Raw genomic sequence first — 55,643 nt, 5'->3', positions numbered from 1 at the left:
ATCTATTGTATCACTTCTTTTTGAAACCGAAAAGTTTTTTGTCTGTAAGGAATTTTTGAGAGGGATAAATTGTTGTGTTGCCTGACACTATAAAGCTGATGAGGACTGCAAGCACAAAATATGGAGCGGCAGACGCACCGAAAACTTCGATACCGAGAACGATTGCTGTAATAGGTGTGTTGATTGCTGCGGCAAAAACACATACAAAACCGATTGCCGCAAAAAATGTGGGATCAAATCCGCAGACGCATCCGAACCAACTGCCGAATGACGCACCCATATCAAACATAGGAGTAACCTCTCCTCCCTGAAAGCCTGCGCCGAGGGTGAGTACGGTCAAAAGATATTTTGCCGGCATATCGTACCATTTTGCATCGCCCTTAAAGGCGGTGTCCTGCATCCATGTGCTTAAGCCCTCAAAATCGTTAAGTCCCAAAGCGAAAATTAAAAGGCTGACGATTGCCGCACCTACTGCTGCGGCAAGAAGGTAGTTCTTGAAAATTTTTGAGTATGCAAGTTTTACATACTTTATTCCGAGTGCAAACAGCTTGCCGATTAAGCCGAGGCAAACTGCCGCAATTAAAAACACAAAAAGAAATCTTGCGTCAAAATCAGGGATTGACGAGATTGCATATCTTTCATGTTTAAAGCCGAGAAGCTGTGTAACAAAATTTGCAAGGTATGAGCACGCAAAGCACGGAATTACCGCACCTGCCGATAATCTTCCGACACAGCAAACTTCCATTCCGAAAAATGCACCTGCAAACGGTGTGCCGAAAACCGAACCGAATGCAGAGCTGATTCCGCTGAGAACAATTGTACTTCGGTCATTATTTTTAAAGCCGAGATAATCGGCAACATTACTTGTCAGCGAACCGCCAATCTGAACGGCAGTTCCCTCTCTGCCGACAGAACCGCCGAAAAGGTGGGTTATGCAGGTAAATATAAATGTCAGCGATGCAAGTCGCTTTGGCACTTTTTCACCGTCGTTTGCACTCTCAATAATAATGTTGTTGCCCATCGAAGACTTTCCGCCGATACGCTTATATACAAAAGCGGTCACAACGCCTGCCACGGGCAAAAACATATAGCACAGCGGAAAGAAGCTTCTGAAATCTGCCGCATATTCAAGACATTTCAGAAACGCAAACGATATGAGTCCCATTGCAACGGAACAGCAAAGAGATGTTGCAAGCACCTTAAAATCAACAAATTTGTTCTTCATAAATTTCCTCCTCAAAATTTCCGCACAAAGAACATCGCATAAAAAAAGCCAATGCCCCTGTTCAAAAAACAGAAGTCATCAGCAAAAGCGGTTTCGACAAAAGCCGTGGGAGAACCTCATTCCCATTCATATTGACATATATAGTATATACCGAGCAAGTTAATTTTTCAAGTGATTTCGACAATTTTTGTAATTTTCCAAAAATCACCTTGCAATCATTTTGTTTAAGCAGTATGATACTCTATACCAAGAGGAAGAATATTTATTATTAAAAGAATCGGAGGCTGATGATATGTGTACAGCGGCAACATATAAAACAAAAGACTTTTACTTTGGCAGAACGCTTGATTATGAATTTTCATACGGTGACGAAATTACAATTACTCCGCGAAATTTTCCGTTTAAGTTCCGCCATACAAACGAATGCAACAGCCACTTTGCGATGATTGGCATGGCTCACATTGCAGACGGTTATCCGCTATATTACGATGCAATAAATGAAAAAGGCTTGTGTATGGCAGGGCTAAATTTTGTGGGCAATGCCGTATATTTTGAACCGAAAAACGGCAAGGAAAATATTGCACAATTTGAGTTCATTCCGTATATACTTTCACATTGCGACAGCGTTTTGCAGGCAAGGAAAAAGCTTGAAAACCTTAACATAACTAATACGCAGTTCAGCGACAAGCTCCCCTGTGCTCAATTGCATTGGATTATTTCCGACAAAGACGAATCGCTTACAGTTGAATCGACAATTGACGGACTCAAGGTCTATGACAACCCTGTCGGTGTGCTGACAAACAATCCGCCGTTTGACATTCAGATGTTTATGCTCAACAACTATATGGCACTCTCGCCAAAGCAACCCGAAAACAACTTCGGCAAAAGTGCCGAGCTTACCACATACAGCCGTGGAATGGGTGCAATCGGACTGCCGGGCGACCTTTCATCCGCATCCCGTTTTGCAAAGGTTGCGTTCACAAAGCTGAACTCCGTTTCGGGTGACAGCGAGAGCGAAAGCGTGAACCAGTTTTTCCACATTCTCGGTTCTGTTGACCAGCAGAGAGGTTGTTGTGAGGTTTCAAACGGAAAGTATGAAATCACACTTTACACCTCCTGCTGCAATGCCGACAAGGGAATCTACTACTACACCACCTACAACAATCACCAAATTTGTGCGGTTGATATGCACAAAACCGACCTTGACATGGCCGAACTTACCGCATACACACCCATTACGGAAGGTAAGGTTTTATTTCAAAATTAAATACAAAAATTTCAGCCGTACACTTTTGAAATGTACGGCTGTTGTTTTATTCATTGTCTTTCTTCTGTTTTTTATGCTTATGCTTTTTGAGATGAACCTCGGGAACAGCGACAGTATCATAAACAACCGTGCTGTCCGTATCATCCTCGGCAACATCGTTCTGCTTAACTTTGCCCGTGTGAATCTCGGGAAAAGCAAGGTTTTCGGAATCAAATGTAAATTTCCTGTCCTTCATAATACCTGCCTCCGATTCTAAATGCAATTTATAAAGAATGTTATCGTCAGACTGTTCAGGAAGTCGGCAAACAAACTGCCGACAATCGGAACAATTAGATAAGCCTTTACGGACGGTGCGTATTTTTCGCAGATCGCCTGCATATTTGCCATTGCATTTGGCGTTGCGCCCATACCAAAACCGCAAGTACCTGCCGCAAGAACAGCGGCGTCGTAATCTCTGCCCATAATGTTGAACACAACAAAATATGAGAAAATGAACATAAGAACAACCTGACCTGCAAGAAGTATAATAAGCGGAAGTGCAAGGTCGGCAAGCTGCCAAAGCTTGAGTGTAATCATGGCAATACCGAGGAAAAGTGAGAGACATATACCGCCGAGGTCGTTAATCTCGCCCATATGAATAGTGATTTTACCCGTGTATTCACCGATGTTTCTCATAATTGCGGCAACAATCATTGCACCTATATAAATCGGGAATGTCATGCCCGTGAGTGAGAGCAAATCGGAAACAACCGTACCGAGTCCGACCGCTATAATAAGCTGAAATACTGCCGGAGCATACATTGAAAAATGTCGTTCGTGCTTTTCTTCTTCTTCAACAAGAAGGCTGTCATCCTCTGTTTTGATTGTGGCAATAAGGTTGTGCTTTTTAATAAGTCTGTTTCCGACAGGTCCGCCCATGAGTGAGCCTGCGATAAGACCGAATGTTGCGGCGGCAGTACAAACAGTTGTCGCACCCTGAACGCCGAAATCCTCAAGTACAGGACCGAAAGCGCCCGCCGTACCGTGACCGCCTACCATAGGAATTGAACCCGTCGTCATACCCGTGAGCGAGTCAAGTCCGATCAGATTTGCAAGTCCGATTGCAGAGAAATTCTGCATTACAATGAGCATAATTACAAGAAATAAAAATACGATAAGGGATTTGCCTCCGCTTTTCAGCACCTTGAGATTCGCCTGAAATCCGACTGAGGTAAAGAAAAACACCATGCAGACTTCCTTTAGTGTATCATCAAAATCAATTACCGCAACACCTGTCATATAGAGAACCAGCGTAAGAATTGCAAAAAGCAAACCGCCGATTACAGGTGCGGGTATACAAAATTTCTGCAAAAACGATATACGCTTTTTCAGAAATGCACCGGCCATCAGAACAATAACAGCAACTGCGATTGTCTGATACATATCAAGAGTTATATTCAATCAGCACCAATCCTTTCGCAGTTATCCTGCTGTTTTTACCGTTATTCCTCTTTCGGAATAATATTCTGCCGCACCCTTGTGAAAAGGAATTTTAACACCTTCAACGGCTTTTTCAAGTGTTATGTCAACATCCGCCGAAACAGTCAGCTGAAGTTCCTGTGCATTGTCAAAGACAAGCTGTGTAAGCTTCTTCACCTGTTCGTCTGAAAGTCTGTCGTTCACAATCAGAACAGCCTTTACCGCAACTGTGCCGACTTCATCACTCTGCCCGTTGTAAGTGTTTTTCGGAATTTTGCAGTCAACATAGCTGTAGGTGTTTTTAAGCTTTTTAACAGCTGCGTCATCAATTCCTATAAGCTTGATGTCACATTGCTTTGAAAGCTCCTCAACAACTGTTGCATTAAGTCCGAGTGTGAAAAATGCCGCGTCAATTTCGCCGTTCTGTAACTGTTTTGCGGCATCGGCATAATTAAGATTTTTTTCCTTAACCATTTTTGAGTTAAGCCCGTATGCCGAAAGAATCTGCTTTGCGTTAAGCTCCGAACCCGATTCTTCTTCACCTATGCTCACGGTTTTGCCGAGCAAATCATCAACACTGTTAATATCAGAATCTTTTCTTACAACGATATGACAAGCCTCTGTAAACATACCTGCAACAGCGCTGTAACCCTCAAGGCTACCGGATTTTTCAAAATTATTTTCGCCGTTAAGTGCGTCGTGTGCAATGTCGGACTGTACAATTGCGGCGTCAAGATAATTCTGCGAAAGCAAGCGAACATTTGCCGCAGAACCGGCTGTTGTCTTTGTTTCAATTTTCAGAGTGCCGTCAGCATCGGCAATCGACTTTATCGAATTTGCCGCTTCGTTATAAATTCCGCCGGTACCTGCCGCACCGAATCGGATTGTTTCACCGCCTGATGAACAGCTACACAAAAGAACAGTCATCAAGGCAATCAAAAGTGCAAGTAGTTTTTTCATTTTTCCGCCTTCTTTGCTTTTGGATTTCGCTCAAAAAAAGAGAAATTGTAAAAGCACAGAAGCTCACAATTCCCCTTTATTCCGTTCAAATTATACCATAACGGAATTGCCGTTGTCAAATAAAAAGGCACCCCTCAAGGAGTGCCTCATTACATCAGAATGTATTACTTGTTGAAAATTGACATAATATCATAGAAGGTGTCATCGTCATCATCGGTCTTGTCCTTGGTTGCAGGCTTTGGCTCTTCCTTTGCCGCAACAGGAGCTGACGCTGATGAAACTGCCTCTGTAAGATTCTTCTTAGCAATCTGACCGTCTGCGTTAAAGCCTGTTGCAATAACCGTTACGCTGATAGCGTCCTCCATCTTATCGTCAATAACAGCACCCCAGATAATGTTTGCATCATCTGAAACCTTGTCCTTAATCATTGTTGAAGCGGCATCGATATCATCAAGACTAACATCGGCAGATGCTGTGATGTTGATAATAAGACCCTTTGCACCATCAATCGAAGTTTCAAGAAGCGGACTTGAAATAGCCATATCTGCGGCAACAGTTGCCTTGTCCTTGCCTGTTGCACTGCCCATACCCATATGAGCGTAGCCTGCGTCCTTCATTACAGAAGTAACATCGGCAAAGTCGAGGTTTACAAGACCCGGGAGAAGGATAAGATCAGAAATACTCTGAACACCCTGTCTGAGAACATCATCGGCAATAGCAAATGCGTTTTGGAGAGTGATGCTTGTATCTGAAACATACTTGAGTCTTTCGTTAGGAACGATGATAAGCGAGTCAACACAGGCAGAAAGCTCTGCAATACCCTGCTCAGCCTGAGTCATTCTTCTTTTGCCTTCAAAAGCAAACGGCTTTGTAACAACGCCGACTGTAAGAATGCCCATATCCTTTGCGATTTTGGCAACTACGGGAGCAGCGCCTGTACCTGTACCGCCGCCCATACCGGCTGTAACAAATACCATATCCGTATCCTTGAGAAGAGCGGCAATTTCATCTCTGCTCTCCTCAGCTGCCTCCTGACCAATCTGCGGCATAGAGCCTGCGCCCTTACCTCTTGTAAGCTTTTCACCGATTTGTATTTTTTGTGAAGCCTTTGAGAGTCTTAAAACATGTTCATCTGTATTGATTGCGATAAATTCTACATTCTTAACCTCGGTTGCTACCATGCGGTTAACAGCGTTGCCGCCGCCTCCGCCGACACCGATCACTTTAATTTTAGGCATATACTCGTTTTCCAATTCCAGTTCAAAAGCCATTTTTTTCGTCCTCCTTATATATTGTCAACTTTCAGTCAGAACTCATTATTCTTCATAGTACACAATTATACTATCTTATACTATCATACTTTTTTCAAAATAGCAATGCTTTTCAGCCGTTTTTCTGCAAATTTATACGGAAAATTCTGCTGCAAAATTACTCACCCGTATCGCCGCCGTCTGCATTGCCGTAGGCACCTGCGCCGTTGCCTGAATAACCACCGTCTGCGTTGCCGTAGTCATATCCGCCGTCACCTGAATAACCGCCATCGGCACTGTAGCCGTTGCCGTCACCTTGGCCGTCATCATAATAACCCGTATTTCCGTCAGAATAAGTGCCGTCATCCCATGTATAATTGCTGCTGGTACCGTCACCCGACGAATCCGCTGCCTGTGTAGCCGCCTGAGTTGTTGCCTGTGTTGCGGCTGTAGGCTGAGTTGCGGCAGGTTTGTAGTGAGAAATTTTTGATGTACTGCAAGCCGAAACATCAAGCGTTCCTGCAACAAGTCCCGTGTTGTTCGGGTCAAGCTTTTCGTTGATAATTGTCATTGCTGTTCTGATTTTGTAGTCAATATCATCGGGAAGTCCGATATTGATTGTGATTTTTCCGTCATAAACAAGCTTGATATTTGCCGTATCCGAAACATCAAAGGCAGTGATATTTTTTATTTTATTGTCAATAAGGCATTGTGAAACATCGCTGAGAATATCGGGAACATTGGCATCATTGAACGCCACATACTTGCCAACCTCGGTAGTTTTTACCTTTCCGCAGGTAAGCAGCGGCAGCTTGTCCGTGTTCTCGGTAATTTCTTCAAGTATTCTGCCCTTTGAGCTTATAAGCAAAAAGCTTTTTCCGTTTGGAATAACATAAGAAGGTGTTGCGTCTACAACAGTTATTGTTATTGTGTCCGGAATATTAAAGCTTACACTTACGCTCTCTATGTACGAAAGGTTTTCAACAACCTTTTCAGAGGTGTTGTACATTGCGCCTATAAAAATATTCTCCTGATAATCAACACCGCTGAATGCGATAATCTGTTCCTTGCTGTAGTACTTGTCCCCTACAACCTCAATTTTTTCTGTTTTAAACAGGACTGTAAGGCTCAGAATAACGCCGATTGCAACAACCGCCGCAAAAATTGAACTGTACAGTGCAATTCTTCTGCGTTTAATCTGTGTGCTTGTAAGGGATTTTTTCCTTCTGCGGATAACCTCACGCTCCTGTGCGCGAATTTGCCTTGCACGCTTTTCCTGTTTCTGCTTTTCTCCAAATTCATCTACATAATAGCCGTCTTCATAATCCTTTGGCTTAAGCTCCTTTATTTTAGCCTTGCCTTTTCTTCTGAATTTTTCTTCACGGCTCATATTCTCGGCAGGTCTTTGTGCGGCCTGTTCTTCTTTCTGCTTAATAAAAGCCTCCTGAATTTTACTTTTAGAAGCCTTTTTCTGCTGTCCTTTTTTTGTATTGGGAGATTTTTTAGCTTTCTTATCCTGCTTTGCTTTTTCTTTGTGATATTTTTCTGCCTGCTTTGCGGCATTTTTTCGCTGCTTGTCAAGACTTTTCCTCTCTTTTGCGGTGAGCGGTCTTCTCTTCCTGTTATCGTTCAAAGCAAATCCTCCCTTCTGTATTATCTGCCGAGGGCGGACCTCCGCCCTGCGACAGCTTCACTTTTATTATCTGATTACTCTATATTTTCTTTATATCTGCCCCAAGTGCCGAAAGCACAAGTTCTATGCACTCGTAGCCTCTTTCAATATACTCTGCGCCGCCGATTTCAGTCTTGCCGTCGGCACAAAGTCCTGCAATCACAAGAGCTGCTCCTCCGCGCAGGTCGGGAGCTTCAACCGATGCTCCGTAAAGCATATTCACTCCTTCAACCACGGCAACCTTGCCTTCTGTTTTGACATTGGCACCCATTCTGACCAACTCGGGGATGTGTCTGTATCTGTTTTCAAATATATTTTCAACAAACACCGTTGTCCCGTCTGCAACACACGATGCCGCAAGCATTGGCGCCTGTGCGTCCGTAGGAAAACCGGGAAACGGCATTGTTCTGATTGTCTTCATTGATTTAAGTCTTTCGGGGGCGGTTATTTCAAGATTGCCGTCCGAAATTCTTATCCTGCACCCTGCACTTTTGAATGTCGGAATAATCGCCGCAAGGTGGGAAGAGATTATTCCGTTAAGTACGATTTTTGAACCTGTTACAGCGGCACAGGACATAAGCGTTGCGGCAACAATTCTGTCGGGAATAATCGTGTGAACCGAACCGCTAAGAGAACCTACACCTTCAATAACGACAATGCCCTCGCCTGCTCCCGAAATATCGGCGCCGCAGGAATTGAGATAGTCTGCAAGATCGCAGATTTCAGGCTCACGGGCGGCATTGATGATTGTTGTTGTGCCCTTTGCAAGACAGGCGGCAATCATAATATCCTCGGTTGCTCCCACGCTCGGAAACGAAAGCGTTATCTTTGTTCCGTAAAGTCCTTTTGGCGCAAAGCACTCAAGATAACCGTGCTTTTCACGAATATCAGCACCCATCTCCCTAAGTGAATTAAGATGCAAATCAATCGGTCTTGAGCCGATTTCACACCCACCGGGAAACGAAAGCCTTGCCCTTCCTGTTCTTGCAAGAACTGCTCCGAGCAAAACAATTGAACTTCTTGTTTTTCGCATCAATTCATCGGGAACATCAAATCTATTGATACCGTCACAGCTGATGAGAAGAGTCTTACCGTATCGTGTGACGGCACAGCCGAGATACCTCAGAATGTTGACAGACGCGTCAACATCGGAAAGCGAGGGACAATTGTAAATTACATTTTCGCCCTTTGTAAGTATTGAGGCTGCAATAATCGGCAAAGCACTGTTTTTGGCACCCTGAACCTCAACCTCTCCGTCAAGCTTTTTGCCTCCTGTAACAAGCAGTTTTGACACAATAACACCCTCTCAAAAAGAATACCTTTATATTCTATGAGAAAGCGTTACAAATGTTACTGTCACACAAGTCCGAGAACCTTTTTTACTACCGAATAAATTCTTTCGTTGGCGTCGGTTATTGCCATTTTGCGTGAATTTTCGCTGTACTTCTCAAGTTTTTCGGGATTGAGAAGCATTTTGTCAGTTTTACGCATAAGAGCCGCACCCGTGAGGTCTTTTTCTTCAATAATGTCAGCCGCACCTGCATTCACAAGAGCCATTGCATTGTGATACTGGTGATTTTCGGCAACATTAGGTGATGGAATAAGGATTGCAGGTTTGCCCATAGCCTGAATTTCACTGAGGGTAATTGCACCTGCACGGCTGATTACAAGGTCAGCCGCCGCCATACAAGTCGGCATATTATCAATATAAGGTCTTATATCAAGATTCGGACAATCGGCAATGTCGGTACCCTTTTCCTCAACAAGCTGCGGAAACCAGTCGCCGTAACTGCCGTATGCGTGAATATGCTGATATCTTCCGTCAATACCGCTTCTTGCAACAAGGTCCGCAACAGCTTCATTTATTTTTCTTGCTCCGAGGCTTCCGCCGAACGAAAGCACTACGGGACGGTTGTCAAGCCCGAGTTCTTTTCTTGACTCTTCTTTTTTTGCCGTTAGGATTTCCTGTCTTACAGGGTTTCCGGTAATGACAAAATCAACATTTTTGTCAAAATACTTTTTTGCGTCGGGAACGGCAAGCATTACCTTTTTGACGCTCTTTGCAAGCATTTTATTTGTAATGCCCGGATATGCATTCTGCTCGTGAATAATGCACGGAATACCCATCTTTGCGGCTGTTCTTATAACGGGACCCGAAACATATCCGCCTGTTCCGATACAGATATCGGGCTTAAACTCAGCAATTATTTTCTTTGCCTCTCTCGAAGAGGTGAAGGTTCTTGAAACCGTCTTGACATTTTCAAGAATACTTTTCGGAGAAAAGCTTCTCTTAAAGCCGCTGATTGTAATTGACTTAATGTCAAAGCCGGCCTGCGGAACAAGTCTTTGCTCCATTCCGCCTCGGTTGCCGATGAACAAAAATTCGGCGTCGCTTCTTTTATTCTTTATATATCCGGCTATTGCAAGGGCAGGGTTTATGTGACCTGCCGTGCCGCCGCCTGCAAGCAATACTTTCATAATTTTCTTACCTTTCTTTTGAAAATTCTGCAAAAAAATATGCAGAAGAAAACTAAAAAACTGCTGATTTTTAAATTACTGTCTTTCAATGTTTGCCGTTCTGGAAATTGAAAGCACAAGTCCCATCTGGGCAAGCAGCATAATAAGCGAGCTGCCGCCGTAGCTGAAAAACGGAAGGCTGATACCTGTGTTTGGCAACCAGTCGGTGATAACGAGGATATTCAGCACAACCTGAATACCGATCTGTGAAGTAAGACCGATGCCGAGAAGCTTGCCGAATTTATCCTTTGCACGCAGTGAAAGCGTTATTCCTCTCCATACGAGAAGCGCAAAAATAAGAAGAATCATAAGTGCGCCCACAAGACCGAGCTCCTCAACAACAACAGCAAAGATAAAGTCGTTCTGAGGTTCGGGAATGTAGAGATACTTCATTCTTGACTGACCCAGACCAAGCCCCCAAAGTCCGCCCGAACCGATTGCATAGAGCGAATTTCGGGTTTGATATGTAGTCCACCACATTTCGTCCGTTGTATATTCAAGTGCCTGACCCCAACCGTCAAGACGGCTCATAGCATAGGATAGGCTGTTTGTGACGGCAAGTATAAGCACTACTCCGACAATAAGTCCAAGACCTATTCCGAGGTACTTTGTCTGCATTCCGCCGATATAAAGCATTACAACGGAGAGAATGCCGATAATTACGATGCCCGAATAGTGCGGTTCAAGAAAAAGCAAAAGTGCTGTTGAACCGAAAACAATTATACCCGGCAAAACGCTGTAACGGGCAAACTGCATTTTGTTATAGTATTTACTGCACCAATGTGAAAAGAAAAGGATGATTGCAAACTTTGCAATTTCGGAAGGCTGAATGTTAAAAATGCCGAGAGGAATCCATCTTTTAACACCCTCGGAGCCGGGCAGTACAAGAACCACAAGCAGGCACAAATATGAAATTGCAAGAACAACCGGTGCAACCTTGTGGAGCTTGTTATAGTTGAAGAACGAAAGAACAAACATTATGCCTACGCCGATAACGGCAAAAATGAGCTGTCTTACAAGGTAATAGTAGCTGTCGCCCTGGTTGTAATAAGCATAGGCATAGCTTGCAGAAAACATCATAATCATTCCGATTGTAAGAAGCACAAGGATGATTATACAGAACGGAAGGTCAAGTCCCATGCCAACGGAAAACAGCTTTCCTTTTTTCATCTTTCTCCGACGAGAAGGACGGACAAAAAACTTTTCTTCCCTGATCTTCTGCTCCGAGTAAACCTCTTCGTCATATATTCTGTTTACATCAGCTTTAAGCATCATTCTTTTTTGTGGAGCCAAAGACCGTTCCTCCCTTAAAATTTATTGTAAATTTATACGGAATATATAAGTTATCCGCCAAAGTAAGCAAGCGCAAAGGCAATTGCACCGAAAATTGCAGTTACCGTACTGAACACAGCAACAATCTTAACCTCGCTCCAACCGCACATTTCAAAGTGGTGATGAATCGGACTCATCTTGAAAAGACGCTTGCCGTGTGTAATCTTAAAATAGCTTACCTGCAGAATAACCGAAAGTTCTTCCACAATATAGATAATTCCGACAGGAAGCAGAAGAATCGGCATATCAACCGCAAATGCAAGACCGCATACAAGACCGCCGAGGAAGAGCGAACCTGTATCGCCCATAAACACCTTTGCAGGGTGGAAGTTCCACACAAGGAAGCCAAGGCAGGCACCTGCAGCTGCAGCACTCATTGCAGTAATGCCAAGATAGCTTTTTGTGCAGGCAACAAGCATGAATGCCACACAGGCAAAAAATGTTACCGAACCGTCAAGGCCGTCAATACCGTCTGTAAGGTTTACCGAGTTTACGATACCCACGATTGCAACGGCGGCAATAATATAATAGAAAAATCCGAGGTCAACCTTGCCGACAAAAGGAATGGTTGTTGTTGTACCGTAGCCTGCAATTGCCAGAACTGCAAGAAAAGCAGCGGCAACAAGGAACTGGAGAATCAGCTTTTGTGGCGCTGTAAGACCGAGGTTACGCTTTTTTACAACCTTGATGTAATCATCAATAAAGCCGATAAAACCGTTTGCAACCGCAAGACCGAGTCCGCAGAAAATGAACATGCATTCTCTTGGAATATCTGCAAAGAATGAATTTACCAAATCAGCGCCTGTAAAAGCATATATAACTGTGCTGATCATTGTGACAACCACAATTGCAACGATGAACATTATACCGCCCATTGTGGGAGTTCCCTGCTTACCCTTGTGCCACTTAGGACCTTCCTCAAGAATTGTTTGACCAAAATGGAGCTTGCGAAGGTATGGAATCAAAAACTTGCCTGTAACGGCTGAGATTATAAAAGCAAGCAAAGCCGCACAAAATGTCCATATTCCGTAAATCATAGTTATCTTTCCTTTCAGACTAATAAATATTTTTGTTATTCGTTGAGTGTTGAAGAGGAATCCGCAAAAGATACCGTTATTACCGTACCGGGGCTGACCGAAGTTCCCGCCTCAATGTTCTGTGATGAGCTTGTTCCGGAGGATGTTGTTGCACCCGAGAAGCTGACATTCAATCCGTAGGCACTTGCAACATCGTTTACCTCATCGGGAGAAAGACCGATAAGACTCGGAACACTTACTGTTTCCGACTGACTGTCGCTGTCTGTGTAGAGGACAATACTGCCGCCCTTCTGAAGTCCTGACGATACGGTCGGAATCTGTGAAATTACAGTTGAACCGTTACCCTTTACGGTTGCCGTAAAGCCGTCAGCCTCAACAGCTGTTTTAGCCTCGTCAACGCTGACTCCTGTGTAGTCGCCCGCAGATGCGTCAACATAACCGAGTTCCTCGTCTGTGTATGATGTCTTAACATCAAGATAAGGAAGAACCTCGCTCATAATATTTATAAATACAGGTGATGAAACCTGTGAACCGTAGTAGGCGTCACCGTCGGGAGTATCAAAGAATACAAGCATTGCAATCTGCGGATCGTCTGCCGGAGCATAACCGCAGAATGATGATATATAGTCCTCAGAAAATGAGCTTTCAAACTTTGTTACACCCCTTTTTTCAGTTGTACCTGATTTACCGGCTACCTTGTAGCCTGAAATATAACCTGCGGCAGCACCCTGTCTTTCTGTGTTATATTCAAGGTATTCCTTCATCTTCTTGGATGTATCGTCTGAAATAACCTGTCTTTTAACCTTTTTATCAACAGACTTGATTACATTGCCCTTTGAGTCTGTGATTTTTGAAACCACATGAGGCTGAACAACATAACCGCCGTTTGAAACAGCCGCACAGGCTGTAATCATTTGAATAGGAGTGATTGCGAAGTTCTGACCGAATGATGCAACCGCAAGGTCAACACCGCCCATCTTACCCTCAGCCCAGAATTCGTCATCTGCTTCACCGGGGAGGTCGATTCCTGTTTTATCGCTGAAACCGAATCCCTGATAATATTGACGGAACTTGCCTGCACCGAGCATCTGACCGATCTGAATAAATGCAGGGTTACATGAGTTTGAAATTGCCTCAACAAAGTTCTGTGTTCCGTGACCTGATATATTTGAACAATGAATTGTTTCGCCCTCAACCGAAATTGAACCCGTACAGGTAAATGATGTTTTTTCATTTACAAGGTTTTCTTCAAGAGCCGCTGACGCAACGCACATCTTAAATACAGAACCTGGCATATATGTGTCGGCAACAGCCTTGTTTCTCCACATATTGCTAAGAGCCGCACTTTCTGCCTCCGCCTGTTTGCTTTTGGCAGTAGACTTGATTTTCTTCTTATCCTTTGCCGAAAGCTCATAAGGATTGTTAAGATCGTAGCCGTCTGTTGTTACCATTGCAAGGATTGCGCCTGTGTTTACATCCATTGCAATGCAAACGCCCTTATTAAGAACATTGTTGTCTTCAACGCCCTTTTGCATATACTTCTCGCAAATAGACTGAATCGTTTCATCAATTGTAAGGTAAACATTGTTGCCGTCCTCAGATTCAACATTCTGCTCATACTGAAACGGCATATCTATACCTCTTGCATTTTGAGCGGTAATGATACGGCCGGGTATGCCTGACAGATAGCTGTCATATTCATACTCAACACCCTCAAGTCCCTGATCATCACTGCCCGTAAAACCAATTACTGAGGATGCAAGGCTGTTTTTCGGGTAATATCTCTTATAGTCGTCAAGCAGCTGAATAACACCGGCACACTTGTAATTCTTTTTCAAAGTGTCAACAAGCTCAAGAACCTTTTCCCGCTCGTCGGATTCAATTCTTCTCTTGACAACAACATAATGACTCTGCTGTTTTGTGTCCTCGAGAACATCGTTATATTCAAGGTCAAAAATTTCCGAAAGACCCTTTGCGGCAGCCTGACGCTGCTTGTCATTTTTAAAGTTGATAGGTGACATTACCACCTGCCAAACAGACGCGCTCTCGGCAAGAACATTGCCGTTTGCGTCGTATATTGTTCCCCGTTTTGCAGAAACAGTTGTGTCGGCAAGCTGAAGATCAACAGCCGCCTCCTGAAGCTCACTGCTCTGAACCGTAGTGAGGTATGTAAGTCTTAAAACAGCCGCACCGAAACCGAGTACAAGTATAAGCAAAATCAATATTGCCGTACGCTGTCTGAGCCTTTGTGCAGGTCCTTTTTCGGCACGCTTTTTCAAGTTGTTTTTTGATCCTGGTGATTGCAATGTAAAGCTCCTTTCACCGCAAAATAGTGTCCGTTACGCTCCGTTTCAATCCGCATATATACCGAAAAAAGAGTCAAGACGCAGTCTTAACTCTCCATTCTTTCATAACATATCTATTAAATTACCATGAATGTTATGACCAAAGATTCTGCACTGAATTCCAGAACTGTGCAAAGATATTGTCACTTTCCTGAGTTGCAGAAACCTCTGCTTTGTCTCCGCCCGAGAGAGTAACAAATTCCTTTTGTGTGTTCGTAGCCTTGGTCATACCGAGTGTATCCTCGGCATATTTTTCAATATCCGATGTTGAAAGCTTTGATTCAAGCTTCATCTGTGTTTGTGTATAAACGCTCTGTGCATTTGCAAGAGTTTCTTTCGCTGTAATAACTTCTTGATTAAGTTCGGTAAGTCTTACCTGACCGACAATTATGATGCCGATAACAACCGCGGCAACCGCACCGCCTGCTGTTCCCAAAGCAAGCTTAAATTTGTTATGCTTGCGGCGTCTGTTCTTCTGGAGTTCCTCCTTCGGAAGACTTACAACATTGTTTTTTCTTCTTTTTCTTTCCTGCTTCTTATGTACCTCTTCTTTTCTTTCAGGAACGGCAGTACCCGAAACATAGTCGGTGCTGTCATCAAAAAGACTCAAGTCATAAGCTGCATTTCTGTTTTCATAAGCCATTGAATGCACCCGGTGCCTTTCTATATCAATTCCATAAAACACACATTCTTGCTTTATTTTTCTATAAAGCAAAAAAGTTTCAAACCTTTAACAATTTCATTTAAACACACAACACACAATCAGCCCGATTTTATCGGACATTTATCAAAAAGCCGTACATTTTGTTATTATGACATATTCAATCACAATCCATTGTGTCTGTAATAACATTTACAACTTTGTTATATTTTACTACAAACAGGCAATTTTGTCCATAGTCACAGAGAATTTTTTTAAATTTTTTCGCATATTCTCAACTTTGCACTTCTTGCTCTCGGGTTATCCGACAATTCTGTTTCATTTGCACAAATTGGTTTTTTTACAACAAGCTTTGCCTTTGGCTTGTTTCCGCAAACACAAACAGGAAAGTCTTTCGGACAGGTACAGCCCTGACACCATAATGCCATTTTCTGTTTTACGATTCTGTCCTCAAGGGAGTGGAAAGTAATTACGGCAAGCCTGCCGCCGCTTCCCAAAAGCTCAAATGCACCGTCAAGACCTCTTTCAAGAACTCCGAGTTCATCGTTTACCGCTATTCTCAGAGCCTGAAAGCTTTTTCTCGCAGGATGTCCGTCACGGCGGACACGCTGGGGAACATTTTCTTTTATGATTTCCGCAAGTTCAAGGGTAGTTTCAATCGGCTTTTCGGCTCTCGCCTTAACGATTCCGTTTACAATTGAACCGGCAAACTTTTCTTCACCGTAAACGCTGAGAATCCGTCTTAATTCGCCGGCGGGAAGTGTGTTGACAAGCTCGGCGGCAGTTGTTCCGCTTTGGCTCATTCTCATATCGAGAGGCGCGTCCTCATGGAACGAAAAGCCTCTTTCTGGAGTGTCAAGCTGGTGCGAGGAAACGCCGATGTCAAGCAGAACACCGTCAACTCTTCCTACTCCTCTTGAATGAAGAAGACCGACCATATCGGCAAAATTACCCTTGATAATTATTGAGTTTTCGTTTTTCTTAAAGCGCTCTGTCAGCGTGAGTATTGCATCGGGATCCTGATCAATCGAAATAAGCTTGCCTGTTGTAAGATGCTTGAGGATTTCACTGCTGTGACCTCCTCCGCCTGCTGTACCGTCAACATAAATGCCGTTTTCCTTAATTGCAAGGGCATCTACGGCCTGCTCAAGAAGGACAGGAATATGAGAAAATTCCATAAAAACCTCCTTAAAGCTTTAACTCCTTGAGAGCAAGCGCAAGATTTTCGTTCTGAGAAGCAACATAGTCCTCATAATTTTTCTTGCTCCAAATTTCGAGTCTGTTTGTCATACCGATTACTACCGCATCGCCTTCAATCTCAGCAAATTCACGCAAAGACTGGGGAATTATTACCCTACCCTGTGCGTTAGAAGTTACCTCGACGGCAGTAGCGTTAAAGGTGTATTGAACAGCCATCGACAGGTTTGCAGGAAGTGCCAGAATCTTCTCGCACATTGCATTAAACTGCTCAACCGACATAACCTGAATACACTTGTTGCCAAAGCCTCGTGCAAGATAGTATGTTTCGCCGAGCTGTTCACGGAACCTTGCGGGCAGTACAATTCTTCCTTTTGCGTCAATAGAATGATTTGTCATTCCGGAAAACATCTGCCCACCTCCGTACACTTTTCTTCAAAAGATGTCCTTGAATGGTTTTTAAAGTCACCAAATGACACCTTATGACACCTTTTGTCTTATTATAAACCATAGGTACGAAAAAATCAATATCAAAGTTACGAAAAAACAAAGAATATTTACAAATCGTTAAAATAATTTTCAACTTTGAAACTATATTTTTTCAGAAAAGAATATTATGCCTCAAAACATCAATTTTAAAAGGATTTTACCCATTTGGGGGCAAAAACTACTGTGTTAAAAATTACAAATATCACCGCCTTGGTTACAAAATCGGAGAGCATTTTCTCATTACAGACGGCAACCGAAGGCTTTATTGAGGATTGCAACAACAAAATCATTGCTCTTAAAGAAAGGCTTTCGGCTATGTTTGAGCAAACAGTTTTACAATTGCGAGAAGGCGATATTATATAATTTAATTTATATATAAAACCAAAACCGCAAAAAGGCACATAACCGTCACTGTTTTCGGTTATGTGCCTTCTTATTTTTGTAAGACTGTTTTTTCGCAGCCCTTGTAATTACACTTTATTCTTTTTTTGAGTTAATCAAACTATTGATACAGAGCCGTTTCAATATAAATAAATGATATTATTCCGGTATGCCTATTTTGCGGAAACGCTCATAGCGTGCATTCAAAAGTTCTTCGTCATCAAGGGCAAGATTCTTTTCAAATGTTCTTTTGATGAGCATTTTAAGGCTTTCAAACATAGCCTGATCGCCTGCCTTTGGCTGACGGATGATTCTCTCGATTACACCGAGGTCAAACAAATCCTGTGCGGTAAGCCTGAGAGCCTCTGCCGCATCAGCCGCCTTTGAGCTGTCTTTCCAGAGAATTGACGCACAACCCTCGGGAGAAATTACCGAATAAACGGAATTTTCAAGCATCCATACTTCGTCGGAAACTGCCAGTGCAAGCGCACCGCCGCTGCCGCCCTCACCGATAAGAACGGTAAGTACGGGAGTTTTGAGAGTCATCATTTCCATGAGGTTTTCGGCAATAGCCTGTCCCTGACCTCTTTCCTCCGCACCGATTCCGGGGTATGCACCGCTTGTATCAACAAGGCAAAGAACAGGTCTTCTGAACTTTTCAGCCTGTTTCATAAGTCTTAAAGCCTTGCGGTAGCCCTCGGGATGAGCCTGACCGAAGTTGCGTTCAACACGCTCTTTTGTATTTCTGCCCTTTTCAATTCCGATTACAGTAACAGGAGTGTCAAAGAGCATTGCAAGTCCTGCAACAACTGCTTTATCATCGGCATATCTGCGGTCACCGTGAAGCTCAATGAAGCTGTCACCGAACATATGGGCAATATAGTCAACCGAGGTCAGCTTGTTAGCATCTCTCGCTGCCATAACCTTTTCGTAAGCTGTCATTTTTAAGCCTCCTCACCGCTGTAACCGTGCAATTTAAGCAGTTTTACAAGTGTAGATTTCAAATTATTTCTGCTGACAACCGAATCGATAAAGCCCTTCTGAAGAACAAATTCCGAGGTTTGGAAGTCCTTGGGGAGCTTTTGACGGATTGTCTGCTCGATTACTCTCGGGCCTGCAAAGGCAACAAGGCAATCGGGCTCGGCAAGAATAATGTCGCCCTCCATTGCAAACGACGCCGTAACACCGCCTGTTGTCGGGTCTGTAAGCACGGTGATGTAGAGATTACCTGCGTCACTGTGTCTTTTTACCGCACCCGAGGTTTTCGCCATTTGCATAAGCGAGAGGATACCCTCCTGCATTCTTGCACCGCCGGCCGCAGTACAAACAACAATCGGCATTGCATTTTCGGTTGCGTATTCAAATGCACGGGTGATTTTTTCACCCGTTACAACGCCCATACTTCCCATCATAAAGGTCGGATCCATAACGCAGAGAACGGCATCAATGCCGTTCATTTTACACTCGCCGCAGATAACAGACTCCTTAGCACCTGTTTTTCTCGCCTTTTCAAGCTTTTCGTCATATCCCGGAAAATCAAGAATATTATGGCTTGAAAGGTCAGCGTCAAATTCAACAAAGGTATCCTTGTCGGCAAGCATTTCAACTCGATCTCTTCCGTTCATTCTGAAATGGTGGTTGCACTTTGTGCAGACATGAAGATTTTCCTCCATATCCGTCGTAAGGAGCATAGTGTTGCATTTGGGGCATTTTATCCACATTTCTTCGGGAACGAAGGGTACATTTTTGCTCTCGCCCTCATCGGACTCAAGCTCATTCTTCGGTTTTCTGAAAGCAAACAAATCCATATCTTTTACTTCTTCCTGTCGGCGTGTTTTTCTTCAAACTCTGCCATAAAATCTGTTGTATATTCACCGCTCACAAACTGTTCGTCCGAGAGAATCTCGGCAAGAAGGTCACGGTTAATGTCAATTCCGTCAATGGTAAGCTCGGAAAGAGCCATTTTCATCTTTCTGATCGCCTCGGCACGGCTTCTTGCCTGAACAATCAGCTTGCCGATCATCGAATCATAGTACGGAGGAACAAAATAGTCCTGATAAATCGCCGTATCAAATCTTACAAATGCACCGCCCGGAGTGTGAAGTCTTGTAATTCTTCCGCAGCTCGGTCTGAATCCCTTTTCCGGATTTTCGGCATTGATTCGGCATTCAATTACATTGCCGTGTGTGAAGATGCTGTCCTGAGTGCGGGAAAGCTTTGCACCTGCGGCAATTCTTATCTGCCACTGAACAATATCAAGTCCTGTTACCATTTCGGTAACGCCGTGTTCAACCTGAAGACGGGTGTTCATCTCCATAAAGTAGAAGTTGTTGTCCATATCAAGCAAAAATTCAACTGTGCCTGCATTGACATAGTTGACTGCCTTTGCCGCCTTAACAGCCGCAATCATCATCTCTTTACGGGTTTTCTCGTCAAGAGCGGGGCTTGGACTTTCTTCAATCATCTTTTGGTTCTTTCTCTGAACAGAACATTCACGCTCGCCAAGACAAACGATATTGCCGTATTTGTCGCACAAAAGCTGCATTTCAATGTGCTTTACAGGGTGAATGAATTTTTCTATGTAGCAGGCACCGTCGCCGAATGCCGACTGCGCCTCGCTTGAAGCTGACAAAAATGCCTCTTCAAACTGCTCAATTGAATCAACACGGCGAATACCCTTTCCGCCGCCGCCTGAACGAGCCTTGATGAGAAGCGGAAAACCGATTTTTTCAGCTTCCTCTTTTGCCTGTTCAACGCTTTCAACAATATCGCAGCCGGGGGTTACGGGAACACCTGCGGCACGCATAGTCTTTCTTGCGTTGTCCTTGTCACCCAAAAGCTTTATCATATCGGATGAAGGACCGATGAAGTTGATGTTGCACTGTTCACAGAGCGAAACAAACTTGGCATTTTCGGACAAAAGTCCGTAGCCGGGATGAATAGCCTGAGCACCGCTTTCAACGGCAACGGTGAGAATCGCAGGCATATTGAGGTAGCTGTCGGCAACACGGCTACCGCCTACGCAGTAGCTTTCATCGGCAAGCTGAACATGCAAAGAATCTTTATCCGCCTCGGAATAAATTGCAACAGTGCTGATGCCCATTTCACGGCACGCACGGATAATTCTTACTGCAATTTCGCCACGGTTGGCAATCAGAATTTTTGAGAACATTTTTTCACTTCCAGTTATTTATCGCATTACGGCTGTCTGCACCCAAAACGGCACAGACAGCCCTTTAAAAATCAATCACTTATTTTCAACAAGTGCAAACGAAAGCTCGGCACTTACACAGAGCTTGCCGTCAACATAACCCTTTGCGTCAATAAAGTAGAATGCACCTCTGCTCTTTGTGAGTGTGCAGACACTTTCAAGAGTGTCGCCCGGTTTCACGGGATTTCTGAACTTAACATTGTTCATCTTTGTAAAGTAAGGTGTGCAGTTCTTAACCTTGTCTGCAAGAAGGCAACAGCTTGCCTGTCCCATCATTTCGCAGAGAATAACACCCGGAACAACGGGGTTACCGGGAAAATGTCCCTGCAAAAAGAACTCGTCACCTTTGATTGTATATCTGCCCTTTGCCGTGTTTTCGTCAACGCTTTCAGCCTCTTCAACAAGAAGCATATTGTCACGGTGCGGCAAAATCTTTTTAATTTCTTCCTGATTCATACTGTCCTCCGATTATTTAACCTTGAATAACGGCTGACCGTATTCAACAAGATCTCCGTCCTTAACAAGAACTTCAACGATTTCATAGTCGTCCTCAGCCTGAATTTCGTTCATACACTTCATAGCCTCGATAATGCAAACGGTTGAACCCTTGCTTACTTTCTTTCCGACAGGAGCAAAAGGAGCCTTGCCCGGTGCCGATGCGGCATAGAATACGCCGACAATCGGAGCGTTTACAGTCTTGGCGTCTTCCTCGGGAGCGGCAGACTGAGCCGCAGGAGCCTGTGGCTGAACAGGCGCAGGAGCGGGAGCATCTGTTGCAGTCGGCTGATATGCGCCGATTGGTGATGCATTAAAAATCTGCTGTGCCGGATGTTCTTTTTCAAGATGAATCTTTGTGCCGTCCTCTTTTTCAATTTCAAGAACGCTCAAAGAAGAGTTTTCAAGAAGGGAAATATATTCCTTGATTTCTTCGATTTTATTCATAGTAATTCCCTCACTTAATATTTTTTAAATACAAGACAAGCGTCATGTCCGCCAAAGCCGAGGTTGGTTGAAGCGGCAACATTTACATCACGCTTAACTGCTTTGTTAGGTGTATAGTTAAGGTCAAGACCTTCATCAGGTTCGTCAAGGTTGATTGTCGGCGGAATAATGCCGTCATTGAGAGCCATAACCGAAGCGATAGCCTCAATTGCGCCTGTTGCACCGAGAAGATGACCTGTCATTGATTTTGTTGAGCTGATATTTGCATCATAAGCCTTTTCACCGAGAGCAGTCTTGATAGCCATTGTTTCGGTAAGGTCGTTAAGATGTGTGCTTGTGCCGTGAGCATTGATGTAAAGCTGTGCGTCATCGGCAACATTTGCCTCCTCAAAAGCAATCTTAATGGCTCTTGCAAGACCTGCACCGTTAGGATCGGGAGCTGTAACATGATGTGCGTCACAAGTATTGCCGTAGCCTGAAAGCTCTGCATAAATCTTAGCACCTCTTGCAACTGCGTGCTCATACTCTTCAAGAACGAGCATGCCTGCGCCCTCGCCCATGATGAAACCGTCACGGTTTTTGTCGAACGGACGGGATGCGTGCTTTGGATCATCGTTTGTTGAAAGAGCTTTCATATTCTGGAAGCCTGCAATTGTGAGGGGAGCAACAACTGCCTCTGAACCGCCTGCGATGATAGCGTCAGCGTAGCCGTCCTTGATGCAGTGGAAAGCCTCACCGATTGAGTTTGTACCTGTTGCACAGGCACTCATAACCGAAAGAGAAACGCCCTTTGCGTTAAAACGGATTGCAACATTGCCTGTTGCGATATTACCGATCATCATCGGAATGAAGAAAGGAGAAACCTTTCTCGGGCCTCCGTTTTCCATGCCCACTGTATTCTTAACAAAGGTCTGCAAACCGCCGATACCTGCACCGATATAAACACCGAAACGGTTCTCGTCAATCTTGCCTATGATACCGCTGTCGTCAACTGCCTGCTGTGCCGCTGCAATTGCGTACTGTGTATATGGGTCAAGCTTTCTTACTTCTTTTTTCTCAATATACTGTGTGGGATCAAAATCCTTGACTGTACCTGCGATGTGAACCTTGAGGTCACTTGTATCGAAAGCTGTGATTGTTTCGATACCGCAAACGCCGTCAACCATATTTTTCCACATTGTAGGCACATCGTTACCGATCGGTGAAATTGCGCCCATACCTGTTACAACTACTCTTCTGCTCATTATATCCTCCAAATCAATTACATTGCAAGTCCGCCGTCAACTCTGATAACCTCGCCTGTTACATAAGCGGCATCGTCAGAGCAGAGGAAAGCTACTACATCTGCAACATCATCGGGAGTACCGATACGCTTTGCAGGAATCTGTGCTTTCATTGCGTCCTTTACCTTATCGGGAAGTACACTTGTCATATCTGTTGCAATGTAACCCGGAGCAACTGCATTAGCCGTAACGCCTCTGCCTGCAAGTTCCTTTGCAACCGACTTTGTAAGACCGATAATACCTGCCTTTGATGCAGAATAGTTAGCCTGACCTGCGTTGCCGGTAAGACCGACAATTGACGCTGTACTGCAGATTCTGCCGTAACGCTTTTTCATAAAGTGCTTGTATGTATGCTTAATCATATTGAATGTACCCTTGAGGTTTACATTGATTACAGCGTCAAAATCTTTTTCGTCCATATTTAAAACGAGCTTATCTCTTGTGATACCTGCGTTGTTTACAAGAATTTCGATACTGCCGAACTCCTCGATAACCTGATCGACAACCTTCTTTGACTCTTCAAAGTTTGAAACATCGCAGAAATACTGCTCAACCTTTGTGCCGTACTGTGAAAGCTCTTCCTTAGCCTTAATGCCCTCGTTTTCGTCACCTACATAGAGAATTGCGATGTTAGCACCCTCTTTTGCAAGCTTTGTTGCGATTGCAAGGCCGATGCCTCTTGAGCCGCCTGTTACTACGGCTGTTTTATTTTCAAATCTCATTATATTATACCTCCGAACAGTATCAAAGTTCAAGTGCGTCAATATCAGCCGCAGTTTCAACCTTGAATGCCTTTACATCACCGTTGATTCTCTTTACAAGACCTGTGAGAGTTTTGCCCACACCAACCTCAATAAAGGTGTCAACGCCGTCATTTATCATATTTTCAACAATAGTCTGCCATTTTACGGGATTCTCAACCTGTGCCTTTACAAGCGTTTTGAAATCGCCCGAATACGGCTTAGCCGTGTAATCGGAATAAATCTGAACCTTTGGCTGAGCAAAGTCAACATTTTCCATATACCTTCCGAGTCCCTCTGCGGCATCAGCCATAAAGGGAGAATGGAACGCACCGCTTACTGCAAGAAGTTTTGCCCTTCCGCCCTCTGCTTTAACTGCCTCGCAGAAAGCGTCGGCATTTTCACTTGTTGTTGCAACAACAGTCTGAGCCGGTGAGTTGTAGTTTACGGGATATGTTTTGTCAAACCTTGAGCAGATTTCTTCAACCTTTTCTGGAGTAAGCTTTAACACGGCAGCCATTGCACCGGGATTTTCCGTTGCGGCTTTGTCCATAAGCTCGCCTCTTTTGCAAACGAGTCTGAAAGCCTCTTCATCGGAAAGGATTCCCGAAAAAGCAAGTGCAGAAATCTCACCGAGTGAAAAGCCTGCTACGCAATCGGGAGTGATACCCTTTTCAACAAGAGCTCTTGCGGCTGCAAGGTCGGCAGTAAAAATACACGGCTGTGTATTTACTGTCTTTGAAAGCTCCTCCATTGTACCCTCAAAGCACTGCTTAGAGGTGTTTTCTCTTATAGAATCAGCCATTTCGTAAACAGCCTTTGCGGCAGGCGAATTATCGTAAAGGTCCTTGCCCATACCGCTGTACTGTGCGCCCTGACCTGAAAAAATAAATGCTATTTTACCCATTTTGTTGCTCCGTTCAATACTTCTTCTGCCTGTGAGAACATCTCTTCAATCATTTCTCTTGCCGGCTGTTCCTTTTTAACCATACTTGCAACCTGTCCTGCAAGAACAGTACCCTGAGAAACATCGCCCTCTCTCACGGCTCTTCTGAGTCTGCCGAGTCCCATATTTTCAAGCTCCTCATCGGAAACATTAGCTGAATCGTACTCAGCCTTTGTATATTCACGGGTAAACGAGTTACGGATTGAACGAACAGGATGACCGAGTCTTTTACCTGTTACAACTGTGTCAATATCTCTTGCTTTGAGAATTTTGTTCTTATATTCCTGAGAGATAGTACATTCCTTTGCAACGAGAAATCTTGTGCCGACCTGAACGCCCTGAGCACCGAGCATAAACGCTGCGGCAATCTGTCTGCCGTCTGCAATACCGCCTGCGGCAATTACAGGAATTTTTACTGCGTCAACAACCTGAGGAACAAGAGCCATGGTTGTGAGGTCTCCAACATGACCGCCGGACTCGCCGCCCTCTGCGATAACGGCAAAAGCACCGTCTTTTTCCATTTTCCTTGCAAGTGCAACACTCGGAACAACAGGAATAACCTTGATGCCTGCCTCAAGCCACTTTGCCATATACTTGCCGGGGTTGCCTGCGCCTGTCGTAATAACCTTGATGCCCTCTTCAACTACAACATCGCTTACCTCTTCCGCAAAGGGACTCATAAGCATAATGTTTACGCCGAAAATTTTATCGGTCATTTTTTTGCACTTTCTGATTTCCTCACGGAGCTGTTCACCGTTGGAATTCATAGCCGCAATAATGCCCAAGCCGCCTGCGTTTGAAACACCTGCGGCAAGTGACGCGTCAGCTACCCAAGCCATGCCCCCCTGAAAAATGGGAAACTCAAGACCCAGTGACTGATCAATGACAGTAGAAATCATATGTAATATCTCCTTTTCTGCATTTTTACTTGATTTTCAGAAACAAATAATTTGCAAGATTTCATCATTTTGAAAAACTCACGGCAAATTCTGCACCTGATTCAATACTTTATGGCATATCAGTTTGATTTTACCCCAAAAGCACAGAAAAGTCAATATATATGAACAATTATTTACCATTGCGCCTTTAACTGCAATAATCCTCAAGGGTCTTCATAAGGCTTTTCTTTCCCTTTATTTCAATTCCTTTTTCAAGGTAAAGTGCGTCGCCCTTAGGCAGATTTGACACTCTGCAGTCGGTTGTCAGATAAGGCTTGTCTTCACCTTTTTTGTACACAACAATATACCCTTTTTCGGCTTTTATGATGTAGTCACTTTCCTCCATACCGTTATTCTGCGAAGCCGAATAATCACTTGCTGCAGAGGTGTTTTCAACAGAATTTGCAGGGGCAAAAAGCGAGCTTATCATCATGCACGCAATTAAAATCACACCTGTCAGTCCAACTATTTTTTTCATTGTTCAGCACTCTTTCCGTCAGTTTTTACTTCTATTTTTGCCCAAACTATATGTTATATTCACCGTTTTTATAAATTTCACACCAAAAGAGCACCGTAAATTCTTATTTTTTTTAACAAAAATTTGGTTTAATATATTTATTTTTTCCTTTGCAAGTGATATAATAAGCAAATGAGTATCTCTGCTTGTAATTTTGGACATATTTGTTATTATATAACTTATATTACAATCAGTGCACCGTGTTCGTGCAAATAACTCAAACAAGTTGCAAAATTACGGTTTAATTGACCGAAACTGTGAATTGATAAAGGAGATAATATGCGAAACAAGCGTGAAACCGACATCAGTCAGTATAAGGACCTTCAGCAAAATGAATTGTCCAAAAAGGCTGACGGAGGTGCAAAAAGATTTTTCAGGGGTTTCGGCAAGTTCCTGATTACCGTTTGTTCGGTCTGTCTGGTAGCCCTGCTTATTACAGGCATTTCACTTGCTGTCTACATTTTTACCCTTGCATCCGAACCGACCGGTATTGACCTCAAGGCAAAGTCAATGAACCAGACGAGCCGAATCTATATTCAAAAGGACAACTCAAAGGAATTTACGGAGTATCAAAAGCTGTATGACACCGAAAACAGAATTTGGGTTGACAATCAGGATATTCCTCAGGCAATGAAGGACGCTGTGGTAGCAATTGAGGACAAGCGTTTCTTTGACCACAACGGCGTTGACTGGGGCAGAACCCTTTCCGCTGTTGCAAACCTTGCTACAGGCTCCGATTCGTATGGCGGTTCAACAATCACCCAACAGCTCATTAAGAACATTACAGATGACAACGAGGTTTCAATTACAAGAAAGCTTCGTGAAATTACAAAGGCACTCAAGCTTGAGCAGGAATATACCAAGGATCAGATTCTTGAAGCCTACTTAAATGTTGTAAACTTCGGCAATAACTGTCAGGGCGTTGAGTCTGCGGCTCAGCTCTATTTTGGCAAGAGCATCAAGGAATGCTCCATAGCCGAATGTGCGGCAATAGCGGGAATTACACAGAATCCGTCAAGATGGAATCCTCTTGTTTTCCCCGAAAACAACAAGGAACGCCGCGAGATTGTAATCAACGAAATGTACGATCAGAAAAAAATTACCAAAGACGAATATGACGCGGCAATGAAGGAAAGTGCCACAATGAAATTTGTCGGCTGGCAGGCGTCCGATGACGATGACGACGATGACGAAGCAGATATTCAGAACTGGTATATTGATCAGGTTTTCCGTGATCTTCAGAAAGATTTGGCAGAATACTACAACATAAGTGAGTCGGCAGCTTCTTTAAAGCTCTACACAGAGGGACTTAAAATCTACTGCGCAATGGACGAAAAGACCCAGACCTACCTTGAAAATGCGGCGCTCAATATTGATAAATCAAACGATCCCGACCTTCAAATTGCGTCAACAGTTATGGGATATGACGGCAGAGTAATCGCAACAGTCGGTTCTTCAACAAAGAAAGAGGGAGCTCTCGGCTGGGACAGATCCTACAACTCCGTGCTTCAGCCGGGTTCTTCAATCAAACCGGTTGTCGTTTATCCTTACGCAATCGAATCAAAGAAGCTTTACTTCTCATCAATGGTGCTTGATGAACCGCTTGACAACTACCGTACAAACGAAAGCGGTCAGCTTGTTTCGGGTCCTAACAACGCATACGGCTACTACAACGGCAATATGAGCCTTCCGGATGCGATTGAGTGGTCATCTAACGCAACAGCCGCTCAGACAATGGAGCTTATCGGCGGTCCGAGTGTTGCATATCAGCAGGTTGTTACAAAGATGGGATTTCAAAATCTCTCCGAGCAGGACGCACAGAACACAGGTGCTCTTTCAATCGGCGGTATGAACGGCGGCGTTACCGTAAGAGAAATGGCGGCAGCCTACACCTATCTCGGCAACGGCGGTCTTTACTATGAGCCGTACACCTACTACTATGTAACGGATTCCGAGGACAATATTCTCATTGATAACCGTGATGCAGTTCCGAAGCAGGCTTATTCGGCAGAAACAGCAGGCATTATGAACAGACTGCTTCACTACAATGTTACAAACAGCGCCCACACAAATGCACATTACGCTCAAATTTCGGGCTGGGATATTATCGGCAAAACAGGTACAACCGATGATGATAAGGACTCATGGTTCTGCGGAGGCTCGCCTTATGCCGTAATGGCAACCTGGTGCGGCTTTGATCATCCTTCAACCATTTCTTACAGCGGAAGAACAACCGCGGCAAAATTCTTTGCAAATGTTATGGGCAATTACCTTGAAGGCAAGGAAAACAAGGAATATAAAATATCCGATAACCTGATTGAGGCAACATATAACCCAACAACGGGACTTATTGTTTCAACAGATAACATCTCGGGGCGGTATGTGGGTTACTACACCGAGGATAATATGCCGAGTACCGGCGGTTCGTATTACAGCGGCAACTATGAATACGGTTCGGATGTTTCCGACTCGTCAAGCTACTACGATCCCAATTACGGCGGTGACAACAGCGGTAGCTATTACGGCGGCGACACAAGCAACAGCGGAGGAGATAATTCAGGCGGCGACAATTCCGGCGGAGGAGATAATTCAGGCGGCGACACCTCCGGCGGAGGAGATAATTCAGGCGGTGACAATTCAGGCGGAGGAGATAATTCAGGCGGAGAACTTTCAGGCGGAGGGGAATCCTCAGGCGGAGGAGAGCCGTCAGGAGGCGGTGAATCGTCAGGAGGAGGCGACGCCCCTTCTGCGGCAGAATAAAATAACAGGTTAAAACCAAAAACTCGAAAGGAAAGGTTTTTAGATATGGTTTCAATAGCAATTATGGGTCACGGTGTTGTAGGTTCGGGCGTTGCCGAAATCTTTACAACACACAAACAGAAGCTTTATGCAAGCATCGGTGAAGAGGTTTATGTCAAGAAGATTCTTGACCTTCGCGAATTTCCCGACAGTCCGCTTGCAGACAGATTCACAAAAAACTTTGAAGATATCATCAACGACCTCGAAATAAGAGTTGTTGTTGAGGTTATGGGCGGTCTTAACCCTGCTTATGACTTTGTAAAGAGATGTCTTAAAGCAGGCAAGAGTGTTGTTACTTCAAACAAGGAGCTTGTTGCCGCTCACGGTGCAGAGCTTCTTGAAATCGCAAAAGAAACAAACACAAACTTTCTCTTTGAAGCGTCGGTAGGCGGCGGTATTCCGATTATCCGCCCGATGAGCCAGTGTCTTGTTGCAAACAATGTTGATGAGATTGCCGGTATTCTTAACGGTACAACAAACTTTATCCTTACAAAGATGATTGAAGACGGTATGCAGTTTGACGATGCGCTCAAGCTTGCTCAGGAGCTTGGCTTTGCCGAGAGAAATCCTGCCGCTGATATTGAAGGTCACGATGCTTGCCGTAAGATTTGTATTCTTGCATCTCTTGCATACGGAAAGCATGTTTATCCCGACTCTGTACATACAGAGGGCATTACAAAAATTACACTTGAAGATGTAAGATACGCTGAGGCTTTCCATTGCGTAATTAAGCTTATCGGCAGTGTTAAGCGTCTTGCGGACGGCAAGATTGACATTATCGTTGCTCCTATGCTCGTTCCGAACAAGAGCCAGCTTGCTAACATTGACTATGAGTTCAACGGCATTATGGTAAGAGGCGACTGCACAGGCGATGTAGTATTCTACGGCAAGGGTGCGGGCAAGCTTCCTACAGCAAGCGCAGTTGTAGCCGATGTAATCGACTGCTGTAAGCACCTCAAGACAAGAAAGTTCCTTTACTGGGCAGACGGCAACGGCAAAAACATTCTTCCTTGGGAGGAGTCAAGCCGTGCCATGTATGTTCGTGCAAACGGCAGTAATGTTGCAGAAAAGGCAGAAAAAATATTCGGTGAGGTAACAGTAATCAATAAGGCTGACGCACCTGCCGAAGAAAAAGCATTTGTTGTCAAGGCTATGCCGTACAACGAATTTGCCGAGAAGATTGCTCAGCTTGAGGCTGACGGTGTTTCGGTACTTTCAAGTATCCGTGTGGCTGATTTATAATTTTACAGAGGGAGTATTAAGTACATGAGTTTGATAGTTCAGAAATTTGGCGGCAGCTCTGTTGCCAATGCCGAAAGAGTAATGAATGTTGCATCAATCGTAACAGACACTTACGCAAAGGGCAATGATGTTGTAGTTGTTGTATCCGCTCAGGGCGACACAACAGACGATCTCATTGAAAAGGCAAACGAAATCAATCCAAAGGCTTCAAAAAGAGAAAAGGATATGCTTCTTGCCGCAGGCGAGCAGATTTCTATTTCACTTCTTGCAATGGCAATCGAAAAGCTCGGTTACCACGCTGTTTCTCTTCTTGGCTGGCAGGCAGGTTTCAATACCACTTCTGCTCACACAAGCGCAAGAATCAGAAAAGTTGAGCCTGACAGAATTAAGAAAGAGCTTGACAAGAAGAACATTGTAATCGTTGCAGGCTTCCAGGGCATTTCAAAATACGGCGATATTACAACACTCGGCAGAGGTGGTTCAGACACAAGTGCCGTAGCTATTGCGGCTTCAATGCACGCTGATCTCTGTCAGATTTTCACCGATGTTGAGGGTGTTTACACAGCTGATCCGAGAAAGGTTAAGAACGCTAAGAAGCTTCAGGAAATCTCTTATGACGAAATGCTTGAGCTTGCTACACTCGGTGCTCAGGTTCTTAACAACCGTTCGGTTGAAATGGCTAAAAAATATAATATCGAGCTTGAAGTGCTTTCAAGTATGACAAAGGCTTCGGGTACAATTGTAAAGGAGAAAACTAAAATGGAAAAAATGTTAATCAGCGGTGTTGCTAAAGATACAGATGTTGCAAGAATTTCTGTTATGGGTGTTCCGAATATCCCCGGTCTTGCTTTTAAGATGTTCTCAAAGCTTTCTGCTAAAGATATCAATGTTGACATTATTCTTCAGTCAATCGGTCATGACGGCAAGAAGGACATCAGCTTTACAGTTGCCAAGAACAGAGGCGAAGAGGCTGTTGCTCTTATGAAGGAATACACAGAGAACCTCGGTGCAGAGGAAATTCTCTATGACGATAAGGTAGCTAAGATTTCAATCGTCGGCGCAGGTATGGAAAGCCACGCAGGCGTTGCTACAAAGATGTTTGAGGCTCTTTATGACGCTCAGGTCAACATCCAGATGATCAGCACAAGCGAAATCAAGGTTTCGGTTCTTATTGATTCAGCAGACGCTGACAAGGCTGTAAGCGCTATCCACAGCAAATTCTTTGACTAATAGAAGAGCCGAGGTTCGCAGCCCTAAAATAACGACCGACGAGGACTAAGCCTTGAAAATTACGCAAGTAATTGAAACGGATTAGACGAGTGGAAGTTATTTTAGGAATAGCGGAGAACAACGAGGCTTGACATTAGAAGAGCCGAGGTTCGCAGCCCTAAAACTTTTTTATAATGCAAATGAAAATCCCTGTCCACAATGGACAGGGATTTTTTCGTAGCGGCGAACGCCATACGGAGACGAAAGTCAGAAACAAGTTATTGTTCGGCGTATGTCAAAAGCTAACCGCCGTAATAAGCCATAATCAGCATCCAGCCGCATAAGCGGAGGTTCAGAGACTATAAGCCTCTTGAGGTAGTTTCAACGATATGAAATGACCTTAAATTGTATAGTCCAAATCGACACTGAGACAACAGTGACTATCATATAAAAGAAAAGTTTTATAAACAAACAAAAAGAGCAGTATTATAAAACACTGCTCAAATTATTAATTAGAAGGTGGCTTTGCAATCATTACATTGATAGTTCTTGCCTATCTTATTGCTTGCTAAGCCGAGTGTGAGAGATGAAGCTACTCTACTACTTGTTGAAATTTTAGTAGTACGCAGAGAACCGCAATATGGACATTTAACAGTTGGCTTGGAAGATAATTCATTAAGTCGTTGTTTCGTCACTAAATCCCAGCGTCTGTTGTTATTTAAGTGTTCTTCATATAGACTATTATCATATTCAGGACAGTCTTTAAGGAATTTTTCATACCAAAAAAGATATTCAGCCTCTTGGCTCCCCAAAACATCTCGTTCAAAGTGCTCTCGCTGCAATTGTTCTGTGACTTCAAAAAGCAATTTACGAGGTCTTTTAAGAAAACCAACCCAACAACAATAACATTTCTTATCCAATGCAGGGTAATTAACTTCTCCACATTTTGGACATATTGCTACTTCAAGCATTAAAACACCTTCTTATTAATATATTGTGTCTAAGGGAAAGATACTCCAAACATACTTAGACAAAGATAATGGTAAACACATCAGATGGTTTACTACGGCTGCCAAAGCCAGAACAAAGCAAGATATTACCAAAGCTACTGACAAATATGAAGAATATAAAACCTACGCCAAAAGCTTAGATGACAAGGTTTTAAGAAATAAAGTAACTGCTAATGAAGCAGATATACTCAAGCAGTCAAAATTTGCAGAAGCTACTAAAGATTTAAACCAAGAATTATTAAAAGGTATAAAATACAACACAGATTATGCCGAATCAGAGAATCTCTTAAGTAAATCTGTCTTTAACTGCGGGCGGATGATATGTGCAGTGTAGTAACATAGTATACAACAGTGCAAAGACATAGTATACAGTTTTATGATAAAATAAATGGCAAGAAAATAGCAAATGAAGGAGCTGTTTTTATGCCGTGGGAGTGTAAAACTGTGGAAAAACAAAGATTAGAATTTGTTACAAAAGCATTAGAAACAAATAATTTTAGTGCTCTATGTCGGAAATATGAAATCACACGCAAAACTGGTCGCAAGTGGGTTGATAGATTTAAACAGGGACTGCCCTTAACTGATATGTCACGCAGACCATTATGTTCTCCTAACAAAACGCCTGACGACATTGAAGAATTAATCGTTTCTGTTCGTTTCGATAACCCGGGTTGGGGTGATGATAAAATTAAAATTTTTCTTGAAAATCAAGGGTATAAAAACATTCCTTGTCCAAGAACCATTACTAACATTCTTCATAAACACCAACTCATATCTGAAGAGGAATCTCTCAAAAGAAAGCCTTTTAAACGCTTTCAGAAAGAACATTGCAATGATATGTGGCAAACTGATTTCAAGGGAGAGTTTTTAACTGCCGATAATCGTTATTGCTATCCATTGACTATTCTTGATGACAGCTCACGATACTCAATCAAAATAGCATGCTTTCCTAACACTAAAAATGTCGTTATTAACGCTTTTAAGCAAGCTTTTTATGAGTTTGGTATGCCATCAAGCGTACTTTCTGACAATGGTTCTCAGTTTGCAGGTTTTAAACATGGATTTACTATGTTTGAAAAATTCCTTATGAACAATGACATTCTTCCCATACATTGCAGAATTAAACATCCGCAAACACAAGGAAAAATTGAACGGTTTCATGGCAGTATGAAAAGAGAACTTTTAAATCATAATCTATTCAAGAACTTGGATTACGCTGACAAGGCTCTGCAAGAGTGGCGAACTAAGTATAATTGCCTGCGACCTCATGAAGCACTTGGGAACAAATGTCCTGCCGATGTCTATACTCACAGCGAAAGGATTTTTGCTGACAAGGTGGAGCCGTTTGAATATGAACCCGGCTTTAAAGTCATAAAAGTAAATTCGTGGGGATATGTCCGTTTTCAGAATTTTCAATTATATCTTAGTGAAACTTTCATCAATGATTATGTTCAATTCAGACCTAATCCAAACAATGATTCATTTCTTGTTTGCTATCGCAATTTTGTTATTGCTGAGTATGACTCGTCATCCGGCAAGCGTATTCACCGCAAGATTTCAAGACTGTGAATTTGTATACCATGTCCTTGCACAGGTGGTTACCATGTTGCACTTGACATGATATCCGCCCCTACAAAGTTACTGTACAAATAATCACAAAAATACGCTCGTGCATACTTTGTTTTTGATATTATAAAGCTGTCTGTACGAATTTGGTACAGCGATTCACCGTTAAATTTAATAATAGTAATATCCTGAACGGAAAATTTCGTCGAAGATACTGTTACCGCAGGCTGCAAGTATAATTGAAATAACTACCACAAGCACAACTCCGATAAGAGCCAGGATAAGAGCGGCTCTTGCGTAGTTTTTGAGTGACTTCTTTGTTGATGAGCTGAACGCCCAGACAAAGAGCATAATGAGGTTTACAATCGGCAGACAGGTTAAAAGCATAACGCCGATCCAACCGCCTATGCTTACAGGCTGAGTATCCGGAGTACCGTATGGCGGTGCAACGGGCGGTACAGGCTGTGAGTTGTATGTCTGCTGATACTGCGTGTTGTACTGCTGATTATAGCCGTTGTTATAGCTCTGATATTGATTGCCGTACTTGCTTTGATTTGCGCCGTAATCATTGTTCGGTGAGTTTGTAAACTGCTGACCGTATGAAGTTTTGTTAGGCTGCGGTTGCTGATAATAAGTTTGATTTGGCTGACCGTACTGCTGAGAATACGGATTCTGCTGTGGCTGACTGTCGGCAGTCGGCTGTGCGTTATCAACCTCAGGCTGTGCAGTCTGCACATTCTCGTAAGGGTTCTGCGCAGCATCTTCGGTTGAAGCATTTTCAACAGGCTGTGTTTCAGGCTCTGGAGTCTGCTCAACAGGTGTTCCGCAGTAAGTACAGAACATTGCTCCGTTGTCAATTTCGTGATTGCAATTTTTACATACCATATATAATCGCTCCTTGCATAATATTCTATAAATAGTATGCTATCATTTTACACTATTTGCCTTACAAAATCAACAACATTCCATGCAATAATTCAATAATATTACAAAAAGCGACAGTTTTACGGCTGTCGCTTTTTATTACACTCCCCTTTTCATAAGCTTGTGGGGAATTATTTTATTTTCTTTGAGTGACGCTTTTACATCTATAATACGCTGATTTGACGAGCCTCTGAACGCAAGGCTTATATCGTGAAGAGCCTCAACAAATTCACCGTCAACAAGCACATCAATCATTGAAAGCATTTCATCTGTACATTCACACCTTGCTCTGCTGTCGGAAAGAAGCTCCTTGTCAAACAAATAGCCCGAATAACACCAAATTGTTTTGTTCGGAAACTGTTTCCTGACACGCTTTAAAAACGGCACTAAGGCTCTTTGATTTGAAGGTTCAAAGGGTTCTCCGCCGAGCAATGACAAGCCGTCAATATATGACGGTTCAAGCTCTTTGAGAATTTTATCCTCAACCTCTTTTGTAAAAGGTTCGCCGTAATCAAAACTCCATGTCTGCGGATTAAAGCAGTTTTTGCAATGATGCGTACAGCCGGATACAAAGAGCGATACTCTTACTCCCTCACCGTTTGCAATATCGCAGAGTTTAATTTCTCCGTAATTCATCAAAGGTGAAGCACCCTTTCCTCAATTTCCTGAGTTCTGCCCTGATTCCAGAACTGAGTTCCGATATATCCACAGGTTCTTCTTGCAACATTCATCTTATCCTGATCGCGGTTGCCGCAGTTAGGACACTCCCACACAAGCTTGCCGTCATCGTGAACGATCTTGATTTCTCCGTCATAACCGCAAACCTGACAGTAGTCGCTCTTTGTGTTAAGCTCTGCATACATAATGTTATCGTAAATGAACTTGATAACCTGTAAAACAGCGGGAATGTTATCCTGCATGTTCGGAACTTCAACATAGCTGATTGCACCGCCCGGTGACAAAGCCTGAAATTCCGATTCAAGCTTCAGCTTGCTGAATGCGTCAATATTCTCGGTAACATGAACATGATAGCTGTTAGTAATGTAATTTTTATCTGTTACGCCCTTGATAATGCCGAAACGCTTTTGAAGACACTTTGCAAACTTATATGTTGTGCTTTCAAGAGGAGTACCATAAAGGCTGTAGTCAATGTTTTCAGCCTTTTTCCACTTTGCACAATAGTCGTTTAGCTTCTGCATAATTTCAAGACCGAGTTCTTTGCCCTCTTTTTCTGTGAGCTTTTTGCCGATAAGGCTGTAAACGCACTCCCAAAGACCTGCATAACCGAGTGAAAGCGTTGAATAACCGCCATGGAGAAGCTTATCAATCTTCTCACCCTTTTTAAGTCTTGCCAGCGCACCGTACTGCCACAAAATAGGAGCGGCATCCGAAAGAGTGCCTGTAAGACGCTCGTGACGGCACTGCAGTGCTCTGTGGCAAAGTTCCATTCTCTCGTCAAAAATCTTCCAGAATTTATCAAGATCCTTTCCTGCGCTGAGTCCGATATCAATAAGATTTACAGTCACAACACCCTGATTGAATCTGCCGTAATATTTCGGCTTGCCGTTTTCGTCAACATAAGGAGTAAGGAAGCTTCTGCAACCCATACAGGTAAAGCAATGACCCTCACCGTTTTTATCAATTTTGCTTTGGAGCATAACCTTCTCCGAGATATAGTCGGGAACCATTCTCTTTGCGGTACACTTTGCGGCAAGCTCTGTAAGATACCAATACTTGCTGTCCTCTGTTATGTTATCCTCCTCAAGCACATAAATAAGCTTTGGAAACGCAGGTGTAATCCACACACCCTTTTCATTTTTTACGCCCTTGTGACGCTGTTTGAGTGTTTCTTCGATAATCATGGCAAGGTCGTGCTTTTCCTGCTCGTTTTTAGCCTCGTTAAGATACATAAACACGGTTACAAACGGAGCCTGACCGTTTGTTGTGAGCAAAGTAACAACCTGATACTGAATGGTCTGAACACCACGGTTTACTTCTTTGCGAAGTCTTTGCTCAACGATATCGTTGATTTTCTCTTCTGTGGGATGAACACCGAGTTCTTCGATTTCCGCAAGAGTTTCTCTGCGGATTTTCTCACGGGAAACCTGAACAAACGGTGCAAGATGAGCAAGGCTTATGCTCTGACCGCCGTACTGGTTGCTTGCAACCTGTGCAATAATCTGAGTTGCAATGTTACACGCCGTTGAAAAGCTGTGCGGTCTTTCAATAAGCGTATCGCTGATGACCGTGCCGTTCTGGAGCATATCCTCAAGGTTTACAAGGTCGCAGTTGTGCATATGCTGTGCAAAATAGTCCGAATCGTGGAAGTGAATAATACCTTCCTTATCAGCCTCAACAATATCAGCCGGCAAAAGCATTCTCCTTGTAAGGTCACGGCTGACCTCACCTGCCATATAGTCACGCTGAACGCTGTTTACAGTCGGGTTCTTGTTTGAATTTTCCTGCTTTACTTCTTCGTTGTTGCACTCAATAAGCGAAAGAATCCTGTTATCGGTAGTGTTTGCCTTACGAACAAGCGAACGATTGTAGCGGTAACGCACATATCTTCTTGCAAGCTCAAACGCACCCTTTGCCATTAGCTGATCCTCAACCATATCCTGAATTTCTTCAACGGACACTGCTCTCCTGATTTTGTTGCACTTATATTCAACATAGTCGGCAACATCCTCAATCTGTTCGTCTGTAAGGAACTTGTGTTCCCCCGAACCGTTTGCTTTTTTAACGGCATTAATAATTTTTTCAATGTTGAAATCTTCTTCTGAGCCGTTACGCTTAATAATTCTCATAATCCTTCCCCTTTTTATTATTTTGCGGTACTTCCTTGGTAAAAATATCCTATATCTGTTAATCCGAATAAAAAAATAAATTTTTCAATAATGCCGTTTAAAAAATGCTTTGTGTAATAAAATTGCAAGGAACCAAACTATCCCTGCAATGCAAGACCAATTATACAATAATTGCAATATAAATACTGTTGCACAGGCAACAATTATGTGATATACTATACTATATCTTGTGGCAAGACAAAAAACGCCACACATTATGGAGTGTTGCAAATGATAGAAGAAATAGGCGGTGCAAGGCTTAAAAAATCAGATTTCATCGGGATAAACGAGTGTTTTAAACCTATTGAAAGAGAGTATAAAAGGGGTGAAATCATAACTACATATTCACCCGAAAATGACACAATTTGCATCATAAAAGAAGGAACTGTTTATCTGACAACAGACAATGCCGAAAATCAGCGGAGAATTATTTCTTTTTATGAAAAGGGCGACATAATCGTCACCTGCATTGTACCCGAATCAGACAACAGAATTTTTTATCTGAGTGCCAAAACAAACTGCAAAATTGATTTCGTGAAATACTCAAAATTTACAGCCTGTTGTGAAAAGCATTGCAGTAAACACCAGCGGATTATAAGTGCATACATCAAAAAATCTCATAAAAAAAGTCTTGCTCACACAGACATTCTCTGTCAGCAGACGCTGAGGAGCAAGCTTTTGACTTTTTTTGAATACATTAAAACCGAAAAAGGAAAAAACACCTTTTATCTTCCTCTCCCTCTTTCCGACCTTGCAGATTACCTTTCTGTTGACCGAAGTGCAATGATGCGTGAAATAAAAAAGATGAATGAGGAAAATATTATAATCTCCGAAAAGCGAAAAATCACAGTCATTGAAGATTTGTCAGAATGACATATGACATATATATGTATAAAAAAACATAAAAAACAAAAAATATAAATGCGTGATTTCGCCGTTTTGAGCCTGCAAAAAACTTGCAGGCTTTTTTTGTACACAACGATTAATATTGTAGTATAAAAACACCTTGCAGTCAACACGCTAAAAGAATTATAGTCAAAATAATTAATTTGACTGATTTTGAATGGAGATAATCAAAAACACCAATTTTAATTGCAAAAACGGTAAAATTATACTGTTTTTAAATAACGCTCGACACTTTTTTGTTAGCTAATTTTGCTGTCTTTAATTTTTTTGAATTTTTTTGACCGATTTTGCTTGACTTTTAAGAAACGGGTGTTATAATATAGTCAAGAGGTGAGGATAATGCTTACACAGGACAGATATCGTGCAATACTTGATTTGCTCGAAGAAAAAAATTCGGTCACGGTGTCGGAATTAACAAAGTTGCTTGACTCATCCGAGTCAACAATAAGAAGAGATCTTTCCGCTCTTGATGAGATGGGAAAGCTCACCAAAGTTTTCGGCGGTGCAACTTCAATCACCAGAAACGAGGGTATTTTTGAAGATGCGGTAAGCAATCGTGAAACCGTTATGAGCGATGAAAAAGATCTGGTTGCAGAATACTGTGCAAAGCTTATCCATGACTCTGACTTTGTTTATATTGACGCAGGAACAACAACATTAAAGCTTGTTGACCACATTACAAATACAAACGCAACATATGTTACAAACGGCATAACACACGCCAGAATGCTTATCCACAAGGGTATGCAGACATATATAGTAGGCGGAAAAATAAAACCGCTTACCGAGGCTGTTGTGGGTGCCGAAGCAATAAAAAGCATAAACTGCTTTAACTTTACAAAAGCTTTTATGGGAGCAAACGGAATTGACATCAGTTCGGGATTCACAACACCTGACATTGAAGAAGGTCATATAAAGGAAACGGCAATCAACAAATCTTATATGGCATTTGTTCTTGCAGACCATTCAAAATTTCGCAGGGTGTATCCTGTAACATTTGCCCCTCTGCAAAAATGTTGTATAATCACCGACAAACTGCCTACGCCGGACTTTTCGCAGGTAACGGTGATAAAGGAGGTAAAAAATGATTTACACCGTAACGCTTAATCCGTCAATTGACTACATTGTCAGACTTGATTCGCTTGTTCCGGGAATAACAAACCGAACAACCGCCGAAGAATATTACTACGGAGGTAAGGGAATCAATGTTTCATGCGTACTTGCAGAGCTTGACCTTGAAAGTACGGCATTCGGATTTGTTGCAGGCTTTACGGGTGACGCCATTGAAAAGGGTATTCGCAACGACAGGATTATCACCGACTTTATTAAGCTTGAAAGTGGAATTTCAAGAATCAACATAAAAATCAAAGCCGGCGTTGAAACAGAAATCAATTGTCAGGGACCTCACATAAGTGAAGGCGAACTTGAAAGGCTGTTTTCAAAAATCGACAGAATATCCGACGGCGACACAATCGTAATTGCAGGAAACATTCCGAATACGATGCCTGATGATGTTTATGAAAGAATCCTTGAAAGAATCAAGGGCAAGGATGTACGAATTGTAGTTGACGCAACAAAAAAACTTTTACTCAACGCACTCAAGTACAAGCCGTTCCTCATCAAGCCGAACAGACAGGAACTTTCCGAAATGTTCGGAGTTGAAATCAACACCGAGGATGATATTGAAAAGTATGCAAAAGAGTTGCAGAAACTCGGTGCAAAAAATGTTTTGATTTCACTCGGCGGTGACGGAGCAATGCTCATTGACGAATTTGGAAAAAGACACAAAGCAGGAGTCCTCAAAGAAAAGGTAATTAACACAGTCGGTTCGGGAGACTCAATGGTAGCAGGCTTTGTGGCAGGATATGAAAAGACAAAAAGCTACCCCTATGCGCTGAAATTGGGCAGTGTGTGCGGAAATGCAACGGCATTTCTTGACGGACTTGCCACAAAAGAAAAAATAAATGAATTGCTTGCAAAATTTTAATTAAAAAGGAGAGAAAAATATGCGTATCACAGATTTATTAAAAAAATCGGGTATTGCTCTCGGCGTTAAAGTTGCCGACAAGAGCGAAGCAATTGACAAACTTGTTTCATTACATGAAAAGTGCGGAAACCTCAAGGATGTTAAAGCCTACAAAGAGGGAATCCTCAACCGTGAAGAACTCGGCACAACAGCTGTAGGTATGGAGGTTGCAATTCCCCATGCCAAGAGCGAAGCTGTAAAAGCTCCCGCCCTCACGGCTATCACAGTTCCAGACGGTGTTGATTATGACTCGCCCGACGGTAAGCCCTGTAAGCTGCTCTTTATGATTGCCGCAACAACAGACGGTGATGTTCATCTTGAAGTTCTTGCAAGACTTATGCAGCTTTTGATGCATGAAGATTTTACCGCAAAGCTTAAAGCCGCAAAAACTCCGGAAGAATTCATCTCGATTATTGACGCAAGAGAAAAAGAGAAGTTCCCCGATGAACCAAAGGCAGAAGTTCCTGCAAAGAAGGGTTACAGAGTTCTTGCTATCACAGCTTGTCCAACAGGTATTGCTCATACTTATATGGCGGCTGAATCACTCCAGAAAGCCGGCGACAGTCTTAACATTCCGATTAAGGTTGAAACAAACGGTTCGGGCGGTGCAAAGAATGTGCTTACCGAAGAAGAAATTGCAAATTGTGACGGTATCATCATTGCCGCTGACATCACAATAAATCTTGCCCGTTTTGACGGCAAGCCCGTTTTACAGTGTGCCGTTTCAGACGGTATTCATAAGCCGGAAGAGCTTATCAACAAGATTGTAAACAAAGAAGTTCCCGTATATCATCACAAAGGCGGTTCTGCAGATGCTCCAAGGAAGAGAGGCGGCACTTACGGTCACCTTATGAACGGTGTATCACATATGCTCCCGTTCGTTGTAGCAGGCGGTATCTTCATTGCAATCGCATTCCTCATTGATATTGCGTGCGGTGTAAACGCACAGGAGGTTGGCAGTGCATTCGGTACGGTAACTCCTGCAGCCGCATGGTTTAAAACACTCGGCGGTGTGGCATTTAACCTTATGGTTCCTATTCTTTCCGGCTTTATCGCAATGTCAATTGCAGACCGTCCCGGTCTTCTCGTTGGCCTTGTAGGCGGTTTCCTTGCAACATCAGGCGCAACCTTTATGGATCCTGCCGCTGCAGAAACAGTTCCGTCAGGCTTCCTCGGCGGCTTGCTTGCAGGTTTCGTAGGCGGTTACTTAATGCTCGGTATTGAAAAAATGTGCGATAAGATGCCTAAGGCTCTTGAGGGTATCAAGCCCGTTCTCATCTATCCGCTTCTCGGACTCGGCGGTATTCTCGTTGTAATGTGCGCAGTCAACCCGTTCATGGGTATGATTAACTCAGGTATGTCAAACGGCCTTAACGCTATTGCCTCTAACCCTGCAATGATGGTTCCGCTCTGTGCGCTCCTCGCAGGTATGATGTCTATCGACATGGGCGGTCCTTTCAACAAGGCAGCTTATGCATTCGCAACACTTAACCTTGCAAACGCAGACGATCAGGCATACATCATTATGGCAGCAGTTATGATCGGCGGTATGGTTCCTCCAATCGCAGTCGCTCTTTCAAACACATTCTTCAAGAATCGTTGGACAGATGAAGAAAGAAAGAATGCTCCCGTAAACTATATAATGGGACTTTCATTCATCTCAGAAGGTGCAATTCCTTACGCAGCAGGTCATCCGCTTCAGGTTATCCCTTCATGTATCGTTGGTTCTGCAGTAGCAGGCGCACTTTCAGCTCTCTTTGGCTGTAAGCTTATGGCTCCTCACGGCGGTATCTTCGTATTCGCAACAATGCAGGGTACATGGTATTTCTACCTCCTTGCTCTTGCAATCGGTGCAGTAGTTTCAATGTTTATGCTTGCACTTCTCAAAAGACCGATTAAAAAATAATTAATTTGCTATTACCCGTTTTTTGAAATGTTTTGTTCCTCGGCACCGGTGTAAAAGCCGGTGCCACCCCTCAAAACTCAAAGAACTTTCACGACATTAGATTCAAAACTTCAAAGCACAAATTTATTTTATAAAGGAGATTTTATTATGGTATCAAAAGAACTCGTACTCACAAATGCGCAGGGATTCCATATGCGTCCGGCATCGGTTTTTGCAACAGCTATGGGCAAATACAGCTGTGATGTAACAATCAAATTCAACGGCAATCAGTACAACGCAAAGAGCCTCCTCAACATTATTGCAGCCTGCATCAAGTGCGGCAGCGACATTGAGATTGTTTGCGACGGAGCTGACGAAAACGAAGCGCTTGCAGAAGCAACACAGCTCATAGAGAGCGGTCTTGGCGAGTAAGACAACGGACAAACAGTTACAAGAGGTGAAGATTATGCTACACGGAACAGCTGCATCCGAGGGTATCGGAATCGGTAAGGTAATGCTTATTGAAGAACATTCGCTTGAATACACTCCACGAACCGTAACAGATACCGAAGCAGAGTCACAGCGTTTTAAGACAGCAGTTGACGCTTTTTGCTACAACACTGAAAAACAGGCAGAAAATCTTCGCAGTTCAGCCGGTGAAAAAGAGGCAGAAATTCTTGCAGGTCACATTCAGATTATCAGAGATCCGTATCTCAGCGGAGAAATTGAAAAGCTGATTGCAGACGGTCAATGTGCAGAATCTGCCCTTGAGCATATGTGCGATATGTTTATTGCAATGTTCTCGGCAGCTGACGATGAGCTTACAAAACAGCGTGCGGCTGATGTCAGAGATATCAAGAGCGGTGTTCTTGGCATTCTTCTCGGAGTAAACGAAATTAAAGTAAGTGACGCGCCAAAAGGCACGGTGCTTGTTGCAAGAGAGCTTACTCCTTCTGTTACGGCAGGTATTGTAAAAGAAAACATAGCAGGCATTATTACTGAAACAGGCGGAACAACTTCCCACTCTGCAATTCTTGCAAGAGCGCTTGAAATTCCTGCCGTACTCAGTGTTGAGGGTGTCGCATCAAGCCTGAAAAACGGCGACACGGTTGTAGTTGACGGCAGTGAGGGTGCTGTAATTGTTAATCCCGATGATAACACAGTTGCAGAATACTCCAAAAAGCGTGACGCTTTTCTTGCAGAACGCAAAGAGCTTGAAAATTACAGGGGACGAGAAACAAAATCCGCAAGCGGAGAGGTTTATGAACTTTTCTGCAACATAGGAAAACCTGAAGACGCTGTCAAGGCAGTTGACGCAGACGGCGAGGGTGTCGGACTTTTCAGAACAGAGTTTCTGTTCATGGACAGAACTTCAATTCCGACAGAGGACGAACAGTATGAGGCCTACAAAAAGGCGGCTCTTATCTTAAAGGGCAAGTCGCTGATTATCAGAACACTTGATATCGGCGGTGACAAGGACATTCCGTACCTTGGACTTGAAAAAGAAGAAAATCCGTTCATGGGATTCCGTGCAATCAGATATTGCCTTAAAAACCGTGAACTTTTTAAATCACAGATTAAAGCCATTTTGCGTGCAAGCGCATTCGGTGACATCAAGATTATGTTCCCGCTCATCACAACTATGGATGAACTTCGTGAGGGCAAAAAGCTTGTTGCAGAATGCAAAGCCGATTTACGCAATATGGGCATAAATTTCAACGAAAACATTCAGGTTGGTGTTATGGTTGAAACAGCGTCTGCGGCAGTTATCGCAGATATGCTTGCAAAAGAGGCAGACTTTTTCAGCATCGGCACAAATGACCTCACAGGCTACACAATGGCTTGTGACAGAGGCAACAACGATGTGTCTTACCTCTACTCTCCCCTTCAGCCAAGCGTTCTCAGAATGATAAAGCGCACAATTGAGTGCGGTGTTCAGAACGGCATTTCGGTCGGAATGTGCGGTGAGGCTGCCGCAAACAAGCTGATGATTCCGCTGCTTATTTCATTCGGACTCACAGAATTCAGCGTTTCCGCTCCGTCAGTTCTCAATGTGAGAAAAATAATTTCCACATGGACAAAAGAAGAGGCAGACAAAGTAACCGCAAAGGTGCTTGAAATGAGTACACAGCAGGAAATTGTCGAATACCTCAAATCGGTTGTGTAAAGCAACCAAGTTAATATGCGTTTACCTCAGTTAAATAATTTGCAAACACGATTAATCCCCGTCGGAAATTCCGGCGGGGATTTGTCTTTTGATGTATTAACTTAGTTTTCCTCTTCAACACTATCCCTTTTTGAAAAGACGCAGCCGCAGTAGTTTTGGCGGTAGAGGTCATATTCTTTTGAAAGGATGATTGAACGCTTGTAGCCTTCACGCTTTTTGAAGTCGCTGTACAGCCACGGAACGCCGTACTTCTCGGCAAGCTCCGAACCGATTGAATTGAGCAACTGCGCATTTTTCAGCGGACTGATTGTAAGCGTGGTTGTAAAATAATCAAAGCCGCGTTCCTTTGCGTAGCGTGCAGAGGATTCAAGTCGCAGTCTGAAACATTTTTCACACCGCTTTCCGCCCTCGGGTTCATTTTCAAGACCTTTGACATAATCAAAGTAATCCTTGGGCAAATATTCGCCCTCGACCACCTTTACAGGATGTTCAAACGGCATAAGCGACACAAGACGCTTTTCTTCGTTCAGGCGGTAATTATACTCATCCGCAATCGAAATATTCGGATTGTAAAAATAGACCGTGATATCAAAATATTTTGAAAGATACTCAAGGCAGTATGACGAACACGGGGCGCAGCACACATGCAAAAGCAGCTTTGGGACTTTTCCCTCCCCCGTTATTTTGTCAATCACCCTGTCGAGTTCTTTCTGATAGTTTATCTTGTTCATGCTATTATATAAATTTGCAAATGTAATCAAAAAGTTCTTCGGCTGTGTCTGCAACAAACGGCGCACCTGCGTTCATAAGCTCGTTTTTTCCCCTGAATCCCCATGAAACACCAGCCATTTTTACACCCGCATTGTTTGCCGTAAACACATCAACATCGCTGTCGCCGACATAGAAACATTCTTTGGGAGTTACACCGCTCATATTGAGGAGTGCAAGCAGAGCATCAGGCTCGGGCTTTGTCTTGTACTGCGGTTTCTGCCCCCATGCCTGAGTAAATTTGTGGTCGGGGAATGCTTTTTTTAGCATTTTATCAACAAATTCATCGGGCTTGTTTGACAGCACACCCGTTTTAATACCTTTTTGTGCAAGCTTTTCAAGCATTTCTGCACAACCGTCATATGCGGCAGTGTGGTCGTTGCAATGGACGGCATAGTGTCTGTCGTAATCAGCCTTGACCTTTTCAAAAAGCTCATGATCGGTCCACGCGTCACCCATTGCCCTTCTGATGAGCATTTCTCTGCCGTTTCCGACATATGTTTTATAATTTTCAACAGGCTTTTCCTCAAGCCTGTTAAGCTTCAAGCCATAATTCACGCTTATAGCAAGATCGGTAAGAGAATTTATAAGTGTGCCGTCAAGATCAAATACTACCATTTTTACCATAAATATCACCTTAGTTTAATCCTTTTTCCTGTTCAAAAAGTATCGCCCTGCATGGCGCCGCCTCAAGACCGCCGAGCTTTATCGGGAAAGCGCACAAATCATATTCGCCGTCATCAACCCCCGAAAGATTGAGATTTTCAAGCACGGCGATTTCTGCTCTGCCCAGTTCACGGTGCGTTTTTACTTCATCAAACGGCGGAGCGATTGACTCGGCGTCCGTACCGACAAGCACCACTCTGCTTTGTGCAAGTACAATTGCGGCAGAATGCGAAAGATAGGTATCGCCGTTCCCCCTGAACAGTATCCGCTTTCTGCAATACGGCAACAGCTTGTCCATATCTTCGCCCGTCAAAACGCCCTTGACCGTTATTACGGTGCATTTTCCGTAGAAGGTGTTGAGCCTTAGATCGGTTATCCCTTTGCCGTCAGGGCAAAAGTGGAGCGGAGCATCAATATGTGTTCCGGCATGAACACACATCGAAATCTGCGAAAGATTGCATTCCTCATCATCCATACTTCTCAGCGGAGTTACAACCGTTTTCGGATCTCCCGGATATACCTCGGTTGTAAGAGTATCCTTTGAAATATCATGGATATACATATATCTTTCGCCTCTTTTCTTTTGAACATTCCTTGTAACACTTCACTGGGATTATTATAACACACATTATTACACTTTGCATCTTTATCGGCAAAATTTCCTTGTTTTATGACAAAAAATAACCTCGCAGGGGATTCCCTGCGAGGTAAAATGTAATTTCAGATTAAATCAATCAAAATTATTCAGCACTGGCAATAGGTGAACCTACATTACCTGTGTTGTTGTAACCCTTAACAACATACTTCTGAACAATTGTTGAGTCCTTAACAGAAATTCTGCCGTCTTCGTTAGCGTCGCAAACCTTGGAAGCGTCTGTGCTTAAAAGACCGATTGCAATTCTCTGAATCATTGTAGCGTCTTTAACTGTGATTGAGAAGTCACCGTCAGCATCACCGAGGAGCGGAAGACGATCGCCTTCAATTGTAATATTAGCCTTAGCGCCCTGCTTTGAAGGATAGTCAAAGCCTGAAAGGTCAAGTGTAAGTGTTACATCAATTGATGAACCCTCTGCATAACCGAGAGCTACAGTATCGAGAACCATATTCTGAGCGTTGTATGTAAGGTCGAAGTCCTTACCGACAGGAGCACTGTTCTCTGTTTCCGGAAGGCCCCAGTTAGCAGCCCATGAACCGTTAGCAGCAAACTTAAATTCATAGTTATCTGACGATGTTACACCCTTAAATGTAATCTTGTAAACCTTGTCAGAAACCATTTCCATCTTGTTTGACTCAGCGTCTACCTTCCAGTCCTCGCCGTTGAGCCAGCTCTGGAAACCGTTACCAACTGGTAATACATAATCAACCTTAAGATCTTTAACGATTTTAACACTGTCACCTGTTACATTGATTTCATTTGTAGTAGGATTGTATGTTACTGTTACATCGCAAGCAGCTGTTACATCGAATGTGAGGTTGTTTTCTGTGTTATCGTAACCGATCCAAGTCTGATCCCAAACTGTTTCACCTGTTTCAGGATTTGTACCGTTAGCTACATTCTTAACAACCTTAACCTGATAGCTATCGCCGGCAGGTGTTGCAGCGAATGTCTTTGAATACATATCGCCGTCTTTTGTCATAACATTCTGAGCACCGTTTACAGGGTCACCAATCCACTTAAGACCGGCAAATTCTTCTGCACCGGCTACTACATAAATAGGATCTGTTGTTGTAACAGCTTCTGTTGTAGGCTCTGTAACAGGCTCTGTTGTAACAGGCTCTGTTGTAACAGGTTCTGTTGTAGGAGCTTCTGTCGGCTCTTCTGTAGCAGGCTCTGTAGTTGTTGGCTCTTCTGTAACAGAAGGATCAACACCGAGAAGTGTAGCAATTGTTGAAAGAGGAGCACAATCAGGATATGCTTCAGGATCAGCAAGCTGTGTTGCATATACTTCAGCATAAGTGTTGTAAACATCCATCGGCTCAGCTTCAACCTCTGCACAAATATTAGCTACAGTTTCGGGAGTGTAGTGGTTAGGATTCTTAACAGCCCAGTTAAAGAGTGCCTGTGCAACCATTTCAGCTCTTGAAAGGTAAACAGGGAATCTGCCCTTTGTAACCTTACCTGTTGATGTGATTGCAGCCTTAGGACCGTAGTTGTCACTGTTATTTCTCCATGTTGCACCGTCATCAAGCTTTGATGAGTCCTCTGTGTTCTCAACCTTACCGCCTGTGAGGTAAACTGTGTCGCCAAGACAAGGCTTGCCGAGTGTTATGTTACAAGTCTGGTGAGTTGTTTTTTTGGTGTCTTTTGTTGAGAAGATTACAGCATAGTCAGCATTGTCCTTAAGACCGCCGTGGAGCGTACCGTCTTCATTCTTGATCTTTGCTGTATCAAAGTAGTAAAGACCTGTCTCCTTGTCTTTAGCGCACTTCTCAGGCGGTGTCTGCCAAGATGTTTCAGGGAATTCATCACCTGCTATTGCATAAAGATGGCAATAAACGTTCTTTGTAGTACCCCATTCTGCAGGGGCAGTACTTACATCGAAATAAATTTTTGTGTCGGTTTCTTCAGCTGATGCAGAAAAAATGGTCAAACCTGAAAAACAGGATACTGCCATAAGAACTGCAAGTACCAAACTGAGAACCTTGGATGATTTTTTCATCGCTAATTCCTCCTTTTTTGTTACTCAAATTTTGAGTAACTACATTATATATCAAAACGATTACATTTACAAGTGTTTTTTGGCAAGTTTGTAAATTTTTTTCAAATTATTATTTTCAGACCGCAACAAATGCTGTGACGAAGTCTTTTTACTTGACAACAGTTGCAAATAATTGTATTATTTTAGTGGTTATTTTTATCTATCCGCAAAGAGAGGTTAAGTTATGGAAAACAGCAAAAAAACCATGGATAAAATCGTTGCTTTGTGTAAAAACAGAGGCTTTGTTTATCCGGGTTCTGAAATTTACGGCGGTCTTGCAAACACTTGGGATTACGGTCCGCTCGGTGTTGCACTAAAAAACAATATTAAAAATGCCTGGCTCAAGAAGTTTGTTCAGCAGAACAAGTACAATGTTGGTCTTGACTCAGCAATCCTTATGAATCCGCAGACATGGGTCGCATCAGGTCATCTCGGCGGTTTCTCAGACCCGCTTATGGACTGTAAGGAATGTAAAACCCGTCACCGTGCCGACAATCTTATTGAAGATTTTGACGGCACAAATGTTGCAGGCTGGACAAACGAAGAAATGATGAATTACATCAAGGAAAAAGAGATTCCGTGTCCTAACTGCGGCAAGCACAACTTTACCGACATTCGTCAGTTCAACCTTATGTTCAAAACATTCCAGGGCGTTACAGAAGACAGCAAAAATGAAATTTATCTTCGTCCCGAAACTGCTCAGGGCATTTTCGTGAACTTCTCTAACATTCAGAGAACAAGCCGTAAGAAAGTTCCTTTCGGCGTTGCACAGATCGGTAAATCTTTCAGAAACGAAATCACACCCGGTAACTTCATTTTCCGTGTTCGTGAGTTTGAGCAGATGGAGCTTGAATTCTTCTGCAAGCCGGGCACTGACCTTGAATGGTTTGAATACTGGAGAGGTTTCTGCCGTGACTGGCTCTATTCTCTCAATATTAAGGAAGAAAATCTCCGTCTTCGTGACCATGCAAAAGAGGAGCTTTGCTTCTACTCAAAGGCAACAACAGACTTTGAATATCTCTTCCCGTTCGGTTGGGGCGAGCTTTGGGGCGTTGCCGACAGAACAGACTATGACCTTACACAGCACAGCAAAACAAGCGGCAAAACGCTTGAATACTTTGACCCGACAACGAACGAGAAGTACATTCCGTATGTTATTGAGCCGTCGCTCGGTGTTGAGCGTCTTTTCCTTGCTCTTGTTGTTGAGGCTTACGATGAAGAAGTTATTGATGAAAAGGATACACGAGTTGTGTTAAGACTTCATCCGACCCTTGCTCCGTACAAAGCTTGCGTTCTTCCGCTTTCAAAGAAGCTCAACGAGCAGGCAGGAAAGGTTTATGAGCAGCTTTCAGCTGACTTTATGACCGATTATGACGATGCAGGCTCAATCGGCAAGCGTTACAGAAGACAGGATGAAATCGGTACTCCGTTCTGTATCACATATGACTTTGAGTCTGTTGATGACGGTTGTGTTACCGTTCGTGACCGCGACACAATGCAGCAGGAAAGAGTTGCAATCGACAAGCTCAACGATTATATCGCTGAAAAGATTAAGTTCTGATTTTAATATGATATCAAAAGGACATTCCAAATGGAATGTCCTTTTTTTGCGTAGGGGCGGCTCACCGTATAAGAACAGCGGATAACCTTAAAATTCGGGTTATCCGCTGTGTGTTTTATCCAATATAATAATCTGAATTCAATCAAATTACTTTGAGAGGTTTGTGAGAACCTTTTTGATTCTCTTAACAGCCTCAATCGTGTTTTCTCTGTCACCGAATGATGTAAGACGGAAGTAGCCGGCGCCGTTTTCGCCAAAGCCCTCACCCGGAGTACCTACAACATTTGCCTCGTTGAGGAGGAGGTCAAAGAATTCCCAACTGCCCATATTGTTTGGACACTTGAGCCAGATGTAAGGTGAGTTCTTGCCACCTGTGTAGTAGATGCCGAGTTCATCAAGAGCAGATGCGATAATTCTTGCATTTTCCTGATAGTAAGAAATGTTCTCCTTGATCTGCTTCTGACCCTCTTCGCTGAATACAGCGGCAGCAGCACACTGAACAGGCCATGAAACACCGTTGAACTTTGTTGCCTGACGGCGGTACCATGTTGCATAGATATTGTGACCGTCACGCTCAAGCTCCTTAGGAATTACCGTGTAACCGCATCTTGTGCCTGTGAAACCTGCTGTCTTTGAAAGTGAGCACATTTCAATTGCACACTTTCTTGCACCTTCGATTGCAAAAATTGAACGAGGGAGATCCTCTGTGATGAATGCCTCATAAGCTGAATCGTAGAGGATTATTGCATCGTTTTTGAGAGCGTAGTCAACCCAAGCCTTGAGCTGTTCGGCATTGTATGCAGAGCCTGTCGGGTTGTTAGGTGAGCAAAGGTAGATGATGTCTGCCTTTACATTTTCATCAGGGAGAGCGGCAAAGCCGTTTGCCTCATTTGATGCGGCATAAACGATTTCTCTGCCTGCCATAATGTTTGAGTCAACATATACGGGGTAAACAGGGTCTGTTACGAGAACAACATTATCCTTTGAAAAGATGTCACCTATGTTGCCGCAGTCCGATTTTGCACCGTCTGATACAAAAATTTCGTCAGCGCCTACTGCAACACCAAAGCTCTTGTAATAATCTGAAATAGCCTGTCTGAGAAACTCGTAGCCCTCATAATCGGGATAACCCTTGAAGGTTTCCTTGTGAGCAAGATCCTCTGCGCCCTTTTTCATTGCCTCAACAACAACAGGAGCAAGCGGAAGGGTTACATCGCCAATACCAAGCTTGATAACCTTTTTATCGGGATGAGCCGCAATATATGCATTTGTCTTTTTTGCAACATCTGCAAAAAGATAGTTCGGAACGAGATTGTCAAAATTTCTGTTAATCTTCATTAAAATCAGTCCTTTTGTCTGTAAGTTAAGTGGAATATAAATTATTTTTCAAGTGATGCTTTAATAAATTCTCTGAAAAGCGGATGAGCACGGTTCGGGCGTGACTTGAACTCGGGGTGATACTGAACAGCAACGAAGAAACGGTTGTCGGGAACTTCAACAGCCTCAACAAGAAGTCCGTTAGGCGAAGTACCTGTAATCTTCATGCCTGCATTTTCAATTTCCTCTCTGAAATCGTTATTGAACTCATAACGATGACGGTGACGCTCTGAAATTTCATGCTGACCGTAAGCCTTAGCCATAAGCGAATCGGGCTCGATAACACACGGATATGCACCAAGACGCATTGTGCCGCCCATATCCTCAATGCCTTCCTGTTCAGGCATAAGGTCAATAACATTATGCTTGCCCTCGGGTGTAAATTCACCGCTGTTGGCATCAGCATAGCCGAGAACATCTCTTGCGTATTCGATTACTGCAGTCTGCATACCGAGGCAGATTCCGAGATACGGAATATCATGCTCACGGGCATATTTTGCAGCCATAATCTTACCTTCGATACCTCTGTTACCGAAGCCACCCGGAACGAGGATACCGTCAACATCACCGAGAAGCTCGTCAACCTTGTACTTTGTAAGAAGTTCGCAGTCAACCCACTTGATTTCAACATCGGCGGAATTTTCATAGCCACCGTGACGAAGTGCCTCTGCAACGGAAAGATATGCGTCATGGAGAGCAACATACTTACCGCAAAGAGCAATCGTGCATTTCTTTGTACGGTTGTTGATACGGTTAAGCATTTCTTCCCACTCGGAAAGGTCGGGCTTTTTGTCCGTTACAATATTGAGCTCACGACATACAACATTTGAGAAATTGCTCTTTTCAAGCATAAGAGGTGCCTGATAAAGCGTTGGGAGAGTAATATTTTCGATTACACAATCCGGTTTTACATTGCAGAAAAGTGCAATCTTGTTGAAAATGCTCTCCTCAAGAGGTTCGTCACAACGAAGAACGATGATATCGGGATTGATACCGAGTGAACGAAGCTCTTTTACAGAATGCTGTGTCGGCTTTGATTTGTGTTCCTCGCTGCCCTTGATATAGGGAACGAGAGTTACATGAATAAAGATGCTGTTCTCTCTGCCGACTTCAAGAGATACCTGACGGATAGCCTCAAGGAACGGCTGGCTTTCGATATCGCCAACCGTACCGCCGATTTCCGTAATTACAACATCGGCATTGGTCTTTTCACCTACATTGTAGATAAAAGACTTGATTTCATTTGTGATGTGAGGAATTACCTGAACTGTCTTACCGAGGTAGTCGCCGTGACGCTCCTTTTCAAGAACATTTGAGTAAACCTTACCTGTTGTGAGGTTTGAATACTTGTTAAGGTCCTCATCAATAAAACGCTCATAATGGCCGAGGTCGAGGTCGGTTTCTGCACCGTCCTCCGTTACATATACCTCGCCGTGCTGATACGGGCTCATTGTACCCGGATCGACATTGATATACGGGTCAAGCTTTTGAGCAACAATCTTGAGTCCTCTTGCCTTTAAAAGTCTGCCGAGAGATGCGGCTGTGATACCCTTGCCAAGACCGGATACGACACCGCCTGTTACAAATATATATTTTTTATTCTTCTTATGTTCGGTTATCTCCACGATTACACCTCAACTTCGCCTTCAAATACTTTTTCCGCATTACCTGTCATATATACCGTTTCATCAGTATAGTTGATAATAAGATCGCCGCCCTTGAGCTTAATCTTGATGTCTTCACCCTTTTTGCAGAAACCGTTTTCACAAGCGGCAACCGCAACGGCACAAGCGCCTGTACCGCAAGCCCATGTTTCGCCTGAGCCACGCTCCCACACTCTCATCTTGATTGTATGGTCATCGAGAACTGTTACAAATTCTGTATTCACTCTTTCAGGGAAAAGCTTATCGTTTTCAAACTCAGGTCCTATGGTTTCGATGTCAAGATTATCAATATCGTCCATAAATACTACGCAGTGAGGGTTACCCATTGATACGCAGGTGATGTTATAGTTCTTGCCTGCAATTTCAACAGTTCTGTCAACAACCTTGTCACCGTCAAGAGCAACGGGAATTTCCTTAGGATCTAGAATAGCCTTGCCCATATCTACTCTGAGGCGGTTAACCTTTCCGCCTGAAGTATATGCCTTGAGCTTCTTAATTCCGCTGAGTGTTTCAATTGTAATTTCGTCTTTTTCGTTGATATCAACCATACCGTGGTCATAGAGGAACTTGCCTACGCAACGGATACCGTTACCGCACATCTTGCCCTCTGAACCGTCAAGGTTGTACATTTTCATCTTTGCATCTGCAACCTTTGAAGGACAAATAAGAATAATACCGTCGCCGCCGATACCGAAATGTCTGTCGGAAAGTCTTACGGCAAGCGCCTCGGGATTGCTGATTTCCTGATCAAAAGTGCTGCAATAGATATAGTCATTGCCTATACCCTGCATCTTAGTGAATTTTAACATAAGCTTTTCCTCTCTCATGTGGTTAATGTCGATAAGCTCCGTGCTGTGCTGTGAATAGTGGCTCTTGAGGCAATCCGCAAGCGCATTTGCCGTGTCAAGAGATGTAAGACACGGAATATTTCTTTCAACGGTCTTACGGCGAATTTTAACAGAATCTCTTGAAGGGATTCTGCCCTTTGCAGATGTTGAAATAACATACTGAATCTTGCCCGATTCAATGAGTGTAAGAGTATTGTTTGTCTTGGACTCGTGAATTTTCTTTACGCTTACAGCATCGATACCGTACTTCTTGAGTACATCCGCTGTACCCTCTGTTGCGTAGATTCTGAATCCGAGGTCGTAGTATTTCTTTGCGATTTCACCGATTTCAGCTTTATCCGAATTACGGACTGTGATGAACACACCGCCCTTTTTCTTCATCTTGTAGCCTGCACCGATGAGTCCCTTATAGAGAGCCTCCTCAAGTGTGCCTGCAACACCGAGAACTTCACCTGTTGACTTCATCTCGGGGCCAAGGTGGTTATCAACATTGATAAGCTTTTCAAAGCTGAATACAGGAACCTTAACCGCAATGTAAGGACTCTTTCTGTAAAGGCCTGTGCCGTAGCCCATATCTTTGAGCTTTTCACCGAGCATTGCTCTTGTTGCAAGGTCAACCATAGGAACGCCTGTTACCTTACTGATGTAAGGGATTGTTCTTGAAGAACGGGGATTTACCTCGATAACATAGAGTTCGTCTTTATAGATAAGGTACTGAATGTTTACAAGTCCCTTTGTACGGAGTTCGATTGCAAGGTTCTTTGAGCTTTCAATAATAATCTGAGTCATTCTGTCTGAGAGATTCCATGCCGGATAAACCGCAATTGAGTCGCCCGAGTGAACACCGGCACGCTCGATATGCTCCATAATACCCGGAATAAGAATATCTTCACCGTCACAAATGGCGTCAACTTCAAGCTCTGTACCCTGAAGGTACTTATCAATAAGAATCGGATTTTCAATATTCTGTGCAAGAATGATTGCCATATACTCTTTGACATCATCTTCGTTGAATGCAATAATCATATTCTGACCGCCGAGAACATATGACGGACGGAGAAGAACAGGATAACCGATTTTGTCTGCAACATCGAGAGCCTCGTCTGTTGTCA

49 protein-coding genes and 1 riboswitch (1 of these 50 cut by a window edge) are annotated in these 55,643 nt (G+C 43.3%); of the genes, 14 read left to right on the top strand and 35 right to left on the bottom strand.

Annotation, left to right across the window (positions count from 1 at the left end; translation table 11 throughout):
- Positions 1-10 precede the first annotated feature (10 nt).
- Complete coding sequence (locus tag QDI94_RS09860; RefSeq protein ID WP_278868680.1) at positions 11-1,225, bottom strand: chloride channel protein; 1,215 nt, start codon at positions 1,223-1,225, stop codon at positions 11-13.
- Between the two features lie 62 nt (positions 1,226-1,287).
- A riboswitch (Fluoride riboswitch) is annotated at positions 1,288-1,358 on the bottom strand.
- A 159-nt stretch (positions 1,359-1,517) separates the two neighbouring features.
- Here QDI94_RS09860 and bsh point away from each other — a divergent pair.
- Positions 1,518-2,492 carry a choloylglycine hydrolase gene (gene bsh, locus QDI94_RS09855; protein ID WP_278868678.1) on the top strand — a complete coding sequence of 325 codons (975 nt, stop codon included), beginning with the start codon at positions 1,518-1,520 and terminating at the stop codon, positions 2,490-2,492.
- A 46-nt stretch (positions 2,493-2,538) separates the two neighbouring features.
- Here bsh and QDI94_RS09850 read toward each other — a convergent pair whose 3' ends face one another.
- The 13 genes from QDI94_RS09850 to mraZ all read right to left on the bottom strand — a co-directional run bounded on the left by QDI94_RS09850 (position 2,539) and on the right by mraZ (position 17,332).
- Entirely contained in the window at positions 2,539-2,727 is a 189-nt protein-coding gene (locus QDI94_RS09850; RefSeq protein ID WP_278868676.1) for a hypothetical protein, read from the bottom strand.
- Between the two features lie 17 nt (positions 2,728-2,744).
- On the bottom strand, positions 2,745-3,932 hold the full coding sequence (gene gltS, locus QDI94_RS09845; RefSeq protein WP_117847840.1) for a sodium/glutamate symporter: 1,188 nt from the start codon (positions 3,930-3,932) through the stop codon (positions 2,745-2,747).
- A gap of 21 nt (positions 3,933-3,953) precedes the next feature.
- Positions 3,954-4,910, bottom strand: a complete 957-nt coding sequence (locus QDI94_RS09840) for a TAXI family TRAP transporter solute-binding subunit (RefSeq protein ID WP_278868674.1) — start codon at positions 4,908-4,910, stop codon at positions 3,954-3,956.
- A gap of 164 nt (positions 4,911-5,074) precedes the next feature.
- Positions 5,075-6,181: a cell division protein FtsZ gene (ftsZ, locus tag QDI94_RS09835; RefSeq protein WP_101028858.1), complete on the bottom strand. Its 1,107-nt coding sequence runs from the start codon at positions 6,179-6,181 to the stop codon at positions 5,075-5,077.
- Positions 6,182-6,338: 157 nt separating this feature from the next.
- Positions 6,339-7,793: a cell division protein FtsQ/DivIB gene (locus QDI94_RS09830; RefSeq protein WP_278868672.1), complete on the bottom strand. Its 1,455-nt coding sequence runs from the start codon at positions 7,791-7,793 to the stop codon at positions 6,339-6,341.
- 79 nt (positions 7,794-7,872) lie between these two features.
- The gene (gene murA / locus QDI94_RS09825; RefSeq protein WP_278868670.1) at positions 7,873-9,126 is read right to left on the bottom strand and encodes a UDP-N-acetylglucosamine 1-carboxyvinyltransferase; all 1,254 of its coding nucleotides are present in this window, start codon (positions 9,124-9,126) and stop codon (positions 7,873-7,875) included.
- 62 nt (positions 9,127-9,188) lie between these two features.
- A complete protein-coding gene (gene murG, locus QDI94_RS09820; protein WP_278868667.1) occupies positions 9,189-10,310 on the bottom strand; it encodes an undecaprenyldiphospho-muramoylpentapeptide beta-N-acetylglucosaminyltransferase in 1,122 nt (373 codons plus the stop codon).
- Positions 10,311-10,385: 75 nt separating this feature from the next.
- Entirely contained in the window at positions 10,386-11,642 is a 1,257-nt protein-coding gene (locus QDI94_RS09815; protein WP_278868664.1) for an FtsW/RodA/SpoVE family cell cycle protein, read from the bottom strand.
- Positions 11,643-11,692: 50 nt separating this feature from the next.
- The gene (gene mraY, locus QDI94_RS09810; protein ID WP_278868662.1) at positions 11,693-12,718 is read right to left on the bottom strand and encodes a phospho-N-acetylmuramoyl-pentapeptide-transferase; all 1,026 of its coding nucleotides are present in this window, start codon (positions 12,716-12,718) and stop codon (positions 11,693-11,695) included.
- 35 nt (positions 12,719-12,753) lie between these two features.
- Positions 12,754-15,024, bottom strand: coding sequence for a penicillin-binding transpeptidase domain-containing protein (locus QDI94_RS09805; protein WP_278418924.1), 2,271 nt, complete (start codon positions 15,022-15,024; stop codon positions 12,754-12,756).
- 133 nt (positions 15,025-15,157) lie between these two features.
- Positions 15,158-15,706, bottom strand: coding sequence for a hypothetical protein (locus tag QDI94_RS09800; protein ID WP_101028852.1), 549 nt, complete (start codon positions 15,704-15,706; stop codon positions 15,158-15,160).
- A 272-nt stretch (positions 15,707-15,978) separates the two neighbouring features.
- Positions 15,979-16,902 (bottom strand): 16S rRNA (cytosine(1402)-N(4))-methyltransferase RsmH, encoded by a 924-nt coding sequence (gene rsmH / locus QDI94_RS09795; protein WP_101028851.1) that lies wholly within the window; start codon positions 16,900-16,902, stop codon positions 15,979-15,981.
- Positions 16,903-16,912: 10 nt separating this feature from the next.
- The gene (gene mraZ / locus QDI94_RS09790; protein ID WP_101028850.1) at positions 16,913-17,332 is read right to left on the bottom strand and encodes a division/cell wall cluster transcriptional repressor MraZ; all 420 of its coding nucleotides are present in this window, start codon (positions 17,330-17,332) and stop codon (positions 16,913-16,915) included.
- A gap of 261 nt (positions 17,333-17,593) precedes the next feature.
- On the opposite strand from mraZ, the gene QDI94_RS09785 reads away from it, so the two are divergent.
- Positions 17,594-17,773: a hypothetical protein gene (locus QDI94_RS09785; RefSeq protein ID WP_278868659.1), complete on the top strand. Its 180-nt coding sequence runs from the start codon at positions 17,594-17,596 to the stop codon at positions 17,771-17,773.
- 177 nt (positions 17,774-17,950) lie between these two features.
- On the opposite strand, the gene QDI94_RS09780 is transcribed toward QDI94_RS09785, so the two are convergent.
- The 10 genes from QDI94_RS09780 to QDI94_RS09735 form a co-directional block, all read right to left on the bottom strand.
- Positions 17,951-18,733: an acetyl-CoA carboxylase carboxyltransferase subunit alpha gene (locus tag QDI94_RS09780; RefSeq protein WP_278418919.1), complete on the bottom strand. Its 783-nt coding sequence runs from the start codon at positions 18,731-18,733 to the stop codon at positions 17,951-17,953.
- A 2-nt stretch (positions 18,734-18,735) separates the two neighbouring features.
- Positions 18,736-19,599 (bottom strand): acetyl-CoA carboxylase, carboxyltransferase subunit beta, encoded by an 864-nt coding sequence (gene accD / locus QDI94_RS09775; protein ID WP_278868656.1) that lies wholly within the window; start codon positions 19,597-19,599, stop codon positions 18,736-18,738.
- A gap of 5 nt (positions 19,600-19,604) precedes the next feature.
- Positions 19,605-20,963, bottom strand: a complete 1,359-nt coding sequence (gene accC, locus QDI94_RS09770) for an acetyl-CoA carboxylase biotin carboxylase subunit (RefSeq protein WP_101028846.1) — start codon at positions 20,961-20,963, stop codon at positions 19,605-19,607.
- 75 nt (positions 20,964-21,038) lie between these two features.
- Positions 21,039-21,458, bottom strand: coding sequence for a 3-hydroxyacyl-ACP dehydratase FabZ family protein (locus tag QDI94_RS09765; RefSeq protein WP_015522656.1), 420 nt, complete (start codon positions 21,456-21,458; stop codon positions 21,039-21,041).
- A gap of 12 nt (positions 21,459-21,470) precedes the next feature.
- Positions 21,471-21,944 carry an acetyl-CoA carboxylase biotin carboxyl carrier protein gene (gene accB / locus QDI94_RS09760; RefSeq protein ID WP_278868654.1) on the bottom strand — a complete coding sequence of 158 codons (474 nt, stop codon included), beginning with the start codon at positions 21,942-21,944 and terminating at the stop codon, positions 21,471-21,473.
- A 14-nt stretch (positions 21,945-21,958) separates the two neighbouring features.
- On the bottom strand, positions 21,959-23,188 hold the full coding sequence (fabF, locus tag QDI94_RS09755) for a beta-ketoacyl-ACP synthase II (RefSeq protein ID WP_278868652.1): 1,230 nt from the start codon (positions 23,186-23,188) through the stop codon (positions 21,959-21,961).
- Positions 23,189-23,205: 17 nt separating this feature from the next.
- The gene (gene fabG, locus QDI94_RS09750) at positions 23,206-23,949 is read right to left on the bottom strand and encodes a 3-oxoacyl-[acyl-carrier-protein] reductase (RefSeq protein ID WP_101028843.1); all 744 of its coding nucleotides are present in this window, start codon (positions 23,947-23,949) and stop codon (positions 23,206-23,208) included.
- A gap of 22 nt (positions 23,950-23,971) precedes the next feature.
- Positions 23,972-24,874 carry an ACP S-malonyltransferase gene (fabD, locus tag QDI94_RS09745; protein WP_278868648.1) on the bottom strand — a complete coding sequence of 301 codons (903 nt, stop codon included), beginning with the start codon at positions 24,872-24,874 and terminating at the stop codon, positions 23,972-23,974.
- Complete coding sequence (gene fabK / locus QDI94_RS09740; protein WP_101028841.1) at positions 24,862-25,812, bottom strand: enoyl-[acyl-carrier-protein] reductase FabK; 951 nt, start codon at positions 25,810-25,812, stop codon at positions 24,862-24,864. The genes fabD and fabK overlap by 13 nt, the downstream gene beginning before the upstream one ends.
- Before the next feature lie 187 nt (positions 25,813-25,999).
- Positions 26,000-26,329: a hypothetical protein gene (locus QDI94_RS09735; protein ID WP_278868643.1), complete on the bottom strand. Its 330-nt coding sequence runs from the start codon at positions 26,327-26,329 to the stop codon at positions 26,000-26,002.
- Positions 26,330-26,647: 318 nt separating this feature from the next.
- Here QDI94_RS09735 and QDI94_RS09730 point away from each other — a divergent pair, with 318 nt between their 5' ends.
- The 3 genes from QDI94_RS09730 to QDI94_RS09720 are packed head-to-tail and all read left to right on the top strand — an operon-like array spanning position 26,648 to position 31,639.
- A complete protein-coding gene (locus QDI94_RS09730; RefSeq protein WP_278868640.1) occupies positions 26,648-29,128 on the top strand; it encodes a transglycosylase domain-containing protein in 2,481 nt (826 codons plus the stop codon).
- A 45-nt stretch (positions 29,129-29,173) separates the two neighbouring features.
- Positions 29,174-30,409 (top strand): homoserine dehydrogenase, encoded by a 1,236-nt coding sequence (locus QDI94_RS09725; RefSeq protein ID WP_278868637.1) that lies wholly within the window; start codon positions 29,174-29,176, stop codon positions 30,407-30,409.
- A gap of 24 nt (positions 30,410-30,433) precedes the next feature.
- A complete protein-coding gene (locus QDI94_RS09720; protein ID WP_101028837.1) occupies positions 30,434-31,639 on the top strand; it encodes an aspartate kinase in 1,206 nt (401 codons plus the stop codon).
- A gap of 491 nt (positions 31,640-32,130) precedes the next feature.
- Here the strand turns inward: QDI94_RS09720 and QDI94_RS09715 are convergent, their stop codons facing one another.
- Positions 32,131-32,589 carry a hypothetical protein gene (locus QDI94_RS09715; protein WP_278868634.1) on the bottom strand — a complete coding sequence of 153 codons (459 nt, stop codon included), beginning with the start codon at positions 32,587-32,589 and terminating at the stop codon, positions 32,131-32,133.
- 25 nt (positions 32,590-32,614) lie between these two features.
- Between QDI94_RS09715 and QDI94_RS09710 the strand changes: the two genes are divergently transcribed.
- Together QDI94_RS09710 and QDI94_RS09705 are read left to right on the top strand one after the other, a co-directional pair.
- Positions 32,615-32,962: a hypothetical protein gene (locus QDI94_RS09710; RefSeq protein WP_278868631.1), complete on the top strand. Its 348-nt coding sequence runs from the start codon at positions 32,615-32,617 to the stop codon at positions 32,960-32,962.
- Between the two features lie 110 nt (positions 32,963-33,072).
- Positions 33,073-34,197: an IS481 family transposase gene (locus tag QDI94_RS09705; protein ID WP_278866599.1), complete on the top strand. Its 1,125-nt coding sequence runs from the start codon at positions 33,073-33,075 to the stop codon at positions 34,195-34,197.
- 168 nt (positions 34,198-34,365) lie between these two features.
- On the opposite strand, the gene QDI94_RS09700 is transcribed toward QDI94_RS09705, so the two are convergent.
- From QDI94_RS09700 to nrdD, 3 genes are all read right to left on the bottom strand, one after another.
- Entirely contained in the window at positions 34,366-35,079 is a 714-nt protein-coding gene (locus QDI94_RS09700) for a zinc-ribbon domain-containing protein (protein WP_278868628.1), read from the bottom strand.
- Between the two features lie 138 nt (positions 35,080-35,217).
- On the bottom strand, positions 35,218-35,754 hold the full coding sequence (gene nrdG / locus QDI94_RS09695; RefSeq protein ID WP_101028936.1) for an anaerobic ribonucleoside-triphosphate reductase activating protein: 537 nt from the start codon (positions 35,752-35,754) through the stop codon (positions 35,218-35,220).
- Positions 35,754-37,925 (bottom strand): anaerobic ribonucleoside-triphosphate reductase, encoded by a 2,172-nt coding sequence (nrdD, locus tag QDI94_RS09690; protein ID WP_101028935.1) that lies wholly within the window; start codon positions 37,923-37,925, stop codon positions 35,754-35,756. The genes nrdG and nrdD overlap by 1 nt, the downstream gene beginning before the upstream one ends.
- 270 nt (positions 37,926-38,195) lie before the next feature.
- On the opposite strand from nrdD, the gene QDI94_RS09685 reads away from it, so the two are divergent.
- The 6 genes from QDI94_RS09685 to ptsP all read left to right on the top strand — a co-directional run bounded on the left by QDI94_RS09685 (position 38,196) and on the right by ptsP (position 44,948).
- Positions 38,196-38,837: a Crp/Fnr family transcriptional regulator gene (locus QDI94_RS09685; protein ID WP_021883526.1), complete on the top strand. Its 642-nt coding sequence runs from the start codon at positions 38,196-38,198 to the stop codon at positions 38,835-38,837.
- A gap of 372 nt (positions 38,838-39,209) precedes the next feature.
- Positions 39,210-39,977: a DeoR/GlpR family DNA-binding transcription regulator gene (locus QDI94_RS09680; protein WP_101028934.1), complete on the top strand. Its 768-nt coding sequence runs from the start codon at positions 39,210-39,212 to the stop codon at positions 39,975-39,977.
- Complete coding sequence (gene pfkB / locus QDI94_RS09675) at positions 39,955-40,857, top strand: 1-phosphofructokinase (RefSeq protein WP_101028933.1); 903 nt, start codon at positions 39,955-39,957, stop codon at positions 40,855-40,857. The genes QDI94_RS09680 and pfkB overlap by 23 nt, the downstream gene beginning before the upstream one ends.
- A gap of 19 nt (positions 40,858-40,876) precedes the next feature.
- The gene (locus QDI94_RS09670) at positions 40,877-42,802 is read left to right on the top strand and encodes a PTS fructose transporter subunit IIABC (RefSeq protein ID WP_278868625.1); all 1,926 of its coding nucleotides are present in this window, start codon (positions 40,877-40,879) and stop codon (positions 42,800-42,802) included.
- Positions 42,803-42,949: 147 nt separating this feature from the next.
- Positions 42,950-43,213, top strand: coding sequence for an HPr family phosphocarrier protein (locus tag QDI94_RS09665; RefSeq protein ID WP_101028931.1), 264 nt, complete (start codon positions 42,950-42,952; stop codon positions 43,211-43,213).
- Between the two features lie 34 nt (positions 43,214-43,247).
- The gene (gene ptsP / locus QDI94_RS09660) at positions 43,248-44,948 is read left to right on the top strand and encodes a phosphoenolpyruvate--protein phosphotransferase (RefSeq protein WP_278418394.1); all 1,701 of its coding nucleotides are present in this window, start codon (positions 43,248-43,250) and stop codon (positions 44,946-44,948) included.
- Positions 44,949-45,049: 101 nt separating this feature from the next.
- Here the strand turns inward: ptsP and QDI94_RS09655 are convergent, their stop codons facing one another.
- From QDI94_RS09655 to QDI94_RS09640, 4 genes are all read right to left on the bottom strand, one after another.
- Positions 45,050-45,679 carry an epoxyqueuosine reductase QueH gene (locus tag QDI94_RS09655; protein WP_278418392.1) on the bottom strand — a complete coding sequence of 210 codons (630 nt, stop codon included), beginning with the start codon at positions 45,677-45,679 and terminating at the stop codon, positions 45,050-45,052.
- 4 nt (positions 45,680-45,683) lie between these two features.
- On the bottom strand, positions 45,684-46,343 hold the full coding sequence (locus QDI94_RS09650) for an HAD family hydrolase (RefSeq protein WP_278868622.1): 660 nt from the start codon (positions 46,341-46,343) through the stop codon (positions 45,684-45,686).
- Between the two features lie 10 nt (positions 46,344-46,353).
- Complete coding sequence (locus QDI94_RS09645; RefSeq protein ID WP_101028928.1) at positions 46,354-46,944, bottom strand: cyclase family protein; 591 nt, start codon at positions 46,942-46,944, stop codon at positions 46,354-46,356.
- 178 nt (positions 46,945-47,122) lie between these two features.
- The gene (locus QDI94_RS09640) at positions 47,123-49,042 is read right to left on the bottom strand and encodes a pullulanase X25 domain-containing protein (RefSeq protein ID WP_278868621.1); all 1,920 of its coding nucleotides are present in this window, start codon (positions 49,040-49,042) and stop codon (positions 47,123-47,125) included.
- A 223-nt stretch (positions 49,043-49,265) separates the two neighbouring features.
- Between QDI94_RS09640 and QDI94_RS09635 the strand changes: the two genes are divergently transcribed.
- Positions 49,266-50,642, top strand: a complete 1,377-nt coding sequence (locus tag QDI94_RS09635) for a glycine--tRNA ligase (RefSeq protein WP_021883518.1) — start codon at positions 49,266-49,268, stop codon at positions 50,640-50,642.
- Positions 50,643-50,789: 147 nt separating this feature from the next.
- Here QDI94_RS09635 and QDI94_RS09630 read toward each other — a convergent pair whose 3' ends face one another.
- The 3 genes in view from QDI94_RS09630 to carB are tightly spaced (at most 41 nt apart) and all read right to left on the bottom strand, a layout consistent with a single transcriptional unit that may run on beyond the window.
- The gene (locus tag QDI94_RS09630; protein ID WP_278868620.1) at positions 50,790-51,980 is read right to left on the bottom strand and encodes an LL-diaminopimelate aminotransferase; all 1,191 of its coding nucleotides are present in this window, start codon (positions 51,978-51,980) and stop codon (positions 50,790-50,792) included.
- A 41-nt stretch (positions 51,981-52,021) separates the two neighbouring features.
- Positions 52,022-53,644, bottom strand: a complete 1,623-nt coding sequence (locus QDI94_RS09625; RefSeq protein ID WP_278868618.1) for a CTP synthase — start codon at positions 53,642-53,644, stop codon at positions 52,022-52,024.
- 2 nt (positions 53,645-53,646) lie between these two features.
- Positions 53,647-55,643: the final stretch of a carbamoyl-phosphate synthase large subunit gene (carB, locus tag QDI94_RS09620; protein WP_278868617.1), read on the bottom strand. Its footprint extends 2,056 nt past the window's final position; 1,997 of the gene's 4,053 nt are visible here — the last part of the coding sequence; the start codon falls outside the window, past its right edge; it ends in the stop codon at positions 53,647-53,649.

It is taken from the genome of Ruminococcus bromii (assembly GCF_928721825.1).
Lineage (GTDB): Bacteria > Bacillota > Clostridia > Oscillospirales > Acutalibacteraceae > Ruminococcoides > Ruminococcoides bromii.
This window is presented reverse-complemented; position numbering and strand designations above follow the sequence as displayed.

Coding starts and splice junctions, on each gene's coding strand:
- QDI94_RS09860 (WP_278868680.1), bottom strand. CDS start 1,225: ATGAAGAACAAATTTGTTGATTTTAAGGTGCTTGCAACATCTCTTTGC.
- bsh (WP_278868678.1), top strand. CDS start 1,518: ATGTGTACAGCGGCAACATATAAAACAAAAGACTTTTACTTTGGCAGA.
- QDI94_RS09850 (WP_278868676.1), bottom strand. CDS start 2,727: ATGAAGGACAGGAAATTTACATTTGATTCCGAAAACCTTGCTTTTCCC.
- QDI94_RS09840 (WP_278868674.1), bottom strand. CDS start 4,910: ATGAAAAAACTACTTGCACTTTTGATTGCCTTGATGACTGTTCTTTTG.
- ftsZ (WP_101028858.1), bottom strand. CDS start 6,181: ATGGCTTTTGAACTGGAATTGGAAAACGAGTATATGCCTAAAATTAAA.
- murG (WP_278868667.1), bottom strand. CDS start 10,310: ATGAAAGTATTGCTTGCAGGCGGCGGCACGGCAGGTCACATAAACCCT.
- mraY (WP_278868662.1), bottom strand. CDS start 12,718: ATGATTTACGGAATATGGACATTTTGTGCGGCTTTGCTTGCTTTTATA.
- QDI94_RS09800 (WP_101028852.1), bottom strand. CDS start 15,706: ATGGCTTATGAAAACAGAAATGCAGCTTATGACTTGAGTCTTTTTGAT.
- rsmH (WP_101028851.1), bottom strand. CDS start 16,902: ATGGAATTTTCTCATATTCCTGTCCTTCTTGAGCAGGCCGTAGATGCC.
- mraZ (WP_101028850.1), bottom strand. CDS start 17,332: ATGTTTTCCGGAATGACAAATCATTCTATTGACGCAAAAGGAAGAATT.
- QDI94_RS09780 (WP_278418919.1), bottom strand. CDS start 18,733: ATGACAGCTTACGAAAAGGTTATGGCAGCGAGAGATGCTAACAAGCTG.
- accD (WP_278868656.1), bottom strand. CDS start 19,599: ATGGATTTGTTTGCTTTCAGAAAACCGAAGAATGAGCTTGAGTCCGAT.
- accC (WP_101028846.1), bottom strand. CDS start 20,963: ATGTTCTCAAAAATTCTGATTGCCAACCGTGGCGAAATTGCAGTAAGA.
- QDI94_RS09765 (WP_015522656.1), bottom strand. CDS start 21,458: ATGAATCAGGAAGAAATTAAAAAGATTTTGCCGCACCGTGACAATATG.
- accB (WP_278868654.1), bottom strand. CDS start 21,944: ATGAATAAAATCGAAGAAATCAAGGAATATATTTCCCTTCTTGAAAAC.
- fabF (WP_278868652.1), bottom strand. CDS start 23,188: ATGAGCAGAAGAGTAGTTGTAACAGGTATGGGCGCAATTTCACCGATC.
- fabG (WP_101028843.1), bottom strand. CDS start 23,949: ATGAGATTTGAAAATAAAACAGCCGTAGTAACAGGCGGCTCAAGAGGC.
- fabD (WP_278868648.1), bottom strand. CDS start 24,874: ATGGGTAAAATAGCATTTATTTTTTCAGGTCAGGGCGCACAGTACAGC.
- fabK (WP_101028841.1), bottom strand. CDS start 25,812: ATGATTTCTACTGTCATTGATCAGTCACTGGGTCTTGAGTTTCCCATT.
- QDI94_RS09735 (WP_278868643.1), bottom strand. CDS start 26,329: ATGAAAAAAATAGTTGGACTGACAGGTGTGATTTTAATTGCGTGCATG.
- QDI94_RS09730 (WP_278868640.1), top strand. CDS start 26,648: ATGCGAAACAAGCGTGAAACCGACATCAGTCAGTATAAGGACCTTCAG.
- QDI94_RS09725 (WP_278868637.1), top strand. CDS start 29,174: ATGGTTTCAATAGCAATTATGGGTCACGGTGTTGTAGGTTCGGGCGTT.
- QDI94_RS09720 (WP_101028837.1), top strand. CDS start 30,434: ATGAGTTTGATAGTTCAGAAATTTGGCGGCAGCTCTGTTGCCAATGCC.
- QDI94_RS09715 (WP_278868634.1), bottom strand. CDS start 32,589: ATGCTTGAAGTAGCAATATGTCCAAAATGTGGAGAAGTTAATTACCCT.
- QDI94_RS09700 (WP_278868628.1), bottom strand. CDS start 35,079: ATGGTATGTAAAAATTGCAATCACGAAATTGACAACGGAGCAATGTTC.
- nrdG (WP_101028936.1), bottom strand. CDS start 35,754: ATGAATTACGGAGAAATTAAACTCTGCGATATTGCAAACGGTGAGGGA.
- nrdD (WP_101028935.1), bottom strand. CDS start 37,925: ATGAGAATTATTAAGCGTAACGGCTCAGAAGAAGATTTCAACATTGAA.
- QDI94_RS09685 (WP_021883526.1), top strand. CDS start 38,196: ATGATAGAAGAAATAGGCGGTGCAAGGCTTAAAAAATCAGATTTCATC.
- QDI94_RS09680 (WP_101028934.1), top strand. CDS start 39,210: ATGCTTACACAGGACAGATATCGTGCAATACTTGATTTGCTCGAAGAA.
- pfkB (WP_101028933.1), top strand. CDS start 39,955: ATGATTTACACCGTAACGCTTAATCCGTCAATTGACTACATTGTCAGA.
- QDI94_RS09670 (WP_278868625.1), top strand. CDS start 40,877: ATGCGTATCACAGATTTATTAAAAAAATCGGGTATTGCTCTCGGCGTT.
- QDI94_RS09665 (WP_101028931.1), top strand. CDS start 42,950: ATGGTATCAAAAGAACTCGTACTCACAAATGCGCAGGGATTCCATATG.
- ptsP (WP_278418394.1), top strand. CDS start 43,248: ATGCTACACGGAACAGCTGCATCCGAGGGTATCGGAATCGGTAAGGTA.
- QDI94_RS09655 (WP_278418392.1), bottom strand. CDS start 45,679: ATGAACAAGATAAACTATCAGAAAGAACTCGACAGGGTGATTGACAAA.
- QDI94_RS09650 (WP_278868622.1), bottom strand. CDS start 46,343: ATGGTAAAAATGGTAGTATTTGATCTTGACGGCACACTTATAAATTCT.
- QDI94_RS09645 (WP_101028928.1), bottom strand. CDS start 46,944: ATGTATATCCATGATATTTCAAAGGATACTCTTACAACCGAGGTATAT.
- QDI94_RS09640 (WP_278868621.1), bottom strand. CDS start 49,042: ATGAAAAAATCATCCAAGGTTCTCAGTTTGGTACTTGCAGTTCTTATG.
- QDI94_RS09635 (WP_021883518.1), top strand. CDS start 49,266: ATGGAAAACAGCAAAAAAACCATGGATAAAATCGTTGCTTTGTGTAAA.
- QDI94_RS09630 (WP_278868620.1), bottom strand. CDS start 51,980: ATGAAGATTAACAGAAATTTTGACAATCTCGTTCCGAACTATCTTTTT.